At 58.0% G+C, this 47,978-nt stretch carries 49 protein-coding genes, 3 tRNA genes and 1 pseudogene; 35 read left to right on the top strand and 18 right to left on the bottom strand.

Going from position 1 to position 47,978, the window contains the following annotated elements; all coding sequences use genetic code 11:
- The first annotated feature begins 81 nt into the window (after window positions 1–81).
- From IE038_RS21175 to IE038_RS21165, 3 genes are all read left to right on the top strand, one after another.
- Window positions 82–546 carry a glycoside hydrolase family 19 protein gene (locus IE038_RS21175; protein WP_189396234.1) on the top strand — a complete coding sequence of 155 codons (465 nt, stop codon included), beginning with the start codon at window positions 82–84 and terminating at the stop codon, window positions 544–546.
- A complete protein-coding gene (locus tag IE038_RS21170) occupies window positions 543–1,070 on the top strand; it encodes a lysis system i-spanin subunit Rz (RefSeq protein ID WP_163939803.1) in 528 nt (175 codons plus the stop codon). The genes IE038_RS21175 and IE038_RS21170 overlap by 4 nt, the downstream gene beginning before the upstream one ends.
- A gap of 154 nt (window positions 1,071–1,224) precedes the next feature.
- Window positions 1,225–2,019, top strand: a complete 795-nt coding sequence (locus IE038_RS21165; RefSeq protein WP_163939802.1) for a DNA adenine methylase — start codon at window positions 1,225–1,227, stop codon at window positions 2,017–2,019.
- A gap of 390 nt (window positions 2,020–2,409) precedes the next feature.
- On the opposite strand, the gene IE038_RS21160 is transcribed toward IE038_RS21165, so the two are convergent.
- On the bottom strand, window positions 2,410–3,084 hold the full coding sequence (locus tag IE038_RS21160) for an SOS response-associated peptidase family protein (RefSeq protein ID WP_163939801.1): 675 nt from the start codon (window positions 3,082–3,084) through the stop codon (window positions 2,410–2,412).
- 101 nt (window positions 3,085–3,185) lie between these two features.
- Between IE038_RS21160 and IE038_RS21155 the strand changes: the two genes are divergently transcribed.
- Together IE038_RS21155 and umuC are read left to right on the top strand one after the other, a co-directional pair.
- A complete protein-coding gene (locus tag IE038_RS21155) occupies window positions 3,186–3,611 on the top strand; it encodes a LexA family protein (RefSeq protein ID WP_102052080.1) in 426 nt (141 codons plus the stop codon).
- Complete coding sequence (umuC, locus tag IE038_RS21150; protein WP_163939800.1) at window positions 3,604–4,878, top strand: translesion error-prone DNA polymerase V subunit UmuC; 1,275 nt, start codon at window positions 3,604–3,606, stop codon at window positions 4,876–4,878. The genes IE038_RS21155 and umuC overlap by 8 nt, the downstream gene beginning before the upstream one ends.
- Window positions 4,879–5,201: 323 nt before the next feature.
- On the opposite strand, the gene IE038_RS21145 is transcribed toward umuC, so the two are convergent.
- Window positions 5,202–6,836 (bottom strand): ArnT family glycosyltransferase, encoded by a 1,635-nt coding sequence (locus IE038_RS21145; protein ID WP_189396233.1) that lies wholly within the window; start codon window positions 6,834–6,836, stop codon window positions 5,202–5,204.
- 432 nt (window positions 6,837–7,268) lie between these two features.
- Here IE038_RS21145 and IE038_RS21140 point away from each other — a divergent pair, with 432 nt between their 5' ends.
- The 3 genes and pseudogenes from IE038_RS21140 (at window position 7,269) to recX (ending at window position 9,310) form a co-directional block, all read left to right on the top strand.
- The gene (locus tag IE038_RS21140; protein WP_163931800.1) at window positions 7,269–7,751 is read left to right on the top strand and encodes a CinA family protein; all 483 of its coding nucleotides are present in this window, start codon (window positions 7,269–7,271) and stop codon (window positions 7,749–7,751) included.
- 103 nt (window positions 7,752–7,854) lie between these two features.
- A pseudogene (locus IE038_RS21135) lies at window positions 7,855–8,834 on the top strand (recombinase RecA).
- A gap of 8 nt (window positions 8,835–8,842) precedes the next feature.
- Complete coding sequence (gene recX, locus IE038_RS21130) at window positions 8,843–9,310, top strand: recombination regulator RecX (protein ID WP_189396232.1); 468 nt, start codon at window positions 8,843–8,845, stop codon at window positions 9,308–9,310.
- Window positions 9,311–9,342: 32 nt separating this feature from the next.
- On the opposite strand, the gene IE038_RS21125 is transcribed toward recX, so the two are convergent.
- Entirely contained in the window at window positions 9,343–10,461 is a 1,119-nt protein-coding gene (locus tag IE038_RS21125; RefSeq protein ID WP_163931808.1) for an LOG family protein, read from the bottom strand.
- Window positions 10,462–10,879: 418 nt separating this feature from the next.
- On the opposite strand from IE038_RS21125, the gene IE038_RS21120 reads away from it, so the two are divergent.
- Window positions 10,880–11,080, top strand: a complete 201-nt coding sequence (locus tag IE038_RS21120) for a hypothetical protein (protein WP_163931811.1) — start codon at window positions 10,880–10,882, stop codon at window positions 11,078–11,080.
- On the opposite strand, the gene IE038_RS21115 is transcribed toward IE038_RS21120, so the two are convergent.
- The gene (locus tag IE038_RS21115) at window positions 11,081–11,500 is read right to left on the bottom strand and encodes a quorum-sensing-regulated virulence factor family protein (protein ID WP_163931814.1); all 420 of its coding nucleotides are present in this window, start codon (window positions 11,498–11,500) and stop codon (window positions 11,081–11,083) included. It lies immediately after the preceding gene.
- Between the two features lie 203 nt (window positions 11,501–11,703).
- Between IE038_RS21115 and IE038_RS21110 the strand changes: the two genes are divergently transcribed.
- The 3 genes from IE038_RS21110 (at window position 11,704) to IE038_RS21100 (ending at window position 13,747) form a co-directional block, all read left to right on the top strand.
- Window positions 11,704–12,414, top strand: coding sequence for a tRNA-uridine aminocarboxypropyltransferase (locus IE038_RS21110; protein WP_163931816.1), 711 nt, complete (start codon window positions 11,704–11,706; stop codon window positions 12,412–12,414).
- Window positions 12,415–12,659: 245 nt separating this feature from the next.
- On the top strand, window positions 12,660–13,310 hold the full coding sequence (erdR, locus tag IE038_RS21105; protein WP_065760808.1) for a response regulator transcription factor ErdR: 651 nt from the start codon (window positions 12,660–12,662) through the stop codon (window positions 13,308–13,310).
- 74 nt (window positions 13,311–13,384) lie between these two features.
- Window positions 13,385–13,747 carry a diacylglycerol kinase gene (locus IE038_RS21100; protein ID WP_163931819.1) on the top strand — a complete coding sequence of 121 codons (363 nt, stop codon included), beginning with the start codon at window positions 13,385–13,387 and terminating at the stop codon, window positions 13,745–13,747.
- Here the strand turns inward: IE038_RS21100 and IE038_RS21095 are convergent.
- A complete protein-coding gene (locus IE038_RS21095; RefSeq protein WP_163931822.1) occupies window positions 13,744–14,670 on the bottom strand; it encodes a LysR family transcriptional regulator in 927 nt (308 codons plus the stop codon). The genes IE038_RS21100 and IE038_RS21095 overlap by 4 nt on opposite strands.
- Window positions 14,671–14,790: 120 nt before the next feature.
- Here IE038_RS21095 and fpr point away from each other — a divergent pair, with 120 nt between their 5' ends.
- Complete coding sequence (gene fpr, locus IE038_RS21090) at window positions 14,791–15,570, top strand: ferredoxin-NADP reductase (protein ID WP_065760805.1); 780 nt, start codon at window positions 14,791–14,793, stop codon at window positions 15,568–15,570.
- Window positions 15,571–15,641: 71 nt separating this feature from the next.
- Here the strand turns inward: fpr and tsaA are convergent, their stop codons facing one another.
- The 5 genes from tsaA to rimO all read right to left on the bottom strand — a co-directional run bounded on the left by tsaA (window position 15,642) and on the right by rimO (window position 19,579).
- A complete protein-coding gene (gene tsaA / locus IE038_RS21085) occupies window positions 15,642–16,337 on the bottom strand; it encodes a tRNA (N6-threonylcarbamoyladenosine(37)-N6)-methyltransferase TrmO (RefSeq protein ID WP_163931825.1) in 696 nt (231 codons plus the stop codon).
- 7 nt (window positions 16,338–16,344) lie between these two features.
- The gene (locus IE038_RS21080) at window positions 16,345–16,806 is read right to left on the bottom strand and encodes a YehS family protein (protein WP_065760803.1); all 462 of its coding nucleotides are present in this window, start codon (window positions 16,804–16,806) and stop codon (window positions 16,345–16,347) included.
- A gap of 49 nt (window positions 16,807–16,855) precedes the next feature.
- The gene (locus IE038_RS21075; RefSeq protein WP_163931828.1) at window positions 16,856–17,566 is read right to left on the bottom strand and encodes an rRNA pseudouridine synthase; all 711 of its coding nucleotides are present in this window, start codon (window positions 17,564–17,566) and stop codon (window positions 16,856–16,858) included.
- Window positions 17,567–17,684: 118 nt separating this feature from the next.
- Complete coding sequence (locus IE038_RS21070; protein ID WP_189396231.1) at window positions 17,685–18,155, bottom strand: GNAT family N-acetyltransferase; 471 nt, start codon at window positions 18,153–18,155, stop codon at window positions 17,685–17,687.
- Window positions 18,156–18,241: 86 nt separating this feature from the next.
- On the bottom strand, window positions 18,242–19,579 hold the full coding sequence (gene rimO / locus IE038_RS21065) for a 30S ribosomal protein S12 methylthiotransferase RimO (protein WP_163931831.1): 1,338 nt from the start codon (window positions 19,577–19,579) through the stop codon (window positions 18,242–18,244).
- A gap of 265 nt (window positions 19,580–19,844) precedes the next feature.
- On the opposite strand from rimO, the gene IE038_RS21060 reads away from it, so the two are divergent.
- Window positions 19,845–21,743 carry a potassium transporter Kup gene (locus IE038_RS21060; protein ID WP_163931834.1) on the top strand — a complete coding sequence of 633 codons (1,899 nt, stop codon included), beginning with the start codon at window positions 19,845–19,847 and terminating at the stop codon, window positions 21,741–21,743.
- Window positions 21,744–21,790: 47 nt separating this feature from the next.
- Here the strand turns inward: IE038_RS21060 and IE038_RS21055 are convergent, their stop codons facing one another.
- From IE038_RS21055 to IE038_RS21040, 4 genes are all read right to left on the bottom strand, one after another.
- The gene (locus IE038_RS21055) at window positions 21,791–23,086 is read right to left on the bottom strand and encodes a virulence factor family protein (protein ID WP_163931837.1); all 1,296 of its coding nucleotides are present in this window, start codon (window positions 23,084–23,086) and stop codon (window positions 21,791–21,793) included.
- Window positions 23,086–25,728, bottom strand: coding sequence for a bifunctional lysylphosphatidylglycerol flippase/synthetase MprF (mprF, locus tag IE038_RS21050; protein WP_189396230.1), 2,643 nt, complete (start codon window positions 25,726–25,728; stop codon window positions 23,086–23,088). Before mprF ends, IE038_RS21055 begins: the two co-directional genes overlap by 1 nt.
- Before the next feature lie 225 nt (window positions 25,729–25,953).
- A tRNA-Met gene (locus tag IE038_RS21045) sits at window positions 25,954–26,030 on the bottom strand.
- A 131-nt stretch (window positions 26,031–26,161) separates the two neighbouring features.
- Window positions 26,162–26,238 (bottom strand) — tRNA-Met (locus tag IE038_RS21040).
- A gap of 207 nt (window positions 26,239–26,445) precedes the next feature.
- Here IE038_RS21040 and dinB point away from each other — a divergent pair.
- The gene (gene dinB / locus IE038_RS21035) at window positions 26,446–27,510 is read left to right on the top strand and encodes a DNA polymerase IV (RefSeq protein WP_189396229.1); all 1,065 of its coding nucleotides are present in this window, start codon (window positions 26,446–26,448) and stop codon (window positions 27,508–27,510) included.
- Between the two features lie 55 nt (window positions 27,511–27,565).
- On the opposite strand, the gene IE038_RS21030 is transcribed toward dinB, so the two are convergent.
- The 3 genes from IE038_RS21030 to IE038_RS21020 form a co-directional block, all read right to left on the bottom strand.
- Window positions 27,566–28,519 carry a hypothetical protein gene (locus IE038_RS21030; RefSeq protein ID WP_189396228.1) on the bottom strand — a complete coding sequence of 318 codons (954 nt, stop codon included), beginning with the start codon at window positions 28,517–28,519 and terminating at the stop codon, window positions 27,566–27,568.
- A 20-nt stretch (window positions 28,520–28,539) separates the two neighbouring features.
- Window positions 28,540–30,255, bottom strand: a complete 1,716-nt coding sequence (locus IE038_RS21025) for a proline--tRNA ligase (RefSeq protein ID WP_163933142.1) — start codon at window positions 30,253–30,255, stop codon at window positions 28,540–28,542.
- A gap of 165 nt (window positions 30,256–30,420) precedes the next feature.
- Window positions 30,421–31,692: an OprD family porin gene (locus IE038_RS21020; RefSeq protein ID WP_189396227.1), complete on the bottom strand. Its 1,272-nt coding sequence runs from the start codon at window positions 31,690–31,692 to the stop codon at window positions 30,421–30,423.
- A gap of 801 nt (window positions 31,693–32,493) precedes the next feature.
- Here IE038_RS21020 and IE038_RS21015 point away from each other — a divergent pair.
- The gene (locus IE038_RS21015) at window positions 32,494–32,919 is read left to right on the top strand and encodes an HIT family protein (RefSeq protein ID WP_189396226.1); all 426 of its coding nucleotides are present in this window, start codon (window positions 32,494–32,496) and stop codon (window positions 32,917–32,919) included.
- A 3-nt stretch (window positions 32,920–32,922) separates the two neighbouring features.
- Window positions 32,923–33,129, top strand: coding sequence for a SlyX family protein (locus IE038_RS21010; RefSeq protein ID WP_065761591.1), 207 nt, complete (start codon window positions 32,923–32,925; stop codon window positions 33,127–33,129).
- 68 nt (window positions 33,130–33,197) lie between these two features.
- Here IE038_RS21010 and IE038_RS24795 read toward each other — a convergent pair whose 3' ends face one another.
- Entirely contained in the window at window positions 33,198–33,788 is a 591-nt protein-coding gene (locus IE038_RS24795; protein WP_163933135.1) for a cold-shock protein, read from the bottom strand.
- A gap of 327 nt (window positions 33,789–34,115) precedes the next feature.
- Between IE038_RS24795 and IE038_RS21000 the strand changes: the two genes are divergently transcribed.
- The 18 genes from IE038_RS21000 (at window position 34,116) to IE038_RS20915 (ending at window position 47,775) form a co-directional block, all read left to right on the top strand.
- Window positions 34,116–34,586, top strand: coding sequence for a Dps family protein (locus IE038_RS21000; RefSeq protein WP_163933131.1), 471 nt, complete (start codon window positions 34,116–34,118; stop codon window positions 34,584–34,586).
- A 261-nt stretch (window positions 34,587–34,847) separates the two neighbouring features.
- Entirely contained in the window at window positions 34,848–35,177 is a 330-nt protein-coding gene (locus IE038_RS20995; protein ID WP_167523973.1) for a ribbon-helix-helix domain-containing protein, read from the top strand.
- Between the two features lie 111 nt (window positions 35,178–35,288).
- Complete coding sequence (locus IE038_RS20990; RefSeq protein WP_065761587.1) at window positions 35,289–35,510, top strand: FmdB family zinc ribbon protein; 222 nt, start codon at window positions 35,289–35,291, stop codon at window positions 35,508–35,510.
- A gap of 94 nt (window positions 35,511–35,604) precedes the next feature.
- Complete coding sequence (gene aspS, locus IE038_RS20985) at window positions 35,605–37,380, top strand: aspartate--tRNA ligase (RefSeq protein ID WP_163933151.1); 1,776 nt, start codon at window positions 35,605–35,607, stop codon at window positions 37,378–37,380.
- A gap of 103 nt (window positions 37,381–37,483) precedes the next feature.
- On the top strand, window positions 37,484–38,230 hold the full coding sequence (locus IE038_RS20980) for a YebC/PmpR family DNA-binding transcriptional regulator (protein WP_163933129.1): 747 nt from the start codon (window positions 37,484–37,486) through the stop codon (window positions 38,228–38,230).
- Between the two features lie 117 nt (window positions 38,231–38,347).
- The gene (gene ruvC, locus IE038_RS20975) at window positions 38,348–38,872 is read left to right on the top strand and encodes a crossover junction endodeoxyribonuclease RuvC (protein WP_189396225.1); all 525 of its coding nucleotides are present in this window, start codon (window positions 38,348–38,350) and stop codon (window positions 38,870–38,872) included.
- A gap of 105 nt (window positions 38,873–38,977) precedes the next feature.
- Window positions 38,978–39,586, top strand: a complete 609-nt coding sequence (gene ruvA, locus IE038_RS20970) for a Holliday junction branch migration protein RuvA (protein ID WP_189396224.1) — start codon at window positions 38,978–38,980, stop codon at window positions 39,584–39,586.
- Window positions 39,587–40,642, top strand: coding sequence for a Holliday junction branch migration DNA helicase RuvB (gene ruvB / locus IE038_RS20965; protein ID WP_163933126.1), 1,056 nt, complete (start codon window positions 39,587–39,589; stop codon window positions 40,640–40,642). It begins immediately after the preceding gene.
- A 125-nt stretch (window positions 40,643–40,767) separates the two neighbouring features.
- Window positions 40,768–41,223 carry a tol-pal system-associated acyl-CoA thioesterase gene (gene ybgC / locus IE038_RS20960; protein WP_065761582.1) on the top strand — a complete coding sequence of 152 codons (456 nt, stop codon included), beginning with the start codon at window positions 40,768–40,770 and terminating at the stop codon, window positions 41,221–41,223.
- A gap of 2 nt (window positions 41,224–41,225) precedes the next feature.
- A complete protein-coding gene (gene tolQ / locus IE038_RS20955; RefSeq protein WP_189396223.1) occupies window positions 41,226–41,921 on the top strand; it encodes a protein TolQ in 696 nt (231 codons plus the stop codon).
- A 14-nt stretch (window positions 41,922–41,935) separates the two neighbouring features.
- Window positions 41,936–42,388 carry a protein TolR gene (gene tolR / locus IE038_RS20950; RefSeq protein WP_163933123.1) on the top strand — a complete coding sequence of 151 codons (453 nt, stop codon included), beginning with the start codon at window positions 41,936–41,938 and terminating at the stop codon, window positions 42,386–42,388.
- Window positions 42,388–43,473 carry a cell envelope integrity protein TolA gene (tolA, locus tag IE038_RS20945; RefSeq protein WP_189396222.1) on the top strand — a complete coding sequence of 362 codons (1,086 nt, stop codon included), beginning with the start codon at window positions 42,388–42,390 and terminating at the stop codon, window positions 43,471–43,473. The genes tolR and tolA overlap by 1 nt, the downstream gene beginning before the upstream one ends.
- 47 nt (window positions 43,474–43,520) lie before the next feature.
- Complete coding sequence (tolB, locus tag IE038_RS20940; RefSeq protein WP_229775711.1) at window positions 43,521–44,771, top strand: Tol-Pal system beta propeller repeat protein TolB; 1,251 nt, start codon at window positions 43,521–43,523, stop codon at window positions 44,769–44,771.
- A gap of 52 nt (window positions 44,772–44,823) precedes the next feature.
- The gene (pal, locus tag IE038_RS20935) at window positions 44,824–45,321 is read left to right on the top strand and encodes a peptidoglycan-associated lipoprotein Pal (RefSeq protein WP_042121796.1); all 498 of its coding nucleotides are present in this window, start codon (window positions 44,824–44,826) and stop codon (window positions 45,319–45,321) included.
- A 6-nt stretch (window positions 45,322–45,327) separates the two neighbouring features.
- A complete protein-coding gene (ybgF, locus tag IE038_RS20930; RefSeq protein ID WP_189396221.1) occupies window positions 45,328–46,143 on the top strand; it encodes a tol-pal system protein YbgF in 816 nt (271 codons plus the stop codon).
- A 158-nt stretch (window positions 46,144–46,301) separates the two neighbouring features.
- The gene (gene queE, locus IE038_RS20925; protein WP_189396220.1) at window positions 46,302–46,949 is read left to right on the top strand and encodes a 7-carboxy-7-deazaguanine synthase QueE; all 648 of its coding nucleotides are present in this window, start codon (window positions 46,302–46,304) and stop codon (window positions 46,947–46,949) included.
- Between the two features lie 15 nt (window positions 46,950–46,964).
- Window positions 46,965–47,639 (top strand): 7-cyano-7-deazaguanine synthase QueC, encoded by a 675-nt coding sequence (gene queC, locus IE038_RS20920; protein ID WP_163933114.1) that lies wholly within the window; start codon window positions 46,965–46,967, stop codon window positions 47,637–47,639.
- A gap of 60 nt (window positions 47,640–47,699) precedes the next feature.
- Window positions 47,700–47,775 (top strand) — tRNA-Lys (locus IE038_RS20915).
- The last annotated feature ends 203 nt before the right edge of the window (window positions 47,776–47,978 follow it).

Genomic DNA, 47,978 nt, shown 5'->3' with positions numbered 1-47,978 from the left:
GTACGGAACCGTACGCACGGTGGTGTGAGAGGACGGCGGGTGTGAACTCGCCTCCTACTCGATCCTGCCCTCAACGCCGCCATGGGCAAGTACGGCATCGTCACCCGGCTACGGATCGCGGCCTTCGTGGCGCAGATCGGTCACGAGTCCGGGCAACTGCGCTATGTGCGCGAACTGGGTGGCGATAGCTACCTGGCCAAGTACGACACCGGCAAGCTGGCCAAGGCCTTGGGCAACACACCTGCGCCTGATGGTGACGGTCAAAAGTACCGGGGCAGGGGGCTGATTCAGATCACAGGGCATGACAATTATGGGGCCTGCAGCGAGGCGTTGTTTGGCGATAGCCGTTTACTTAATACGCCGGAGCTGCTGGAACACCCGGTTTACGCGGCTTTGTCGGCTGGCTGGTTCTGGCATCGAGCAGGCCTGAACACCTTGGCTGACAAGGGCGACTTTCTGCTGATCACCAAACGCATCAATGGCGGTACCAACGGTCTGGCTGACCGCGAAGCCTTGTATGCCACTGCGCTAAAGGTGCTGCCATGAAGTCGCTGGGGCTACGTGTTGTTCTGCCCATCACTCTGCTGGCCTTGTTATTGGGGCTTGCGTTGGGTGGTTTGGCCGCGTGGAAATGGCAGGCCAATAGCTACGACAAGCAGTTGGCCAAGCAGTACGAAGACTTCCAGCGAGAGCGCAACCAAGCCTCTGTTGCCGTCCTCGACTGGCAGGAGGACGAACAGGAAAAGCGCCGAGCGCTTGAAGACCGCCTGCAGGTAAATGACGAAACCCACTACAAGGAACTGCTCGATGCGCAACAACTTCAGGATCGCTTGCGTGACCGCCTCGCTACTGCTGATTTGCGGCTGTCAGTCTTACTCGCCGCCCCCGCTTCGAGTGGTAGCGGTGGGGTGCGAGAAGCCTCCGGCTCCAGCAGCGTGGTTCATGGAGGCACGCGAGCCGAACTTGACCCAGCGCATGCTCAACGAATTGTCGCCATCACCAGTGACGGTGACGACGGATTGATCGCTCTGCAGGCCTGTCAGGCCTATGTGCGCGAGATCGTGCATTGAAATGAAAGGAGCGAGCCGAGTGGATGCGTCAACATCCGCTCAGCTCGCCGAACCCGCAGACCCTTCCTGCAAGTCCAGCCGAGGCTCCTGCTCCGTGCACAAAGCGCGGCGAGCCTAACACCTGTTTATCCATACAGTAAAGACTTGCTCTCAAATGACGACTCCAATCATTCCCTGGATGGGCGGCAAACGCCGTCTGGCCGACCGCTTGATCCCTCTCTTTCCCCCTCATGAATGCTACGTCGAGGTCTTCGCCGGTGGTGCTGCGCTGTTCTTTATGCGTCCGCAGCCCGCGCCGGTGGAGGTGCTCAACGATCTCAATGGTGACCTGGTTACGCTCTATCGGGTGGTGCAGAACCACCTGGAGGAATTCGTCCGCCAGTTCAAATGGGCGCTAAGCTCGCGCCAAATTTTCGAGTGGCAGAAGATGACCCGGCCCGAGACGCTGACGGACATCCAGCGTGCCGCCCGGTTCTTCTATCTGCAGCAGCATGCGTTCGGTGGCAAGGTCACTGGGCAGACCTTTGGTACCGCAACCACCGGCCCGGCCATCAACCTGCTGCGCATTGAGGAAAACCTCTCAGCCGCTTGGCAGCGCCTCGCCGGCACCTACGTCGAGAACCTGTCCTGGTTGGAATGCGCCGAGCGCTACGACCGGGCACACACGTTCCATTACATGGACCCGCCGTACTGGCAGACCGCTGGGTATGGCCTCGATTTCCCCTTTGAAAATTACGAGCGCATGGCCGCGTTCATGCGGTGCTGTAAGGGCAAGGTGATGGTCAGCATCAACGACCACCCGGACATCCGGCGTGTTTTCGACGGCTTCCATTTCGAGACTGTGGATATTAGGTACACGACGACCAACCAGCGGCAAGGCAAAGCTGAGGTAACGGGTGAGCTAGTCATCATGAACTGGACGCCGTCTGCACTTGGCAGCCTGTTTTAACCAATGACCATCATCTGGATCAATCTGATGATTTCGATTGCCAAGATGAGGATAAGTTTAATGGTCATATAATTCTCCAGGCTGAGTTGGGCCGCCCTGGCGTAATTTTTTGCGCCGGGGGGGATGGTGCGTTGATGTAGTGCGAGATTAAATAAGTAAACTTAGGGGCGCGTCAAGGTCCGATTTTAAAAAGGCTCAAAAAAGCCTCTAGGCCCCGTGCCGTCTGGCTTGTGCAGTAGTGAGATTGTGTTTTTTGTGTAATAGCATTTTTGTGTTTTTGAACATATGTGCTTTTGTGTTTTTATGTCTGGAGGGTGTTCGTCAATTCGTTAATTCGCTATTTAACTAAGTACTTACATGCTTACGTACGTATTATGTGTTGGGGATGCACTACTTTGCTAACTGTTCAATTAGACTCGGACCTTGGTTCCTCGCGTTGCCTACGGACGCTCCAACCCGAAACCACTCGAATGCCTCCGAGGGTTCACCCAGATTCAGGGCCATATGTTCGGCCTGCTGATTCGATGTAGTAGGGGTGAGCCATTCCCTGGCTAACTCTGGTGCCAGAACAACAGGGCGGCGATCATGCACGTCTATCATTCCGCCTGCGCTGTCAGCGGTAATGATTACGAAGCCGTCATGCTCATTCGGTTCGGCGCTGAACTGGCCGATTGCGGCGCATAGTGCTGGGCGCCCATCGCGGCGCCTGATCAGGTACGGCTGCTTTTTCGGCCCACCTTCATCGACCCACTCAAACCAGTTGTCGATTGGAGCGATAGCCCTGTGCGGCCAGATCGCCCGAAAGAACGGGCTGTGTGCAACTTTTTCCACTCGGGCATTGATTGGTGCTGCTCGATCCCTGGCCCAGTGCGGCCGCCATCCCCAGCGCACCAGATCCGCGTGCAGCTTCTCTTCAGCCAGTCGCAGCAGGGCTACACGCGTCGTTGGCGCTACGTTGTAGTGCTCCAGCGGTTGGTCCCCAATGCTGTTTACTAGCGGGTAGGGCATGCTCAGGGCGTCCACGAAGTCGTGGATACCGTGGTACTGGCTCAACCGTCCGCACATTTTGACTCCCGCCTATCAGAAATCTCCCACATAAAAATTGACCGCAAGGCTCGTAAATCGTTAACTGTATATTCGTACAGTATTTTTTGGAGTCGTGCGTCATGAGCTATTCCATCATAGGCCCAATCGCCGAGGGCGGTCTGAAGCTGCCCCTGTGCCTGTTCCAAGTGCCAGCTGGGTTCCCCTCGCCAGCGGCTGATCACATCGAGGCGCACATCTCCCTGGATGAAGTGCTCAACATCCGGGCACCTCATGTGTACCTTGTATCAATCACAGGTGAGAGCATGCAGGGCGCTGGGATCTTTGATGGAGACCTTGCGGTGGTCGACCGCTCGCTTGAGCCTGCGCACGGGCATATTGTTGTTGCGTTGCTGAACAATGACCCGGTGTGCAAGCGGCTGTGCATTCGAGGCAAGGACGTGATCCTGCTGTCCGAAAACCCCAAGTACCCGCCGCGCTACGTTCTAGAAGGGGACGAGCTGTCGATTTGGGGCGTGATCACCGGCAGCGTGCGCAGCCATGTCTAAAGCGCCCGTGTTTGCATTGATCGATTGCAACTCGTTCTACGCATCGTGCGAGAGGGTGTTTCGACCGGACTTGGCCAAGGTGCCGATCGTCGTACTGAGCAATAACGACGGCTGTGTCATTGCGCGCAGCTACGACGCGAAGCCCTTTGTGAAGATGGGGGAGCCGTATTTTCAGATCAAGCACAAGCTCAAGCAGCATGGCATCGTGGCGTTCTCGTCCAACTATGCCCTGTACGGTGACATGAGCGAGCGGGTCATGACCCTGATCGAATCCATGGTTCCAGCGGTCGAGGTCTACAGCATTGATGAAGCGTTTGCCGATCTGACCGGTATTGCTGACCTGGACCAGCTCGGCCGACGCATTCGCAGCCAGGTGCTGCGTTGCACTGGCATTCCGGTCGGCGTCGGTATTGCTGGTACCAAGACCCTGGCCAAGCTGGCGAACCATACGGCCAAGCGCCTCCAGGCTCAGACCGGTGGTGTGGTTAACATCTGCGATCCCTTTAAGCGCGATTGGGTGCTGAGGAACACGGCGGTTTCGGAGGTGTGGGGTGTTGGCCGTCGTTTGAGCACTCACTTTGAAGGCATGGGCATCAAGACCGCTATGGATCTGGCCAAGGCTGATCCGTGGATGCTGCGCAAAAAGTTCAGTGTGGTGGTCGAGAAAACCGCTCGCGAGCTGGCCGGTACCCCTTGCCTGGAGCTCGATGAACCGGATCCGCCAAAGCAGGAGATCTGCTGCAGCCGGATGTTCGGCAAGCGCCTGCAGGCATTGGCGCCAATAAAAGAGGCGGTGGCCACCTACATGATGCGCGCCTCGGAAAAGCTGCGGGCGCAAGGCTCTGTATGCAAGAAGATCAGGGTGAGCATTCGAACTGGCATGTTCAACCCTGAGGAAGCCAAGTACGCCAACGGGGTGCTCGTCGAGTTGCCGTACCCTACTGATGATGTACGGTTGCTGACGAAGGCTGCGGTCGATGCGCTTGAGCGCGTGTTCCGTCCTGGCTTCAATTACAGCAAGGCTGAAGTCCTGCTAATGAACCTCAGCCAGCGAGGCCAATATACAGGCGACCTGTTCGCAGCGGCTCAGCCAGCTGAAGCGAGTCGGGTGATGATGGTGCTTGATCAGATCAACGAACGATGGGGCAGGGGAACGCTTCGATCTGCTAGCGTGCCGGTGGATCCTGACTGGGGGATGCGTCGAGAGATGATGAGTAGGAGTTACACGACACGGCTTGATCAGCTTTGGCGAGTGAGCTGTACCTAAGACGTGATCGATGGGGCAAAAATGGGGCAAACCGAACGCCCAACTATGCCAATTCACGCCAATTCATGCACGCTTGCGCATATGCAAAAAGGCGCCGAAGCCCTTATGTTGTTGGGCTTTGGCGCCTTTTTTCGTTAATACTCCAGCACAATCGGGGTGTGTGCGGAAAGATCAGACATTCAAGGCCTTACAGCGAGCAGTCTTTTAGACAATTTCGAATGGCCTAATACTACAGGGATTTATTCTGTATTGCTGGCGCTGGCTGATGTCTATTACAGGGGGGCAGTGAGTTGCCCCACCCCGTGGTGCTGGCCTACGCAGGCTCATTCGGTTGCATTGGCATCCTCCACGCGTTCGTTGCTGAGGTAGTCTGGATGGCGGGTCAGTGTTGTCGCCGGCCAGAGTGCGGCATCGCTACCTCGGAAGGTCTGGGTAATCAGTGCCGCTTGCCGCTGTTCGGCGCTCATTGCCTTATGGTTCACCAACAGTACGCCAGTCGGATTGGCTTGTGCCCACGCCAGCTCGTCGCCTTCAGGGATCAATTGCAAGGGCTTGGTCAAACGCAGCGAGAAGGGATACTGATCGCGATACTGGGCTGAAGCTGCCACGACCGTACCCTGGGCCTGCAACGTTGCCAGGGTCGCGCTGAGCTGTGGCATTTCAAAGGCGGGCGCCGCGATGCGGAGTACACCGATGTGCAGTCCGGCGAGAAAGGCAACGGGAAACGCTGCGAGCCAGCGGTTGGCCTCGAGTCGATGCAGGATGAGTGCCCAAAGTAGCGTCAACGCGAGCAGGGTCAACCCCCAGCCCGGTGACAGCTCGGCGACCCAGGTCGGCCATTGGCGCTGCGTGGCCAGGAAGGGCGCAATCGTAAGGGCCAGTGCAATGAAGGCAAACGGGGCCAGCGCCAGCGCGATAGCCAGGCGACCGGGTGATGGCGTATCTGCGCGAGCCTCTAGCGCTCGTGCGCCCAGCAGGATCAGTGCCGGGAGCAGTGGTAACAGGTAATGCACCTGTTTGCCGCTGATTGCGGAGAAAGCCAGCAGTCCGGGCACAAACCAGGCCAGGCAAAAGCGCTCTGCCGCGCCAGCGTGCGCTCGTAACCCCGGGAGTCCACGCCAAAGCGGTAGCCACAACGACCAGGGGAGCAGAAGGATCGGCAGAATTGGCAGGTACCACCACCAGGGCCGCGCGTGGGCGAAGGATTGGACCATCCGCCCGGTTGTCTGGCCCCACAGGATCATTTCGCGGTAGGCCTCGCCTCCCTGGATGGCCGCCGGAATTGCCCATAGCAGCGCCAGGCAGGCCCCAGCGAGTAGTGCCAAGGCGGTATTGCTGTACCAGCGCTTCCATCCACCAGGGTAGCCGGTGGTCATCCACCAGGGCGCCAGCAGTGCGACAGGTAGGAGGTAGACAAGGATCGCCGGTCCCTTGCTGAGAATGCCGAGGCCGATGCCCAGCCCGTACAGTCCCCAGTCATGCCAACTGCCGCGCTGCCAAGCGCCGGTCAAACCGAGCAGGCCGACCAGTACCGCCGCAGTCATCAGCAGGTCAAACATCAAGGTCGTGCTGAACAGGGCAATACTCAGGGAACCGTAGAACAGCCAAGGGGCTATAAGGGATGTCCGGGTATCGTGCGGCCACAAGCGCCGAGCCAGTGCGCCAAGGAGTAACAGGTCGCCCAGGGTCACCAGCGCAGTAACCAGGCGCGGCACCCAATCGCCCGTGCCGAGCACAGCCCAACCGAGATTTATCAGCCAGAAGAGCAGTGGCGGCTTGTGGCTATAGGGTTCGCCGTTGATGTGAGGTACCAGCCAGTCACCACGTAACCACATCTCCCAGGCGACCGCTGCGTAGCGGGTTTCGTCGATCGGAATCAGCGGACGGGCCCACAACGAGACCAGTGTCAGCAAAGCCCAGAGCAGTACCAGACCGAGGCGTGAAGCGTGCATCTTCATGGCTTTGGTGTGCTCCTGCGGCTAGAGGGGACCTCATGGGCGAAGGTGTCGCGCTGGGTACGAATGATGGCTTTCGCTAGTGGCATTTATGTTGCTCTTATTAGATTTTGTAAGCTGGGTGAAGGCTCCGCTCATCACCTCAGGTCAGTTACAACGGTTAGCTACAACAGTGGGTTACAACACAACGGTCGTCAGAGACATTGCGACGGCAGCCACCTTTCCGACCACCGGTAATCGACAGACTAGCAGCGCTTCAATCGCCGTCCAAGGCAGGCAGAGAGCCTCTGCGAACGTGCGGTCGGTAAGGGGTTGTTGGGGGTGATAAGGGCCCATGGTTCTGACCTCGATCCACTGGTGACCGGCTGTTCTTGAGCATTTCTGCCAGGCAGTGCTTGGTGTAGGGTAGGGCGCAAGACTTTCAAGGAGCCTGCCATGGACCCGATTACCGTTCTTGCTGCCCGGCTGGGTGAGCGTCTGCGCCGTTTCAATGCTCATGTGGCTACCGCCGAGTCCTGTACGGGGGGCGGCATTGCCGAGGCGATTACCCGCATACCTGGCAGCTCGGCGTGGTTCGAGGCCGGTTACGTGACGTATTCCAATGCACAGAAAACCCGTCAACTGGGGGTTCCCGAGGCGTTGTTCGGCCAGGTAGGGGCGGTCAGTCAGGAGGTTGTCGAGGCCATGGTGCGCGGTGCACAGGCTGCCAGCGGGGCGCGTTTTGCCGTGGCGGTCAGCGGTGTGGCCGGGCCGGATGGAGGTTCTGTTGCCAAGCCAGTGGGGACTGTCTGGCTGGCATGGGCTGACGGCGAGCACGTGACGACCGAGCGCCGGTACTTCGACGGAGACCGCGAATCGGTACGCCGACAAACGGTAATCGCCGCGCTAGACGGCTTGTTACAGCTTGGCGCGGAGTAAATCGCGATTCGGGGGTAGGCGGAAACAAAACCCTGTGGAATAATACTGGCTACTTATACAGGTGTTCTGGCCGTCAGGGCCTATCGATTACGTGAGGACTTCAATGGACGACAACAAGAAGCGTGCCTTGGCTGCGGCCCTGGGTCAAATCGAACGTCAATTCGGTAAAGGCGCGGTCATGCGCATGGGTGACCATGAGCGCCAGGCGATCCCGGCCATTTCTACTGGCTCGCTGGGGCTGGACATTGCCCTGGGCATTGGCGGTCTGCCAAAAGGCCGTATCGTCGAGATCTACGGCCCTGAGTCGTCCGGTAAAACCACACTGACCCTGTCGGTGATCGCTCAGGCCCAGAAAATGGGGGCTACCTGCGCCTTCGTCGATGCCGAACACGCACTGGACCCAGAGTACGCCGGCAAGCTGGGCGTCAATGTCGACGACCTGCTGGTCTCGCAGCCAGATACAGGTGAGCAAGCACTGGAAATCACCGACATGCTGGTGCGTTCCAATGCGGTTGACGTGATCATCGTCGACTCCGTTGCTGCATTGGTACCAAAGGCTGAAATTGAAGGTGAAATGGGTGACATGCACGTGGGCCTGCAGGCTCGCCTGATGTCCCAGGCGTTGCGTAAAATTACTGGCAACATCAAGAACGCCAACTGCCTGGTTCGGTTCGCCTGGATATCCGCCGTACCGGCGCGGTGAAGGAAGGCGACGAAGTGGTTGGTAGCGAAACCCGCGTCAAGATCGTCAAGAACAAAGTGGCTCCACCATTCCGTCAGGCCGAGTTCCAGATCCTTTACGGAAAGGGCATCTACCTCAACGGCGAAATCATCGACCTGGGTGTACAGCACGGTCTGCTGGAAAAATCGGGTGCCTGGTATAGCTATCAGGGCAGCAAGATTGGTCAAGGTAAGGCCAACTCGGCCAAGTTCCTCCAGGACAATCCGGAGATCGCTGCCACTCTCGAGAAGCAGATCCGCGACAAGCTTTTGAACCCGGGTGCCGTTGAGGCTGCTGGCAAGGCTGCGATCGCCGATGCTGCTCCTGAAGACGATCTGGTCGACGCTGACGCTGACTTCTGATCCTGCCCATGTCCGTCGTACTCGATACCCCCGTCGCCGTAAGGCGGACAGCCATGGACCTGCTCGCGCGCCGCGAGCACGGTCGTGTCGAGCTGACGCGCAAGTTGCGTCAGCGCGGTGCTTCTCCCGAGATGATCGAACAGGAACTCGACCGTTTGACGGATGAGGGTTTGCTCAGTGAGGCCCGCTATCTTGAAAGCTTCATCAGTTATCGCTCTCGCTCCGGCTATGGCCCTGCGCGCATACGTGAGGAACTGGGCGTGCGCGGTTTACAACGTTCGGATATCGACCAGGCTCTGCGTGAGTCGGGGGTAGACTGGCAGGCGCAATTGCTTGAGGTATGGCAGCGCAAGTTTGCAGGGCAATTGCCATGTGATCCTCGCAGTCGTGCGCAGCAAACCCGTTTTCTGGTTTACCGAGGCTTCCCCATGGACTTGATCGGCCGCTTGCTGAGCGGCCGAGGTCTGGATGACTGACGTTCTGGGTATTTAGCCTCGATCACTGGGTATCAAGTGACCTTTAGCGCTTCCCGTGCATGCTGTGTGGTATGCATGGGTTGGGGCTTGGCCCGGTTTTCTGGATGGTTGATGAAGTCCACCAGTTCGCGCAGGCGACCATAATCTCGACCATTGAAGGCGAATGCCAGTCGATGCAGGTGGCTGAACTGTGGGTCGTCAAGTTCTACGCAGCTTTGAGCGTGTTGATGGAAATGACCATGCTGGCGTAGATCTGCAAACATCTCTGCGATATCGAGCATGGCTGCGTCGCTGAGGCGATGGTGCATGCGAATGATGAATTGGCTCTTCATCCAGCGGCTGGAGTGGTAGTTGCTATAGAACTGGTTGATCTCTTCGACCGCTTCCTCTGCGCTGTGTACCAGGCGCAGCAGCTTCATGTCGCTCGGCAGGATATAGCGGTTTTCTTCCAGCTGATGGGTAATGAACTTGAGGGCGTCTTGCCAGAATGAGCCGCCTGGAGCATCCAGCAGCACCACTGGTACGAGTGGGCTCTTGCCTGTCTGGATCAACGTCAGGACTTCCAGCGCTTCATCCAGCGTGCCAAAGCCACCAGGGCATAGCACCAATGCGTCGGCCTCCTTCACGAAGAACAACTTGCGAATGAAGAAAAAGTGGAACGGCAGCAGCTTGTCTGTGCCCTCGACTGTTGCGTTGGCATGTTGCTCAAATGGCAGGGTGATATTGAAACCCAGGCTGTGTTCCACGCCTGCGCCTTCATGAGCAGCAGCCATGATGCCGCCACCTGCACCCGTGATGACCATCATGTCCGCGCGGGCAAGGGTAGCCCCCAGCTCTTTTGCCAAGCCATACATGGGGTGCTCGATGGGGGTTCGGGCGGAGCCGAAGACTGTTACCTTGCGCTGGCCTTTGTATTGTTCCAGTACGCGGAAGGCATGATCCAGTTCGCGCAGGGCCTGCAGGGTAATCTTCGCATTCCAGCGGTTGCTGTCGTCATGTGCCATTCGCAGCACGGTCAACATCATATCCCGGTAGAGCGACAGGTTTGGGCTGTTGGGGGCAACCAGCTTTAGTTGTTCGTCGACGTTGTCGAGGTTGATTCCGTTGTTCTTGAAGTAGTTTGCAAGCAGCTCATTCGGTTTGTTAGGCATTCAACTTCTCCTTTTGCAGCAAAACTGCTGGCCAAGGCGAGTACTTCGACCTGGCTGCAACACTCATGTGTTGCTGGCTGCTTCGTGCCCGACGCGTGATGTCCGGCACCGTGACAGGCTGTCAGAGCCTGCCAGCAGCATTGATCATCGGTATGGCTGTTATTGTCTTCAGGGCAGTAGTGTACCTGAGCGGGATCATCCTCGTTTTGCCCGAAACAATGATGGTTGTTGCTTATTAATCTAGACCCTGCCGGGTCTTCATGCTGACCTGTTCTCTGTGCCTCACTGCCTCTAGCGTGTGTGGACGCACCATTTCAGGTGCCCGTTTCGACCGCTCATCTGATCGGATCCAATTAATGGAACAATCTGATTAACTTCAAGCACGACCACAGTGTTTGAGCGCAGGGAGGCATAGGGTATGGGACGATTGGTTCTGGAGGTGGATACACAGCTGTACGCGTCGCTACAACGTGCAGCGCGGGCCGGTAACCTGAGCCTGGAACAGGAGTGCCTGCGACGCCTCGAAGAGTCAGAGTGTCATTCGCGTTACATCCAGGCACTTGTGTCCGAGTTGCGCGCCGATGAAGAACAGCGGCGCGCCAGTGACGGGATAACCTGATTATTTCTTTTTCTGGTTCAGACCGCAGTCGGCGGCGTTGAAGCGTTGTACTGCCACCGGACGATTGGTTTTGTACTCGGTAAACTCGTAACGCAGAACCGCACCGCGGGCCAGTAGCTGACGGTAGCCAGTATTGCGACAAACGCTGGCGCCCAATTGACCACGAACCATGTCTGGATTGGCACGCATTTGCTGCGCATGGCTTTCACGTACGCTGAGGTGGTTGATCAGCTCCTTGCCATCGACGGTGTAACCTTGGTCGAGAATGTCCTCGTTGATCGCCCGAGGGGTGCCGACACTGCTTTCCTTGGCAACCTTGTCGAGCATCTTGCCAAGCTCATAGTCCTGCAGCGAGGCTGCATGTGCAGCCATAGGCAGAGCCAGCAAAAGGCCGAGGGTTGGGGCGATAAAACGCAGCATGAATTTCTCCTGGTTCGGTAACTGGCGGTTGGACCTGCGCTCAGGCGTTGCGTTCCGCCCCTGGCAGGCCTATTTACGCCAGCGCGTATCGATAGGGTGGCGATTATAAGGGAGCGCGGGGTCCGGCTCCACGGCAAAACACTCGGTGGCTGGTGACCTCTGGTAAACTGCGGCGATTGTCTCCTGCCTTCGTTGTGCCCTCTATGACCCATGCTGTCTCCCGTCTGCGCGCCGATCGCTTGGCCCGCAGCGTCAAACCGTTTGTTGCACGCGGTTCGCGTGCGCCTCGTTGCCCAGGCTGTCGGGTCATTGATAGCCATTGCCTGTGTGCGTGGAAGCCGCGGGTGGCTGCCGAGTCGGCCATGTGCTTGTTGATGCATGATACCGAGCCGCTAAAACCGACCAACACGGGCTGGTTGATCGCTGACATCATTGCCGATACGACAGCGTTTGGCTGGCAGCGTACTTCGGTGGATGAGCAGTTGTTGGCGCTGTTGGAGCAGCCTCACTGGCAGCCTTACATTGTATTCCCTGGCGAGTTTGTCGAGCCTCAACGGGTGGTGACCGAGGTTGTTCGCGAGCCGGGCAAGCGGCCACTTTTCATCTTGCTGGATGCGACCTGGACCGAAGCGCGAAAAATGTTCCGCAAGAGCCCGTATCTGGATCGCTTCCCTGTACTGAGCCTGCAACCTGAGCAGCTGTCGCGCTATCGTCTGCGTCGGTCCAAGCGCGACGATCATTTCTGTACCGCCGAAGTGGCCGCCATGTGCCTGGAGTTGGCCGCCGATCAGCGGGCCGCCGAGGCGCTCGATGCCTATCTGGATGTCTTCAGTGCCCACTATCTGGGGGCCAAGTTCCATCGCCCTGTCGATGAGCAGGATGACGTGCATCAACGGCTGCAGCCCTTCCTATAGTACAAGGGCATCCATGGCGTGTTCGGTTCATAATGAGCACGCTGGCAGGGCCGCAAGGTGCCGAACTTGACCACCCGGTCTGACCTCGGCATCCTTGGCGCCGATTCGGCCGTGACGAAGCTTGAAACACTTTTGTGGCTTCGTTACGCCATTTTGGCATGTGGTACTGCCTCCCAAGCCTTCAGTTGCTCCCCGCCAGGCGTCCGGTCTTTAGCGCGCCTGCACAGAACAGGATCATTAGATCGATGGCCACGTACGAAATCCTGATTGCCGATGACCACCCACTTTTTCGCAGTGCGATGCGCCAGGCCGTAACGTTGGGCCTTGGCCCGGACGTACGGTTGGTGGAAGTGGCGAGCATCGCTGAACTGGAAACCCGATTAACTGAAAAGGCGGACTGGGACCTGGTGTTGCTTGACCTCAATATGCCGGGCGCCTACGGATTTTCCGGCCTGGTACTGTTGCGCGGTCAGTACCCGCAGATTCCCGTGGTGATGGTCTCTGCCCAGGAAGAAGCATCGGTGGTAGTGAAGTCCCGTGAGTTCGGTGCCAGTGGATTCATTCCGAAGTCCAGCCCGCTGGAAACGATTCAGGATGCAGTACGCAAGGTGCTCGACGGTGATGTCTGGTGGCCGCCACAAGCGTTCGAGAAGGTTGATGTTTCAGCTGAAGCCAAAGCTGCCAGTGAAGGGCTTGCCAGCTTGACGCCGCAGCAGTTCCGGGTGCTGACCATGGTCTGTGAAGGCCTGCTGAACAAGCAGATCGCCTATGAGCTGAGTGTTTCTGAAGCAACCATCAAGGCTCACGTCACGGCAATCTTCCGTAAATTGGGCGTCCGTACCCGTACCCAGGCTGCCTTGCTGCTGCAACAACTTGAATCTGTTTCAGGCAGTTAACGCCGACTGCCTTCACGCTTTTTTGACCCGCGCTGAACTAGCCTTCGGCGTTTTTAAGGATGAAGTAGTTTTTTATGTCGCCATTCAAGGGCCAGACCGGCCTCAAACGCATTTTCAATGCTGCTGGCTATTCGTTCGATGGTTTGCGAGCGGCCTTCACAGGTGAAGCTGCCTTTCGCCAATTGGTGCTGCTCAACGTTGTACTGATCCCATTGGCCTTCTTGCTACATGTGAGTCGCGCCGAACGGGCTATCCTGATCGCCGTCTGTTTGCTTGGCCTGATCGTCGAGTTGCTGAACTCGGCGGTGGAAGCGGCAATTGACCGTATCTCGCTGGAGCGCCACCCACTGTCGAAGAATGCCAAGGACATGGGCAGCGCTGCACAGTTGGTGGCCTTGAGCATGGTGGGCCTGGTCTGGGCGGTAATCCTGCTTTAAGGAATGCGGGGCAGTACGATTTCATCGCTGCGCTGCACACCCGCCGTGAAGGTTCTGCACAGCTCCAGGAATTCGCGCATTGCCGAGGTCTGGTATTTCTGTTTATGCCAGATGAAGTAGAACTGCCGGGCGAGGTCTAGCTCTGGCGTTTCCAGGGCTACCAGGCTCCCTCGGCGAAAAGCGTCGCGCAGGGCCAAGCGTGAAATGCAGCCGATGCCCAGCCCCGATTCCACGGCGCGCTTGATTGCTTCGGTATGCTCCAGCTCAAGACGGATATTCAGTGTCGAACGGTGGTGACGCATCGCCTGATCGAAGGTCAGGCGCGTCCCGGAGCCTTGTTCACGTAGAATCCATGCCTCCCGTGTCAGTTCTTCAAGGCTGGCCTGACCGCGCTGCGCCAATGGGTGCTGGGGCGCGCAGAACACGACCAGCTCATCCTCGACCCACGGTTGGACTTCCAGGTCCGGGTGGTTGCAGTCACCTTCGATTAGACCCAGATCAATTTCGTAATGCGCTACCTGATGCACGATATGCGCGGTGTTCTGCACATGCAGTTTGACCTGGCTTTCAGGGTGAACCTGCATGAAGCTGCCGATCAGCAGCGTTGCCAGGTAGTTCCCGATAGTCAGCGTGGCGCCGACAGCCAATGAGCCAAACCCGGACTTTCCATTGAGCAGGTCTTCGATCTCCTTGGCCTGATCAAGTAATGCTACCGCCTGGGGCAGCAGCTGTTGACCCAGCGCATTGAGGCTCAGGCGCTTGCCGGCACGGTCGAACAGTTGGCAGCTGGATTGGCGCTCAAGCTCGGTGATTGACGTGCTGGCGGCGGATTGCGACAACGCCAGTATGCCAGCCGCGCGTGAGACGCTCTGGTACTGGGCTACGGCGACGAATACTTGAAGCTGACGAAGCGTAAATCGCATATCTATATAACCGATAAGACATATCTTAATAATTCATTTAACAGATATTGTCGCTGCCACTAAACTATTGCGCAATCGCGCTCACGGTTAGCGCCGCGTTTTTCTTCAGGAGCCCTATACATGAGCAACATGAACCACGAACGTGTTCTCAGTGTCCATCACTGGAACGACACCCTGTTCAGCTTCAAGTGCACCCGCGACCCGGGCCTGCGCTTCGAGAACGGTCAGTTCGTGATGATCGGCCTGCAACAACCTAATGGCCGTCCGCTCATGCGCGCCTACTCGATTGCCAGCCCGAACTGGGAAGAGCATCTGGAGTTCTTCAGCATCAAGGTGCCGGACGGCCCGCTGACCTCGCAGTTGCAGCACCTCAAGGAAGGCGATGAGATCATCATCAGCAAGAAGCCTACAGGTACGCTGGTCCTTGACGACCTGAAGCCGGGCAAGCACTTGTACCTGCTGAGCACGGGTACTGGTCTGGCGCCGTTCATGAGCGTTATCCAGGACCCTGAAACCTACGAACGCTTCGAGAAAGTCATTCTGGTTCATGGTGTGCGCTATGTGAACGAAGTCGCCTACCGCGAGTTCATCACCGAGCACCTGCCTCAGAATGAGTTCTTTGGTGAGGCGTTGCGTGACAAGCTGATCTATTACCCAACCGTAACCCGTGAGCCGTTCGAGAACCAGGGGCGTCTGACTGACCTGATGCGCAGCGGCAAGCTGTTCAGCGACATTGGTCTGCCGCCGATCAATCCGGAAGATGACCGTGCAATGATCTGCGGTAGCCCGAGCATGCTCGACGAAACCAGTGAAGTGCTCGACAGCTTTGGTCTGAAGGTCTCGCCACGTATGCGTGAACCTGGCGATTATCTGATTGAGCGTGCATTCGTCGAGAAGTAATCCGGCAGTTTGAACGAAAAAAAGCAGGCTTCGGCCTGCTTTTTTCGTTTTAACACTGTGCTGATACGGGCCTATGGCTCGTGCACGACTTCCAGTACCCGGATCATGTCCGGGTGCGGATAGTGCCAGCGCACCTGTACATCCCAGAACTTCACACCGTAGATGCGTTCCACGGGTGGAATCTGGTACGCCGGGCGTGGGTCTTGTGCCAGGCATTGCTCGATCAGCTCAGCCAGTGGCTCGCCGAGGCGCAAGGCGTGCTCTCGGGCTTGTAGCAATGCCTGTTCGCCCCACTGCACCGGGATCGGGGCGGGTGGGGCGCTGGCCATCTCATTGACCGCATCGCCAATGCTGTCGGCATAGGGGACGTACGGCTTGATATCCAGCACGGGGGTTCCGTCCAGCAGGTCGATGCCGGAGAGGAACAAGCGGCCCGGTTCAACCTTATCCAGCCTGACCACCGACTGACCGATGCCATTGGGGCGGTGAGTGGCGCGCGTTGCGAACACCCCCATGGACTTGTTGCCCCCCAGGCGTGGCGGACGCACCTTCAGTCGAGGTTTGTCCTCCAATGCCTGATGGAACAGGAACAGCAGCCAGACGTGGCTGACCTGCTCAAGGCCGGCTACTGCATCGCCCTGATCGAACGGCGGCAGCAGTTCGAGCACCCCGCGCGCGGCTGGCGCCAGTTGGGGTTGACGCGGGATGGCAAACTTTTCCTTGAAGCAGGAGCGCAGGATGCCAACTGGGGCGACACTATGGTTCATCAGCGCCTCAACCACGAACCCGCAGGGTCAGGCCCTTGAGGAAATTGCGCAGCAACTGGTCGCCACAGGGGCGGTAGTTACTGTGCCCGACCTTGCGGAAGAGCGCGCTGAGCTCTGGCTTGGAGACCGGAAAATCGACGGCCTTGAGAATCGCGTGCAGGTCTTCTTCCTTGAGTTCAAAGGCGACACGCAGTTTCTTCATGACGATGTTGTTGGTCACCGGAAGCTCGATCGGCAGGGCCGGGCGGCTCTCGTCTTTGCCGCGCTTGAAGTACACCAGGCCGTCAAGGCAATGCGCCAGGACTTCATCCGGGCAGCGGACGAAACCTTCTTCATCCTCTTTTTTCAGGTAGGTGGCGATGTCGGCCTTGCTGACGTCCAACCCGCCCAGCTTGATGAGTTCAATCAGCTTCGCGTCGTTGATTTCCAGCAGGTAGCGCAGGCTGCGCAGTACATCGTTGTGAATCATGAGAACAATCCTGATCGGGGGCGCTACCCGAGTGGTAGCGCCTGTGGTGCTAGAACTTTTCCTGAGCCGCCAGATAGCGCCATTGGCCCAGAGGTAGCTTGCCCATGGCGACGCCGCCGAGGCGAAGCCTGCGCATGCTGACAACGCTCAGGCCGACACTTTTGCACAGTTGCACGATGACGCCGGGCGCCGGGTTTTTCAGTGCAATGCGCAGGCGTGTTTCGTTCTGCCAGCTGGCCTTGACCGGTGGCAGGGCATTGCCTTGCCAGATCACCCCGCGGTTCAGTCGTTCAAGGCCGTGGGCGATGATCTCGCCACTGATCTCGACGACATACTCCTGCTCAAGCTTGGCAATGTCCTGGGTGAGCTTGCGCAGTACGCGCCAATCCTGGCTGAACACCTGCAACCCGCTGGCGCCGTCCTGGAGCAGGGCGGCACTCGTCAGGCGGCTGAAGTGGCCCTTGAGTGGGCGCTTACCATAACGGTGCAGCTCGGACAGGCTGAGCGCATTGATACTGGCCAACGCACTGTCGAGGGTGTCTTCGGGCTGTTGATTGAGCAACAGGGTGACAGGTTCCAGTGCTTCGGCCTTGGCACCGGGCAACAGCTCAACCTGCTCGCTGCCGACCTTGTGTTGTGGTTCGTCGACGATCTGGCCGTCCACTGTGACCCAGCCACCCTCGATGAACAGCTCTGCCTCGCGTCGGGAGCAGCCGACGATTTCGATAAGGCGTTTGGAAAGACGAATGGGTTCAGACATGACGACAGCCGTGGCACAGGGAAAGGCAACCATTGTACCCGGCTGGCTCGGGTTAATCCCGGCAACATTCGTCGATAGCGCGGTTTTGCCCTATTTCGGAGCGGTACTACATCGACTGTCAGTCTGCAGTTAAGGGTTGTGTATGAATCAGCCTTAAATGGAGTAGGGGGTAGGGTTGCCCCATGCCATCGGTTTCTGAGCGGCCAATGACTTCAAAGCCTTGCTTGAGGTAGAAGCCAAGCGCTTGGGGGTTCTGTTCATTGACATCCAGTTGTTCGGCATTCAGTTGTTCAATGGCGTAATGCAAAAGTTGCTTGCCCACCCCCTGGCCACGGTAGCTTGGGTCAACGAAAAGCATTTCCACTCGACCGGCGGCCACGCCAGCAAAGCCGCTGATACGTTGCTGGCGGTCTTTGCAGCAGATCAGCATGACGGCGTCCAGATACTGTTTGCGCATCTGCTCGCGCAGCAGGCAGATATAGTCATTCGGCAGAAAGTCGTGGGTGGCGCGCACCGAGGCTTCCCAGACGCGGATCAGTTCAGGGTAGTCGTTGAAACTGGGGGTTTGAACCCGATGAAGCTGCGGCATTTCAAGGTTCTCCTCTGTGGGATGAGGAAACCATAGTCGTAAAAAAGCCCCACCATCGCTGGCAGGGCTATTTCAGACACGGTTGATCAGAGGGTTTCGGCCCACAGATCGTATTCGTCTGCTTCGGTCACGCGGCACAGCACTTTGTCGCCAGGCTTGAGGTCGCGGTCACTTTCGACGTAGACCACACCGTCGATTTCTGGCGCATCGAAGAAACTGCGGCCAATGGCACCTTGCTCGTCGACTTCATCGATGAGCACCTCGATTTCCTTGCCAACCCGCAGTTGCAAGCGCGCGGCACTGATCTGCTGTTGATGTGCCATAAAGCGGTCCCAGCGCTCCTGCTTGATGTCGTCTGGTACGACTTCAAGGCCCAGGTCATTAGCCGGTGCGCCTTCGACGGGCGAGTACTGGAAGCAGCCGACACGGTCAAGCTGGGCCTCGCTGAGCCAGTCGAGCAGGTACTGGAAGTCTTCCTCGGTTTCACCAGGGAAGCCGACGATGAAGGTCGAGCGGATAATCAGTTCCGGGCACTGCTCGCGCCATTTCTTGATGCGTGCCAGGGTCTTGTCTTCGAAGGCGGGACGCTTCATCGATTTGAGCACTTTCGGGCTGGCGTGCTGGAACGGAATGTCCAGGTACGGCAGGATCTTGCCCTCGGCCATCAGCGGGATCACGTCGTCGACGTTTGGATACGGGTAGACGTAGTGCAAACGCACCCAGACACCCAGGCTGCTCAGCGCTTCGCACAGTTCGAGCATGCGGGTCTTGACCGGGCGGCCGTTCCAGAAGTCGGTCTTGTACTTGACGTCGACGCCGTAGGCGCTGGTGTCCTGGGAGATCACCAGCAGCTCTTTGACGCCGGCCTTGACCAGACGCTCGGCCTCGCTCAGCACTTCGCCTACCGGGCGGCTGACCAGCTTGCCACGCATCGACGGGATGATGCAGAAGCTGCAGCTGTGGTTGCAGCCTTCGGAAATCTTCAGGTAGGCATAGTGACGGGGGGTCAGTTTGATGCCTTGTGGTGGCACCAGGTCGATCAACGGGTTGTGATCCTGCTTGGGTGGAATCACCTCGTGGACGGCGTTGACCACTTGTTCATATTGCTGCGGGCCGGTCACGGCCAGTACGCTTGGGTGTACGTCGCGAATGGCGCCTTCTTCGACACCCATGCAGCCGGTGACGATGACCTTGCCGTTTTCGGCGATGGCTTCACCGATCACTTCCAGCGACTCGGCCTTGGCCGAGTCGATGAAACCACAGGTGTTGACCACTACCACATCGGCATCCTGATAGGTGGGCACGACTTCGTAGCCTTCCATGCGCAGTTGGGTCAGGATGCGCTCGGAATCGACCAGGGCCTTTGGGCAACCCAGGGAAACAAAGCCAACCTTGGGCGTGGTGGGCGTAGGGGTGGTGGACATGACTAACCTCGGTGTTGAAGAGGTTGCGAGGCCGAATGGCGCGGCAACCTTGGCGGGCGTTTGGGCGCCTCTGATCAAAAAGTGCGCAATTCTAGCGAGCGTAATCCCACTTGACCAGCAGAAATACGACGAACGCTGCGCTATGCTTCGCGGCGTTGTGCCAGCGTTGATGTTAGCTGCTGCGGGTCAGCGTTCGCGGATTGTGTAAATGCTAGCATCTGGCACGAATTTCTCAGGCTTAGGGTCTTGGTTGCGGGAGTGGTTGATGGTTCAGGCAAGCAGTCATGCCGATACCGGGCAGTCGGCGGCAAAACCGCTAAGCCTGCTGGTGGCAGCGGTCGGGGTGGTCTACGGCGATATCGGGACCAGCCCCTTGTATACCCTCAAGGAAGTCTTTTCCGGTGGCTATGGGGTACCGGTCAACCATGATGGGGTGCTGGGTATCCTGTCATTGATCTTCTGGTCGCTGATTTGGGTTGTCTCTATCAAATATGTGCTGTTCATCCTGAGGGCTGACAACCAGGGGGAAGGCGGCATCATGGCGCTGACGGCGCTGGCCCGACGAGCGGCGTCTCCGTATCCGAAACTGCGTACGTTACTGGTGGTGTTTGGCTTGTTCGGTGCAGCGCTGTTCTACGGCGACAGCATGATCACTCCAGCGATCTCGGTACTGTCGGCTGTCGAAGGGATGGAGTTGGCCTTCGAGGGAATCGGTCATTGGGTCATTCCGGTGGCGCTGATCGTTCTGGTGGGGCTTTTCCTTATTCAGCGGCATGGCACGGCCCGGATCGGTATTTTGTTCGGTCCGGTGATGGTCGCCTGGTTTCTGGTGCTGGCGGCGCTGGGCGTGCATGGCATTGTTCAGCGGCCGGAAGTGCTACAGGCACTCAACCCCCTGTGGGCTGTACGCTTCTTCATTGTGCATCCCGGTATGGGGGTAGCGATTCTTGGGGCAGTGGTGTTGGCGTTGACTGGCGCTGAAGCGCTGTATGCCGACATGGGCCATTTTGGCCGCAAGCCCATTGCGCGGGCCTGGTTTGCCCTGGTGTTGCCGGCCCTGGTGCTCAACTACTTTGGCCAGGGTGCTTTGATCCTGGAGACGCCGGACGCCGCACGCAATCCGTTCTACCTGTTGGCCCCGGACTGGGCACTGATACCTCTGGTGGGTTTGGCGACGCTGGCAACGGTCATTGCCTCCCAGGCGGTGATCTCGGGTGCTTTCTCTCTGACTCGCCAGGCGATCCAGCTTGGCTACGTGCCGCGAATGCACATCCAGCACACGTCCAGTGATGAGCAGGGGCAGATCTATATCGGCGCGGTCAACTGGTCGCTGATGGTCGGCGTGATTTTGCTGGTGCTCGGCTTCGAGTCGTCGGGGGCCCTGGCCTCCGCCTACGGTGTAGCCGTGACCGGGACCATGCTGATCACGACGCTGCTGGTTTCTGCTGTCATGTTGCTCTTGTGGAAGTGGCCACCGGTTCTGGCCGTACCGGTACTGGTTGGCTTTCTCCTGGTCGATGGGCTGTTCTTTGCCGCCAACGTGCCGAAAATCGTCCAGGGTGGTGCGTTTCCGGTCTTGGCGGGCATTGTCCTGTTCATGTTGATGACCACATGGAAGCGTGGCAAACAGATTCTGGTCGAACGGCTGGACGAAGGGAGCCTGCCGCTGCCGATCTTTATTGGCAGTATCCGTGTGCAGCCGCCCCATCGGGTTGAGGGTACTGCGGTGTTCCTTACTGCACGGGCGGATGCCGTGCCTCATGCGCTGCTGCACAATATGTTGCACAACCAGGTGTTGCACAAACAAGTCGTGCTGCTGACCGTTGTCAACGAGGATGCACCGCGGGTGCCTACCCAGCAGCGATTTGAGGTCGAGGCCTACGGAGAGGGTTTCTACCGGGTAATTCTGCACTTCGGCTTCATGGATGAGCCAGATGTGCCTGCAGCACTGAAGCTGTGTCACCTTGAGGAGTTGGACTTCAGTCCAATGCGCACCACTTATTTCCTCAGTCGGGAGACCGTGATTGCTTCGCGTCTTGTGGGCATGGCGCGGTGGCGCGCAACAGTGTTCGCGTTTCTGCTGAAGAATGCCAATAGCAACTTGCGCTTCTTCAACCTGCCGCTCAATCGTGTGATTGAACTGGGCACCCAGGTGGAAATGTAAGGGGCAAAAAAAACGGGCTCCGCTGGGAGCCCGTTTTTGCAGCCGACTTACTGTTGCTCGGCGACGTTGGTTTTACCCTGGCGGCTTTCGATGCCGTCGATCAGGCGTTTGGCCAAGGCCGGGTAGTCTTCGTCGAAGTGATGGCCACCCGGCAGCTTGAGGCGCTCGCCTACCGCCGTGCTTTCAGTACAGCCGCTTTCGTCCGTTTCCTCCAAGCCATAGACACAGAGCACCTTGGCCGCTGGCAACTTGGCCATTTCCGGGCCGGTTGGTGCTTCCTTGCCAGCATTGCCAAGCCAGCCTTCCACTTCGATTTCAAAGCTGCCGCTGCGGGCAAAGGCCAGCAGAATCACTGCATCGATGCGTTTCTGATCTTCGCTGGACAGTCGGTTGTAGATCGCTGGCAGCACGTCTGCGCCGAAGGAATAGCCGGCCACCACGAAACGCTTGGTGCCCCACTTCTGGCGATAGTGCTGCATCAGCTCTGAGAGGTCGACGGCACTTTGCTCCGGTGTTTTGTGCTGCCAGTAGTAACGCAGCGTATCGATGCCCACCACCGGGTAGCCGAGCTTGGCCATTTCACCCGCTACGTCGCGGTCCAGGTCGCGCCAACCACCGTCACCGGAAAGGAACAGTGTGACGGTATCGGCGGTCTGACCGGCAGGTACTTCAACAACCGGGATGCTCATGGCATTGCCGTCTTTGCCGATCAGGGCCTGGGTCAGTTGGGCTTTGAGTACCTGGGGCAGGTGGACGTCATAGTCACTGATGCTGGTTTCAGCATTTTGCTGATCACGTACGAAGGCCGCGCTGGCGTCATCCGGATTGTCGTTCCAGGCCACGCTCCAGTGGCCGTGTGCGGCAGATTTTGGCAGTGCTGCAGGGCAACCAGCCTGTTCCAGGGTGAAACCGACCGAAATCGCCTGGGCCTTGTCGTTTGTCTGCTCGGACAGCCAGCGCCATGCTTGTGCGGCGCCAGGGCCGATACCTGCGACCAGGGTGGCGTCGCCCTGAAGATGCTTGAGCGCCTCCTGCACTACCTGCTGCTGTTGAGTGCAGTCGGTGGGTGGCAGGGTCACTTGAACCAATTGGGCGCTACCACTTTGGCTCAGGTCGAGCAGTTGTTTATCACTCAGGGTTTGGTCCTGAGGGACGGCTACGAGCACCCTGGCCTTGGCTTGTGTGCCAGGTGTCGTACGGGTCAGGGGGCTGCCGTTTGGTAGTGTCAGGTGTTCCAGTTGTGCCTGTGGCGCGGGTCGTGTCCAGAGCCAGAAGCCCAGTGCGGCGGCCGTAAGGGCTGCCAGCAGGGTTACCAGTGCGTACAGCCAATAGCGTCGAATCATCAGCGTTTCACCAATCCAGTCAAGCCACCTGCGATGAGGGCGGCAGTGTCGGCCAGTGCTACCAGCGGATCAAGTCCTGCAGGTACGGCCATGTAACGGGGTTCCCAGTCGGGCTGGAACTTGTCTTTGAAGCGGCGAAGTCCCTGGAAGTTGTAGAGTTGTTCGCCGCGCTGAAAAACCATTGAGCCCAATCGTTGGGTCAGTGGTGCACCACGCCGTGGTTGCAGCCCGGACAAGGGCACCATGCCCAGGCTGAAACGAGCGTAGTCGTGTTTTTTGTAGTGTTGGATCAGGCCGATCATCATGAATTCCATGGTCAGCTTCGGTGCTTCCGGGTGTGCGCGCATCAGGTCAAGGCTGGCCAGTTCATGGCTGTGGGTTTCCAACAGGTTTGCGAACGCCACTGGGCGGCCCTCGAACCGGATCAAGGCAATGCGAAAGTGCTGAAGGTAGTCAGCGCTGAAGCGACCCAGTGAGAAGCCTTTCTCGCGCACGTTCTTGCCGGTTAGCCAGGCATCGGATATGACCTTCAGTTCTTCAAGAGGTGCCTCTCCTGGTTCATGAATTTCCAGGGTCAGGCCGTCTCGCCCACCGCGGTTCCAGGTGTAGCGTAGGTCCTTCATCTCCTTGCCCTTGGCTTCAAGGTCAAAGCGCTTGAGGTCGACACGTGCTTCTTCACCCAGCTTGAGTGCGGTCAGGCCGATGTCCATATAGAACGGCAGGTTCTCGGCACGTACCTGATAGAACACCGGACGGGCGTGGTGAACATCACAGAGGTCGCGGAACTGCCAGATCATCTCGGCACGTTGTTGAGCTGGGCCAATGGGGTCATACAAGGCGACCAGGCTGCGACCGCGACGGGCATACATCAGGAACGCATTGTCATCGGGGTGGAACAGCAGGGCTTTATCGCCGGTCAAGGCCAGGCCACCGTCAGGTTGGTCCGAGGCAAGCAAGATGCGATGGGCACGCTGCAGTTCTTCGTCGTTTGGCAGGTGAATGACGGGCCTGGCCGTGCGCAGTAGCCAGGTCAGCGCCACAATCACTAGCAGCACTGCGCTGCCCAGTGCTGAGCGCAAGCCTCGTGGTGCATCAGCGTCGAGTGTGAATTGCCACCACAGTTGATGGCTGTAGGGGACGTCCTGATAGGCAAACAGCAGCAACCAGATCGAGGCCCCCAGTACGCAGGCACTGGCAACGACGTAGACCGGTGAAAACGGTAACTCCAGCAGTCGGCTGGGGCGATAGAACGAACGCCTAAACAGTGCCAGCAGGCATGCGGTAGAGATCAGAATGCTGGCTTCTTCCCAGTCGAAGCCTTTGAGCAGCGACAGCAAGGCGCCCACCAGCAGCAGGATGGTGGTCAGCATCCAGGCCGCCGAAAGACGCCGGCGCAACCCTTGGGCCAGCAGCAGGCAGAGTACGCCAACCAGGCTGGCGCCGAAGTGCGAGGCATCGATTAGCCGATGCGGTACCAGAAAACCCATGTGCTCCAGGCGGGTGTCTATCTCGGGGGTGGCTCCGGAAAACAGCAGAACCACGCCGGACAGGAACACCAGCACCGCCAGTACCGGGGCTGCAAGGCCGGAGGCTGCCCGCATGGCTTGGCGGGCAAAGAGAAAGCGCCGCGCCTCAGTCGCCAGCAGGGCTACGCACGCCAACAGCAGTGGAAGCACGACATAAATCAGTCGGTAAAGCAGCAATGCCGCAGCCAGCGGTGCGGCACCCAATTGGTTGGCGAAGGCAGCCAGCAGAATGGCTTCAAACACTCCAACACCGCCGGGAACATGGCTCAGTACGCCTGCTGCCAGCGCGATGAGGTATACCAGCAGGAATGCACCAAAGGGCGGCGCTTCAGGTAACAACAGATAAAGCACTGTCGCTGCTGCGGCGACATCCAGTGCCGTGATGACCAGTTGCAATACGGTCAGCCGAACCCCTGGCAGGCGCAAGGTACGTCGACCTATCTGGACCAGCAGGTTATCTGCCAAGGGTTGTTCGGGCAGCCGTCGACGGTACAAGCCAAGCGCGAGAAGTGTGCTTAACGCAAGAACCAGTACTGCGAGGCCTGCCAGCAGGCCTGCTGGCAGGCGCAGTGCTGCGGACGCTGCGTGCAGGTCGCTAAGGGTGGCGAGCGCTGCCAGTGGCGGGAGAGCACATCCCAGGGAGAGGCTTGCGAACAGGGTCATGCGCGCCACTTCCGATGCGCCTAGACCATGGCGGGCATAGAGGCGATAACGCACTGAGCCGCCGGAAAGCAGTGAAAGGCCAATGGCGTTGCCAATGGCGAATGCCGTGAAGCCGCCCAGCGCCAGGGTCTGAGGTGCAAGCGTTACATTGGCGTAGCGACTGGCCGACCACTCATAACCGAGCAGGATAATAAAGCCGACCAGGGTCGCCAGCAGCGCACCGCCCAAGGATGGCAGTGGAACGCTCAGCAGTGAGTCGTGCAGTGCATAGATATCCAGCTCGTTGAGCATGTGCCGGCAAGCCACCAGCGCAATGCCGAACAGCAGCAAGGTTACGGTCAGGCCAATGGGCTGACGGTACTTGCTGACCAGCTCAAGCCAGCGCAGGCGCTGTGGCGCAATTGGCTGTGCGGCAGTTACGGAAGTATCGACGTCAGTGGTTTGAGTGCGCATCAATCACCTATTGGATTGTGCGCGACAGGATGGAAGTACCCAGTCAAGTTACCAATCCCTGTGGAATAGATTTACAGAATATTACCCTGTGACAAAGCTTATGCGTTGCACCGGGTTGGTTAAAGAAGTTTCATGCTGCCCTAGAGTAGGGCGGAGAGGAGGCGATGCGTATGACAAAGGCAAAAAAAAAGGCCACTTTTTTCAAAGTGGCCTTTTTCAGACGTTTGGTTGCGGGAGCCGGATTTGAACCGACGACCTTCGGGTTATGAGCCCGACGAGCTACCAGGCTGCTCCATCCCGCGTCTGTGGGGCGGATTCTACAGTGTTGGCTAATGCTGTCAATGCTTAATTATTGAATTTCAATGGAAAACCCTGTGGGGCTTTCTTCGGGGCAAATAAAAAGGCCACTCTTTCGAGTGGCCTTTCTTGAATCTGGTTGCGGGAGCCGGATTTGAACCGACGACCTTCGGGTTATGAGCCCGACGAGCTACCAGGCTGCTCCATCCCGCGCCTGTGGAACGAGATTCTACAGTTTTGTGTGATGCTGTCAATAGCCGTCTGGAAAAAAACCTTTTCGTTCAACTATTTAGCATTTCAGTAATGCCCTGCGAGATAGGCTGGCTATGGCTTGCGCAGGGTTTTCCCTTTGTCGGGTGCACGGGTTGGTAACTGGGTGAGATACTGCCCGTACTCTCTTTACCGGTTGCCTGGCCAATCATGCCTCAACGCAAGATCATCCATATCGACTGCGATTGCTTCTATGCCGCCATCGAAATGCGCGATGACCCCCGCCTGGCTGGCAGGCCCATGGCGGTGGGCGGCTCTGCTGACCGACGCGGGGTCATTGCGACCTGCAACTATGAGGCGCGGGCCTTTGGGGTGCGCTCTGCAATGTCTTCGCGGCATGCCCTAAAGCTCTGCCCGGACCTGTTGATCGTCAAGCCGCGCATGGATGCCTATAAAGAAGCATCGCGTGAGATACAAAATATCTTTCGCGACTACACCGACCTCATCGAGCCCCTGTCTCTGGATGAGGCCTACCTGGATGTGTCAGACAGCCCGCATTTTTCCGGTAGTGCCACGCGCATTGCTGAAGATATTCGCCGGCGGGTTTCCCAGCGTTTGCACATTACGGTCTCGGCGGGAGTGGCGCCCAACAAGTTTTTGGCCAAGATCGCCAGTGACTGGCGCAAGCCCAACGGTTTGTTTGTGATTACGCCTGCGCAGGTTGAGGAATTTGTCGCGGTGTTGCCGGTGAGCAAGCTGCATGGTGTCGGCAAGGTGACCGCAGACAAGCTTGGTCGGCTGGGCGTTGTCAATTGCCTCGAGTTGCGCGACTGGAGCCGCTTGGCGCTGGTGCGCGAGTTTGGCAGTTTTGGGGAGCGACTGTTTAACCTGGCGCGGGGCATTGATGAACGCGCCGTGCAGAATGACAGTCGGCGTCAGTCGGTCAGTGTTGAGAACACCTATGATGCCGATTTGCCTGATCTGGCAAGTTGTCTGGAGAAGTTACCCGCGTTGCTGGATGAGCTGGCGGGTCGTATGGCACGTATCGACAGCAGCTATCGGCCAGGTAAACCGTTCGTCAAGGTCAAGTTCCATGACTTTACCCAGACCACGCTGGAGCAGGCGGGGGCAAGCCGTGATCTGGAAAGCTACCAGCACTTGATGAGCCAGGCGTTTGCCCGTGGCGGCAAGCCGGTCAGGCTGTTGGGGGTCGGTGTGCGCTTGCAGGATTTGCGCGGGGCGCATGAGCAGTTGGAGCTGTTTGCCCAGGATTGAAGCAGGGTACGTTTGGAACGTACCCGCTATTCAGGGGCGCAGACGGAAGGACCCATCAATGAGTGCCAGGATCGGCAACCAGGCGACCGGCGTCCGTGGTCAGTGACTTGAGGAACTCCTGTTGCAGTTCCGGGTCATTGCGGGTCAACTCGATCAGGCTTTGCTCCAGCTCGCTCGCTTCCTCTTCCAGGCCCAGTTCTGAAAGGCGTTTGACCCGATGAACCCACTGGCTGACCTCATCGTCTTCCAGGTCGTCGAAAATCAGGTCATGTGCTTCTACCAATTTGCCACGCAGGCTACTGCTGAGCAGCAGGCTGGCGTCAGCACGGACGTTATTTTCTTCATCGGTCGCTTGCAGGTGCAAGGTGCCGATATGGCTGAGGTTCTGGTCGGTAAAGGGGTCATCAAGCAGGTTCAGGCGCAGGATGCCGTCACGGTCGGTGGTCAACTCGTGGGTTAGCTTGCCTGCCTTGACTGATACGGGGCGCTCGCTCCAGGGAAGGCTGGTGTGTTCCTGGCGCTTGTCCTTTTGAACCTCATCTATACCGGCGAGGTTCTGTTGGGCACGACCGTTGGATTGTGTGTTCATGAACGGGTTCAGGCCGGCGAAGCCATAGCTGAGCCAGTCATGGGTGACGCTGTCGGGAAGGTTGCCCAATGTGAACACGTTGACGATGTTCGCGCCGACACCCGCTACCACCGCGACGGCGCCCAGTGGAATCTCATAGATTTCCCGCCAGGGCTGGTAGGGGGTGTAGCGATCGTAACGGCGCGTCACTTCGAATTCGGTGACTTCGAAGTTCTTCTGCTCATGAATGCGTACGCGACGTTGCGGCAGCTCAAGTACCTTGGGCTCCCCGACATCGATCTGCAGGCTGTGTTCGAGCAGTTTGCGCTCGATGCGCTCCTCGTGCTCGCTGCGCTGGGACATCTTATTGGCGCAACCGCTGAGGAGCAGGGCACCGCATAGTGCGGTGCCCCCCAGGGTAAAGGTACTTCGCTTGAACATGATTACTCTTGCGTTAGCGGTCAGCGACGGATACGAGCTTGCAGGAACGACACTGCATCGGCCAGTGCCAGAGGCTGAGCCTCGCGTTCGGTACGGTGCTTGTACTCCAGGTTGCCTTCGGCCAGGCCGCGATCACTGATGACGATCCGGTGCGGGATGCCAATGAGTTCCATATCGGCAAACTTGATGCCAGGGCTGGTTTTCTTGTCGCGATCATCCAGCAGTACTTCAAAACCGGCAGCAGTCAGGTCGGCATACAGCTTGTCGGTCGCTTCGCGAACCTGCTCGGTCTCGTAGCGCAGCGGCACCAGGGCGATCTGGAACGGTGCCAGGGTATCGCTCCAGATAATGCCATTCTCGTCATAGTTCTGCTCGATGGCCGCGGCAACGACACGGGATACGCCAATGCCGTAGCAGCCCATGCTCAGGGTCACAGGCTTGCCATTCTCGCCCAGCACCTGGCACTTCAGGGCTTCGCTGTACTTGGTGCCGAGCTGGAAGATATGCCCGACTTCGATGCCGCGCTTGATCACCAGGGTGCCTTTGCCGTCCGGGCTTGGGTCGCCTTCGACAACATTACGCAGGTCGGCGATTTCCGGTACCGGCAGATCACGCTCCCAGTTCACGCCAAAGTAGTGCTTGTCGTCGATGTTGGCGCCGATGGCGAAGTCGCTCATGAAAGCGACCGAGCGGTCGATGATGCAGGGCAGCGGCAGGTTGAGCGGGCCGAGGGAGCCGGCACCGGCGCCAATGGCGTCACGCAGTTCAGCGTCGCTGGCCATGACCAGAGGGCTGGCGACCTGCTCCAGGTTGGCTGCCTTGATTTCGTTCAGTTCGTGGTCGCCGCGGACGATCAGGGCAATCAGCTTGCCTGCTTCAGCTGCGTGGACGATCAGGGTCTTGATGGTGCGCTCAATCGGCAGGTTATAGCCCTCGACCAATTGGGCGATGGTCTTGGCATCCGGTGTATCGACCAGGCGCAGCGCCTCGGTTGGCGCGGGGCGAATGGTTTCCCGTGGAATCGCTTCGGCTTTCTCGATGTTGGCGGCGTAGTCGGAGCTGTCGCTGAAGATCACATCGTCTTCGCCCGACTCGGCCAGCACGTGGAATTCATGGGAGTAGGAGCCGCCGATGGAGCCGGTATCAGCTTGTACCGGGCGGAAATTCAGGCCCAGGCGAGTAAAGATGTTGCTGTAGGCCAGGTGCATGCGGTCATAGGTTTGCTGCAGGGAGGCCTGGTCCGCATGGAAGGAGTAGGCGTCCTTCATGATGAACTCGCGGCCGCGCATCAGGCCGAAGCGCGGACGGATTTCGTCACGGAACTTGGTCTGGATCTGGTACAGGTTGATTGGCAGCTGCTTATAGCTGTTCAGCTCGTTGCGGGCCAGATCGGTGATGACTTCTTCGTGGGTTGGGCCGACGCAGAACTCACGGTTGTGTCGATCCTTCAGGCGCAGCAGTTCTGGGCCGTATTGCTCCCAGCGGCCAGACTCTTGCCACAGTTCGGCAGGCTGGATGCTGGGCATCAGCACTTCCAGGGCGCCGGCAGCGTTCATTTCCTCGCGCACCACGGCTTCGACCTTGCGCATGACTCGCAGGCCCATCGGCAGCCAGGTGTAAAGGCCGGATGCAAGCTTGCGGATCATGCCTGCACGCAGCATCAGTTGGTGGCTGATGACGACTGCATCGGAAGGGGTTTCTTTCTGGGTGGCGAGCAAATATTGACTGGTGCGCATGGTAGGCCGTTGTCGGTTGCTTAACTGAAATGACCCGCATTGTACGGGCGGGATTCGGTGACGTACAGGATGGTGGTGGCTGAAACTGCTGCCATCGGTTTGCAATAAAAGAAAAAGCCCGGCAATGCCGGGCTTTTTCGTACTGGTTACCGGTAGCCGAAGGGCTTACAGGATGCTCAGCGGGTACTCGACGATCACGCGTACTTCGTCGATGGATGGCGAACCGTAGTAAACGCCGTCTGCGGAGCGGTAAGTTGCCTGACGGATACGGAAGCTCAGGTCTTTCGCTGGGCCTTCCTGCAGGACGTACTTGGCTTCGATGTTGCGTTCCCACTCTTTGCCGTTGCTGGTGGTGGCAGTGTTGGCGTCATCACCAGTGATGTAACGGGCCATGAAGCTCAGGCCTGGAACACCGTAGGTGGCCATGTTCAGGTCGTAGCGTGCCTGCCAGGATTTTTCGTCTTCAGCGTTGAAGTCGGAACGCTGTACGGAGTTGGCCAGGAAGATGGTGCCACCGCCGTCTACGCCGTAGCCGTAGTCGCCGTCTCCAGTCACAGCCTGGTAAGCCAGGGTGAAGGTGTGGGCGCCCAGGTTGTAGGCAGCAGAGAGGCTGTATGCCTTGTTGTCGAGCTTGGTGGTGCCGTCATTTTCTGCGCGCTGCAGACCACGACCGTCGCTTTTGGTGTCATAGAAGTTGAGGTCGAACACCAGGCCTTGATTGTCGCTGATTGGCAGCGCCCAGTTCAGGTTGGCGTAGTACTTGCGCCAGTAGTCTTCGACTTTCGAGTAGTACAGGCTGGTGCTCAGGGTATCGGTAAACGCGTAGGTGCCACCGAACACATCGGCTGAGGTCAGGTGCGCGCTGTCGTGGTTGGTTTCTTGCTGGTTGACCAGGCTGGTGAAGCGGCCGGCGTGCAGGGTCAGGTTCTTGATGTCTTTGCTGGTGATCAGAGCGCCTTGAGCGATCTCTGGCAGCAGGCGGCTGTCATCGGTGGCGAACACTGGCAGTGCGGTGAACTGGTCGCCAACCTTCAGCACGGTATCGGAGATGCGGAATTTAACCGCTGCGCCACCCTTGGAGTAATCATCCTGTGCGCGGCCGTCCGAGCCGAGTGGGAACAGGTCAGTACCTGCAGTGCCCTTGCCGCTGTCCAGTTTCAGGCCCAGCAGGCCGATAGCGTCGACGCCCACGCCGATGGTGCCTTGGGTGAAGCCCGATTCAAAGGTGCCGATGAAGCCTTGGCCCCATTCTTCGCGGCGGCTCTGGCCAGTGTCGTTATTGCGGAAGTCACGGCTGAAATACAGGTTGCGCAGCTTGACTTTCAGTGCGCTGTCTTCAACAAAACCCTTGGAATCATCCTGGGAAGATGCCATTGCCAGTTGTGAGGTACCCGCGGCTACGGCCAGGGCGATAATGCTCCACTTCATCACGCGCATCGTGACTTGCTCCTTTGGTTTTTAGGAAGAGTTGCTGCCAGCCCAACTGGTTTTTTTATGCAGGGCGGCTCTTTCTTTTTTTACGTCGGCGGAATGTATATCACGCTGACGCTTGTTGGCGATACTTGCGAAATGAACCTTTCGGTAACTTTGCGGTCATGTCGCAAACAGTGTTGTCCCTGTCGCAAATCACGTCCCGGTTTTACGGGGCGTAGAACTCCAGCGCTGTTTTGGGCGGCTTAAGGATAGGTAAAAATAATCTAACCCTAGCGCCAGCAACTCCCTGGTTACCCGTGCAGCTGTTGTTATTTGTCGCACTCACCGTGTGCAAGCGTGGGGTGTGTCGACTATGGTCAGGAGGGAATGCAACAAGCGTGCACAAAACGCTGGCCGACTCACAAATTTTTCACCTTTTTTTACGATAACGCCTGCAAGTGCCGAAAACGCGGGGGGCTAAGATCGCTTGGTTTTATCGATTCTGTACGAATGGCATAAGGCTTTTTTCAACTTCAGGGTCGAGCGTTACCGTGGTTGAGGCGTGCATTGGGTAAATTTCGGATATTCGCTGCATTCGACTGGAGCGGGTGGCGTCATTTTGGTGCGAAAAGTAGCGCTGCTGTTACCGTTAGATTGTTAGCTATGTAACTATGTGTGCGACCTCGGCTTGATCTAGTGGCGTTGCTGATACTTGTGCGTCGTGATCGGTCGTGCTCTGTTGGACGAACAGCGGTATTCTTCACGTAGTGGTCTGCTTGGCACGTGTGCAAGTGAGACGGGTTATCGATTGTCTGGAGATGTGCCGTGTTTGTTCTGGATCCGCGCCTTGAACAGGATACTTATGTGCTGGGGGATTTTCCGCTCTGCCGTCTGTTGTTGAGCAAGGATGCAAACTACCCCTGGTTTATCCTGGTGCCTCGCCGTGCTGATGTCAGCGAGTTGTTTCAGCTTGATGGTGGTGATCAGCAGCAGCTCTGGAAGGAAACAACCGAGCTGGCTGAAACCCTCAAGGACAGCTTTGCCGCTGACAAGATGAATGTGGCAACGCTTGGAAATGTGGTCAGCCAGTTGCATATGCATGTGATTGTTCGGCGTCGGAGTGATCTGGCCTGGCCTTCGCCGGTGTGGGGGCATTCGCCTGCCAGTCAGTACGCGGCAGAGCAGCTTGCCGAAATTCGCCAGCGCCTGAAGATGGCGCTGGATGATGATTTTCAAGTTTTGGAGGGTTAAGCCATGTCCCTTGAGTTAAGAATCATGGAGCTGGAGAGCCGCCTGGCATTTCAGGATGACACCGTTCAGGCATTGAATGATGTGCTGGTCGAACAGCAGCGTGTGGTTGAACGCCTGCAGTTACAGATGTCGGCGTTGCTCAAGCGTTATGAGGAGATGGTGGGGCAGTACCAGAGTGCCGAAGAGGAAGCGCCGCCTCCGCATTATTGAAAATACCGTTTACCGGGTACAAAAAAACCGCGACCAGCCTGGCTGTCGCGGTTTTTTTTGAGGTGCGATCAGCGGCGTGGTGCGGCAATCACGTCCTCTGCCTGAAGGCCCTTGTCTCGGTTCATGACCGAGAACTCAACGCGCTGGCCTTCGACCAGTACGCGGTGGCCCTCGCCGCGGATTGCGCGAAAGTGAACGAAAATGTCATCTCCGGAGTCGCGGGAAATGAAGCCGAAGCCTTTTGAGGTGTTGAACCACTTCACGGTGCCTGTGTCGCGGTTGCTCATGTCGTAGCTGCCGGTAGCAGGGGCTTGATGGTGTGTCGGACTGGTTTTCACCAGGTTTGCGACCAGGTGGGCAATGACTGCAAGCACTGCACAGACCAAGGCCGGCAGGCTGCCCATATCCTGGCGGGCAAGCAGGGTGATTGTCTGCAGGACCACTGTCAGTACCAGCAGTGCGCTTGCCAGTTGTTGCAGGTGCTGACGAGGACGCGGCAGGGATGCCACAGGGGCCAGGGTCAGGTTAAGCAGGCCGAAGAGCGCCAGGTAGATGGCATCCGGTTGCTGCAGAAAAGGTGCGGCGTCGGCTCTCAGGCTGGGTATGAAGGACAGCAGCAAAGCGGCTGCGCCCGTCAGGATGTGGACGATCTTGAACATGGTGGTTGGCTCACATTGTATAAGGAGGATCACAGGAAGAGCTGGCTTCATGGCGCGCAGGTGCACATTAGGGCGCAAAAACATGGAGGAGCAGCCTATGCGTCATCGCCCGGATGATTGGTAATGACAACACGCTACCTATTTAACAGCAAAGCCGGGGGGTTCTCAAATCGGCGGCCTGCGGCGGCTCATATGGCGCGAGGTTTGGCCGATTCTGCCGCTGCAAGATGTCGCAGTCCTGCCGTGGAGGCTGCAGGTGCGGGCAAGTCTTGGTAGAGTGGAAAAAGTACCTGCTTGATGAGCAAACACCATAGGAAGGGGAACGACATGGCAATTGATATCGGTATCAGTGAAGAAGACCGCAAATCTATCGTGGAAGGCTTGTCCCGCCTGTTGTCGGATACATATGTCCTGTATCTAAAAACTCATAACTTTCATTGGAATGTCAGTGGGCCAATGTTTCGTACGTTGCACCTGATGTTTGAAGAGCAGTATAACGAATTGGCCTTGGCCGTGGACTTGATTGCCGAGCGTATTCGCGCGCTGGGTTTTCCTGCGCCGGGAACGTATTCCACCTATGCGCGCCTTTCTTCTATCAAGGAAGAGGAGGGGGTGCCGCCCGCTGAAGAAATGATTCGTCAGTTGGTGGCGGGGCAAGAGGCGGTCGTGCGCACCGCGCGTGGCATCTTTCCGCTGCTCGACAAGGTCAGTGATGAGCCGACCGCGGACCTGCTGACGCAGCGCATGCAGGTGCATGAAAAGACCGCCTGGATGCTGCGTGTGCTATTGGATAAATAGTGTGGGTGTTAAATAGGCAAGGTTTCCTTGTCTGACTAAAAGCCTGATTCCCGAGGGGGTCAGGCTTTTTTATGTGTAAGGGTGTTATAAGTGCGCGGGGAAGTATTTCGTCAGTAGCATTTTTATCTAGTGTCCGGCGGATTGCTCCTACGGCAATAGCATTTTGTTCTTCTAGAATGAAAATCATGTTGAGCGCTTTATAAGAGGGTGTGTGGCGTTGGACGCCTATGTATTCTCTTATTTATAAAGCGTGGTACTGATATGTCTCGACTGTTGAATCGCGATGCTCGAGGAGCACTTGGCTTTCACGCCGTGACCGTTGATCCGTTCGAAGCGGACTTTAATATGAACCTGGCGCAGCCGCTGTCTCGTTCGGTGCGCTTGAATGGTTTTGCGACCTGCCTGCGGCTGGAGGAGGTTTACTGGAAGATTCTTGAGCGCATAGCCGCTGCCAATGGCTGTACGGTCAACTGCGTGCTCTCCTATGTGGACCGGGAGGTGCATCTGCGCCATGGCGGCGTGAAAAATTTCAGTGGCTTGGTGCGTGTCATTTGTGTGGTCTACCTGCTCGGCCAGGCTGTCGACACCTAGAATCATTCGCCCAGTGGGGTATTGGCGGGCTGCACAGCCTTCCTTAACCATATATAATCGCGCTTTTTACTGCGAGGCGCAGGCCCGCAGCGTAGTTAGCGAGACGTCCTCATGCCCCTGTACGACTATCAATGCGCTTCCTGCAATCACCAGATGGAAGTGCTTCAGAAGATCAGCGCTGCGCCACTGACCGACTGCCCGGCCTGCCAGGCGCCAGCGCTGAAGAAGCTGCTGTCCGTGCCAGGCTTTCGCCTGAGCGGTACCGGTTGGTACGAAACCGATTTCAAGACCGGCGCAAAAAAGAACCTTGCAGGCGGCGACAAGGCTGACTGAGTTGAACTGCACCGGCAGGGTCTTGCACTATTAGCCCCTTGCGGCGCCAAGACCTCCACTGAATTTTCGAATGACGAGAAGCGAAACCACCATCATGATGCGCAGCCATTATTGCGGCCAACTGAACGAGAGCCTGGAAGGTCAGGAAATTACCCTTTGCGGCTGGGTCCATCGTCGCCGCGACCACGGCGGGGTGATTTTCCTCGATATCCGTGATCGCGAAGGCATGGCCCAGGTCGTGTTCGACCCGGATCGCGCAGACAGCTTTGCTGCCGCCGATCGCGTGCGCAGCGAGTACGTGGTGCAGATTACCGGCAAGGTGCGTCCGCGTCCGGCCGGTGCGGTCAACCCGAACATGGCGTCCGGCGCCATCGAAGTCCTGGGTTACGAGCTGACTGTGCTGAACGAAGCGGAAACCCCGCCGTTCCCACTCAATGAATACTCTGACGTGGGTGAAGAGACGCGCCTGCGTTATCGCTTCATCGACCTGCGTCGTCCGGAAATGGCCGACAAGCTGCGTCTGCGCTCGCGTATTACGTCCAGCATTCGCCGTTTCCTCGATGAAAACGGTTTCCTTGATGTCGAAACGCCAATCCTGACCCGTGCCACCCCTGAAGGTGCACGTGACTACCTGGTGCCAAGCCGTACGCACGCGGGCAGCTTCTTTGCCCTGCCGCAATCGCCACAGCTGTTCAAGCAACTGCTGATGGTCGCCGGCTTCGACCGCTACTACCAGATCGCCAAGTGCTTCCGTGACGAAGACCTGCGTGCTGATCGCCAGCCGGAATTCACCCAGATCGACATCGAGACCAGCTTCCTCGATGAGTCCGAGATCATGGGCCTGACCGAAAGCATGATCCGCAAGCTGTTCAAGGAAGTGCTGGACCTGGAGTTCGGTGAATTCCCGCACATGACCTTCGAAGAAGCCATGCGTCGCTATGGTTCGGACAAGCCAGACCTGCGTATTCCGCTGGAACTGGTCGATGTTGCCGATCAGCTCAAGGACGTTGACTTCAAGGTGTTCAGTGGCCCGGCCAACGATCCGAAGAGTCGTGTTGCCGCACTGCGCGTTCCTGGCGGCGCAAGCATGCCGCGTAGCCGTATCGACGAATACACCAAGTTCGTCGGTATCTACGGCGCCAAGGGCCTGGCCTACATCAAGGTCAACGAGCGCGCCAAAGGTGTTGAGGGGCTGCAATCGCCGATCGTCAAGAACATCCCAGAGGCCAACCTGAACGTGATCCTCGATCGCGTCGGTGCGGTAGACGGCGACATCGTCTTCTTCGGCGCAGACAAGGCCAAGGTCGTCAGCGAAGCATTGGGTGCACTGCGGATCCGCGTTGGCAACGATTTCAGCCTGCACACCTGCGAGTGGGCACCTATGTGGGTTGTCGACTTCCCGATGTTCGAGGAAAACGACGACGGTAGCTTCAGCGCGCTGCACCACCCGTTCACCGCGCCGAAATGCACCCCTGAGGAGCTCGAAGCGAACCCGGCGACCGCGCTGTCGCGTGCCTATGACATGGTCCTTAACGGCACCGAGCTGGGCGGCGGTTCGATTCGTATCCACCGTAAAGAAATGCAGCAGGCGGTATTCCGTCTGCTGGGTATCGAAGCGGCGGAACAGGAAGAGAAGTTTGGCTTCCTGCTCGATGCGCTGAAGTTCGGTGCACCACCACACGGTGGTCTGGCCTTTGGTCTGGACCGTCTGGTGATGCTGATGACCGGCGCCCAGTCGATTCGTGAAGTGATCGCTTTCCCGAAAACCCAGAGTGCAGCCTGCGTCATGACTCAGGCGCCAGGCTTGGTGGATGCCAAGGCCCTGCGTGAACTGCACATCCGACTGCGCGAACAGCAGAAGGCTGAGTAAGGCGAAAACAGGGCGCATCTTCGGATGCGCCCTTGCGTTTCAGAGGTCACAAAGCTGCCGGGTATGCCCGGTAAGTGTTTCAAGCAGAATTCGGAGTTGCGTTATGGCAGGTCATTCCAAGTGGGCGAACATCAAGCACCGCAAAGAGCGCCAGGATGCCAAGAGAGGCAAGATTTTCACCAAGTGGATTCGTGAGCTGACGGTCGCTGCCAAGCAAGGTGGTGGTGATCCGGCTTCCAATCCGCGTCTGCGTCTGGCGCTGGACAAGGCGCTGGGTGCTAACATGAGCCGTGACATCATTGATCGCGCCATTGCGCGGGGTGCTGGTGCCACTGAGGCGGACAACGTTGAGGAGCTCAGCTACGAAGGTTATGGCCCGGGCGGCGTGGCGATCATGGTCGAAGCCATGACCGACAACCGTAACCGTACGGCTGCTGCGGTGCGTCATGCATTCAGCAAGTGCGGTGGCAACCTGGGTACTGACGGTTCGGTGGCCTACCTGTTTGAGCGCAAAGGGCAGATATCCTTCGCTGCCGGCGTCGATGAAGATGCGCTGATGGACGCGGCCATGGAGGCAGACGCCGATGATGTGGTCGACAACGGTGATGGTTCCTTCGATGTCTTTACCTCCTTCGGCAGCTTCTATGCGGTACGCAGTGCACTTGAGGCGGCGGGCTTCAAGGCTGCAGATGCGGAAATCGTGATGCAGCCAACCACCAGTGCCGAACTGGACCTGGATGGCGCGCAGAAGGTGCTGAAGCTGATTGATATGCTGGAAGACCTGGATGACGTGCAGAACGTCTACTCCAACGCTGAAATCCCTGATGAGATCATGGAACAGCTCGCCTGAGTCTTTTGCTACGAGCTGTGTTCGAAGCCGGATCGCCAGCCAATGCTTTGCACTGGCTGCTGTCCGGCTTCTGTCTTTCGACTGGCGCATCAAGGCGTCATTGTGCATGCGGGCGTTATGACTCTGATTCTTGGTATCGACCCAGGCTCGCGGATTACGGGCTATGGTGTGGTGCGGCATACCGGGCGTGGTTGCGAGTATGTCGCCTCGGGTTGCATTCGCACTGGCAGCGGAGAGCTGCATGAGCGCTTGCACATTGTTTATCGCGGTGTACGTGAGATTATCCAGGCCCATGGACCGGTGACGATGGGTATTGAGCGTGTGTTCATGGCGCGCAATGCTGACTCGGCGCTCAAGTTGGGTCAGGCGCGCGGGGCGGCCATTGTTGCCGCGGCCGAGGAGGGCCTTGAGATTGCCGAGTACACGGCGACCCAGGTCAAGCAGGCGGTTGCCGGCACCGGCGGGGCGAACAAGGAGCAGGTGCAGATGATGGTGATGCACTTGCTCAAGCTGACTCAGAAACCACAGATCGACGCGTCCGATGCCTTGGCGATTGCCCTTTGCCATGCACATACCCGTTCCAGTCTGGTGCCGCACGGGTTGAGTAGTGCGCGAAGTCGTGGTGGGCGCTTGCGGCTCTGATTGCCTTGGTTGTTCAGGTTGATTTGCGGGTGTGGTGACTGGGGTTGCTGCATCTGCTGGTAAGGTGAGCGGCGTGTTGCTGTCACTCTTGGAAAGGATCGAAACGTGATTGGACGTTTGCGCGGGACGCTGGCTGAAAAGCAGCCGCCGCACTTGATTGTTGACGTCAACGGCCTTGGCTACGAGCTGGAGGTGCCGATGACGACCTTGTATCGCCTGCCCAAGGTGGGTGAAGCGGTGACATTGCACACGCACCTGGTGGTGCGGGAGGACGCTCACCTGCTTTATGGGTTCCACGAGAAGCGTGAGCGTGAGTTGTTTCGTGAGCTTATCCGGCTCAACGGCGTTGGCCCCAAGCTGGCGCTGGCGCTGATGTCGGGGTTGGAGGTCGATGACCTGGTGCGCTGTGTTCAGGCTCAGGATGCCTCGGCGCTGGTAAAAGTCCCCGGGGTTGGCAAAAAAACGGCCGAACGATTGCTGGTGGAGTTGAAAGACCGTTTCAAGGCTTGGGAAACCGCGCCAAGCCTGTTCGCCTTGGTACCCAATGGGCCGTTGCCTGTTGCGCCAGTCTCCAGTGCTGAGTCGGATGCCGTCAGTGCGCTGATTTCCTTGGGCTACAAGCCTCAGGAAGCCAGTCGAGCGGTGGCTGCCGTTGATGCGAAGGGGCTGAGTAGCGAAGAACTGATCCGTCGCAGCCTTAAGGGAATGATCTAAGTGATCGAAGCAGACCGTTTGATCGCAGCCACCGGACGTGACCGCGAAGAAGTTCAGGATCGGGCTATCCGTCCATTGCGTCTGGCCGAGTACATCGGTCAGCCGGTTGTGCGCGAGCAGATGGCCCTGTTCATTCAAGCCGCTCGCGGACGAAATGAGTCGCTGGACCATACCCTGATATTCGGCCCGCCTGGGCTGGGCAAGACCACGCTGGCCAACATCATTGCCCAGGAAATGGGGGTTTCGATCAAGAGCACCTCCGGGCCGATTCTGGAACGTCCGGGGGATCTGGCGGCGCTGCTTACCAATCTTGAGCCGCATGATGTGCTGTTTATCGATGAAATTCATCGGTTGTCGCCGATCGTAGAGGAGGTGCTGTATCCAGCGATGGAGGACTTCCAGTTGGATATCATGATCGGCGAGGGGCCGGCAGCGCGCTCGATCAAGCTGGACCTGCCGCCGTTCACGCTGGTCGGTGCCACCACCCGCGCAGGCATGTTGACCAATCCGTTACGTGACCGTTTCGGTATTGTGCAGCGTCTGGAGTTCTACAGTACGGAGGATCTGGCGACCATCGTCAGTCGTTCCGGGGGCATTCTTGGTTTACCGATCGAGGATGAAGGCGCATTTGAGATCGCTCGCCGTGCGCGCGGCACTCCGCGGATCGCCAACCGGTTGTTACGCCGGGTGCGTGATTACGCCGAAGTACGTGGCAAGGGGCATATCACCAAACCTGTTGCAGATATGGCGTTGAACCTGCTGGATGTCGACGAGCGCGGGTTTGACCACCAGGATCGCCGGCTACTGCTGACCATGATCGAAAAGTTTGACGGCGGGCCGGTGGGTGTCGACAGCCTTGCGGCGGCCATCAGTGAAGAACGGCATACCATTGAGGATGTCCTCGAGCCTTACCTGATCCAGCAGGGCTATATCATGCGTACCCCGCGTGGGCGGGTGGTAACCCGGCATGCGTACCTTCACTTTGGCCTCAACATCCCAGCACGTGCGGGGGAAGTGAGTCGTGAGGAAGGTTTTTCCGGGCCGACTGATGAATGACAGATTTATCTCGTGATTTCGTGGTCCTATTGGCAGGCATGGAAGGGTTGAGCTGGCAATACGACATATTCGATGAAAAACAGTTGCCGGCGCGGATTGGCAAGTACAGGAGTAAGCACTAGAGTATGCGCGCGCAAAATGGGGTTGAGCCATTCGCACATCGCTGTCGCGTCTATTACGAGGATACCGATGCGGGTGGCGTGGTGTATTACGTCAATTATCTGAAGTTCATGGAGCGTGCCCGCACGGAGCGGTTGCGCGACCTGGGGTTTGCCCAGTCGGAGTTGGCGACACAGAACATGTTGTTTGTCGTGCATTCCAGCGAGGCGCGTTACCACGCGCCCGCGCGTCTGGATGACGAACTGCGGGTGACCGCGCAGGTGCTCGAGCTGAATCGAGCCAGCCTGCGCTTCGTGCAGCAAGTCTGGCGCGAAAACGATAATACGCTGCTCTGCGAAGGGCAGTTCCTGGTGGCCTGTGTGCGCGCCGATACGTTCAAACCCAGGGCCATTCCCTCCGAGCTGCGAGCGGCATTTGTCGAAGCGGGCGGCCCGGGTACACATTCAAATGCAGGAGATTAAGCGTGGAAGCTAACGTCGTCGACCATACCTCCATGTGGAGCCTGGTCAGCAATGCCAGCGTCGTTGTACAGCTGGTCATGCTGGCTTTGGTGGCCGCATCGGTAACCTCATGGATCATGATTTTTCAACGCAGCACCATGCTGCGTGCCGGTCGCCGTGCGCTGGAAAACTTCGAGGAGCGCTTCTGGTCAGGTATCGACCTGTCCAAACTGTACCGCCAGGCCGGCAGCAACCCGGATCCGGACTCCGGCGTAGAGCAGGTTTTCCGTGCCGGCTTCAAAGAGTTCTCGCGTCTGCGTCAGCAGCCGGGCGTCGATCCTGATGCCGTCATGGAAGGTGTTGGTCGTGCCATGCGCGTCGCCATCTCCCGTGAAGAGGAAAAGCTTGAGCAAAGCCTGCCATTCCTTGCAACCGTAGGTTCCACCAGTCCTTATGTCGGTCTGTTTGGTACGGTCTGGGGGATCATGAACTCGTTCCGCGGCCTGGCGTCTGCTCAGCAAGCTACGCTGGCAACCGTTGCGCCAGGTATCGCCGAAGCGCTGATCGCAACCGCGATCGGCCTGTTTGCTGCGATTCCGGCGGTTATCGCCTACAACCGTTTCGCTGCGCGCAGCGAAGTCTTGATCGGTCGTTACTACACATTTGCCGACGAGTTCCAGGCCATCCTGCACCGTAAAGTGCATACCAGCGAAGAGTGATCAGGTAAAAGCCAATGGCCCGAGTTCGTCATAAACGCAAGCCGGTCGCCGAGATGAACGTGGTGCCTTACATCGACGTGATGTTGGTACTGTTGGTCATCTTCATGGTCACCGCACCGATGCTCAACCAGGGCGTGAAGGTCGATCTGCCCAAGGTTTCCAGTGAAGCCTTGCCGCAGGACAACAATGTCCAGATCCTGACCATATCGATCAAGGCTGACAAGACCTATTACTGGAACCTTGGCAGCGAAGTCGACACCGACAAGCAGATGGACAAGGCAATGACCTTGCCGCAAATGACCGACGCGGTGACCAAGATCATCGCCGCCGGGCGTGACCAGGGTAAACAGACCCAGGTCTTCATCCGTGGCGACAAGTCCGTCGACTACGGCGCGGTCATGGGCGCCATGGGCGGGTTGCAGAAAGCGGGTGTCGGTAACGTTGGCCTGATTACCGAGGCGCCCTGATGCAACAGCGAGAGCCATCCGCCTCGGAAAGCTATTTCTGGCCCAGTGTATGGGCCATCGCGCTGCACGTTCTGGTGTTCGGCATGCTGTTCGTCAGTTTTGCCATGACCCCGGAGCTGCCGCCGGCCAAGCCTATCGTCCAGGCAACCCTGTACCAACTGAAGTCCAAGAGTCAGGCGACCACCCAGACCAATCAGAAGATTGCCGGGGAAGCGAAGAAGACTGCTTCGCGCCAGACCGAAGTCGAGCAGATGGAGCAGAAAAAGGTCGAGCAGCAAAAGCAGGAAGCGGTGAAGGCTGCGGAACAAAAGAAAGAAGAAGCTGCTCAGAAGGCTGAAGCGGCCCGCGAGGCTGCCGAGGCGAAGAAAGCCGAGGAAGCTGCAAAGGCGGCCGAGTCAAAGAAAGCCGATGAGGCCAAGAAGGCCGCCGAGGCGAAAAAAGCCGAAGAGAAACAGCTGGCCGATGTCGCCAAGAAGAAAGCCGAAGAAGAAGCCAAGAAAAAGGCTGAAGAAGAGGCGAAGAAACAGGCGGCTGAAGAGGCCAAGAAAAAAGCGGCTGAGGACGCCAAGAAAAAGGCTGCCGAAGACGCGAAGAAAACCGCTGCCGCCGAAGAGGCGAAGAAAAAGGCAGCTGAAGAGGCCAAAAAGAAAGCCGCAGCTGATGCGGCCAAGAAGAAAGCAGTGGAAGCAGCTCGCAAGGCGGCAGAGGACAAGAAGGCTCAGGCATTGGCCGAGTTGTTGTCCGATACCACCGAGCGGCAGCAGGCGCTGGCCGATGAGCAGGGTGACCAGGTAGCCGGTAGTTTCGATGACCTGATCCGTGCCCGCGCGGCCGAGGGATGGGCGCGTCCGCCTTCTGCTCGCAAGAACATGACGGTGGTCCTGCAGATCGGCATGTTGCCGGACGGTACCATCACCTCTGTGAGCGTTTCTCGTTCCAGTGGCGATGCGCCTTTCGATAACTCCGCTGTGGCAGCGGTCAAGAACATTGGTCGCTTAACCGAAATGCAGGGCTTGAAACCGAGCGAATTCAATCCCTATCGTTCATTCAAGATGACATTCACACCTGAGGATCTAGCCTTGTGATTAACCTTCTTAGAGGACTGCTGGTCGTTCTCTGCTGTGCGGCGGGAATGGCCGTTGCAGAGGAAAAGAACATCATGGTCACCAGTGGCAGCGACCGTGCCACGCCAATCGCCGTCGTACCGTTCGGTCTGCAGGGCGGCAGTGTGCTGCCCGAGGACATGGCTGACATCATTGGCAATGACCTGCGCAACTCCGGCTACTACTCGCCGATTCCGCGTCAGAACATGATCAGCCTGCCGACTCAGGCCGGTGAAGTGATCTACCGTGACTGGAAGGCGCTGGGTGCCCAGTACATCATGGTCGGTAGCATCGTGCCGTCAGGTGGTCGTTTGCAGGTGCAGTACGCGCTGTTCAACGTCGCCACCGAGCAGCAAGTGCTGACCGGCAGCGTTTCGGGCAGCGTCGACCAGTTGCGTGACATGTCGCACTACATCGCAGACCAGTCGTTCGAGAAACTCACCGGCATCAAGGGTGCTTTCTCGACGCGGATGCTCTACGTGACTGCCGAGCGCTTCTCGACCGACAACACGCGCTACACCTTGCAGCGTTCGGACTACGACGGTGCTCGTGCGGTGACCCTGTTGCAATCCCGTGAGCCGATCCTGTCGCCGCGTTTCGCGCCAGATGGCAAGCGCATTGCCTATGTGTCGTTCGAGCAGAAGCGTCCGCGCATCTTCGTTCAGCACATCGACACGGGTCGTCGTGAGCAGATCACCAACTTCGAAGGTCTCAATGGTGCGCCCGCCTGGTCGCCTGATGGCTCTCGCCTGGCCTTCGTGTTGTCGCGTGATGGCAACCCGGAGATCTATGTAATGAACCTGGGTTCGCGTCAGCTGACCCGTGTAACCAACAGCCCGGCCATCGATACCGAACCTTTCTTCGGTAAAGACGGCTCGACCCTGTACTTCACCTCTGATCGTGGCGGCAAGCCACAGATCTATAAAACCTCTATCGGCAGCGGTGGCGCCGAGCGTGTGACATTCATCGGTAACTACAACGCCAACCCTAAGTTGTCGGCTGATGAAAAGACATTGGTGATGATTCATCGTCAAGACGGCTTCACCAATTTCAAGGTGGCGGCCCAGGATTTGCAGCGCGGTAGCGTAAAAATCCTCTCAGAGACCAGTCTTGATGAGTCTCCTACTGTCGCGCCTAACGGCACCATGCTAATCTACGCCACCCGCCAGCAGGGCCGGGGAGTCTTGATGCTCGTGTCGCTAAATGGCCGCGTGAGGCTCCCGCTTCCTACCGCTCAAGGCGAAGTTAGAGAACCGTCCTGGTCCCCTTACCTGAACTGACGCGGCGCTTTACGTTGTACTTAACACATTGGGGTTCATTAGGAGTTTCACGATGGAAATGTTGAAGTTTGGTAAGTTTGCTGCGCTGGCTCTGGCCATGGCCGTAGCTGTAGGTTGCTCCTCGAAAGGCGGCGACAACGCTGGCGAAGGCGCTGTCGATCCAAACGCTGGCTACGGTGCCAACACTGGTGCTGTTGACGGCAGCCTGAGCGAAGAAGCTGCTCTGCGCGCAATCACCACCTTCTACTTCGAATACGACAGCTCGGACCTGAAGCCAGAAGCCATGCGCGCTCTGGACGTTCATGCCAAAGACCTGAAAGGCAACGGCGCTCGCGTCGTTCTGGAAGGCAACACCGACGAGCGTGGTACTCGCGAATACAACATGGCCCTGGGCGAGCGTCGTGCGAAAGCCGTTCAGCGCTACCTGGTACTGCAAGGCGTTTCCCCAGCTCAACTGGAACTGGTTTCCTACGGCGAAGAGCGTCCAGTTGCCACCGGCAACGACGAGCAGTCCTGGGCTCAAAACCGTCGCGTCGAACTGCGTAAGTAATTCGATATGCGTACGTGCCGTCGTGCTGTAACCGTCCTGGCTCTCTCCCTGCCTTTGTTGGCCTGGGGTGAGGTTCCTGTTGTTGATGACAACGCTGGCTATAACGGCGCAAGCAGTTATCCGCCCGCGGGTTATGGTACGAACGGCGCCTATGCCGGGGGAGGGGTTTCGGCCCCTGCCTCGGCACAGGGTCAGCTCTTCATGCAACTGCAGCAGATGCAGGAGCAGATAGAGCGTCAGCAGAACAGTATCGAGATTCTGCAAAACGAAGTTGCGCGTTTGAAACAGGAAGGCCTGGAGCGTTATCAGGACCTGGATCGACGTATTGGAAGCAGTGCTGCACCTGCCGCCACTCCTGAGAATTCTGCCGCCGGTGGCGCCAGCGCCGCCGTCGACAATAGCGCAGCGCCGGCCACTCAGCCTGCTGCGAGCTCCGAGCCGGGTGATCCGGCGAAAGAGAAGCTGTACTACGATGCCGCCTTTGACCTGATCAAGGCCAAGGACTTCGACAAGGCCAGCCAGGCATTCAATGCCTTCCTGCGCAAGTACCCGAATAGCCAGTATGCTGGCAATGCCCAGTACTGGTTGGGTGAAGTCAACCTGGCCAAGGGTGACCTGCAGGGCGCAGGCCAAGCCTTTGCCAAGGTCAGCCAGCTGTATCCGAAGCACAACAAGGTGCCGGACTCACTGTATAAACTGGCCGACGTAGAGCGTCGCCTGGGGCATACTGATCGCGTCAAGGGTATTCTGCAGCAAGTGGTTAACCAATACCCTGGTACCTCGGCCGCACAGCTGGCCCAGCGTGACCTGCAGAAGCTCTAAGTTAACGGCTCAAAAGAAAACCCGCGCTTGTCGCGGGTTTTTTCGTTAGAATTTGCGCCCTTTATTTGAATACGCTGCTGCGAACTACGCGATGCCGGGTTCGTTGCGGTGCCTGACGGAGGCGGACAGCCTGTTTAGCTGTTACGCCCGTGGCGACTATGCAAGACACATTACGTATTACCGAAGTTTTTTACTCGTTGCAGGGTGAAACGCGAACCGCTGGCTTGCCCACGGTATTTGTGCGCCTCACCGGCTGCCCTCTGCGCTGTCAGTACTGTGACAGCGCCTATGCTTTCAGCGGCGGTACTTTGCGTACCCTGGACTCCATTCTGGAGCAGGTTGCCAGCTTTCGCCCGCGTTACGTCTGCGTTACCGGCGGTGAGCCATTGGCTCAGCCTAACGCCATTCCGTTGCTTCAACAGCTGTGTGACGCTGGCTATGAGGTCTCGCTGGAGACCAGTGGTGCGTTGGATATTTCGGCTGTCGATCCGCGGGTGAGTCGCGTCCTTGACCTGAAAACGCCAGGCTCAATGGAGGTGGCGCGCAACCGCTACGAGAACATCGAATTGCTGACGGCCAATGATCAGGTCAAGTTTGTGATCTGCTCTCGCGAAGATTACGACTGGGCGGTCTCCAAGCTGATTCAGTACGGCCTCGATCAGCGGGCGGGTGAGGTGCTGTTTTCGCCAAGCCATCACCAGGTACGAGCAACTGATCTGGCCGACTGGATCGTGGCTGACAATCTACCGGTGCGCCTTCAGTTGCAGTTGCACAAACTGCTCTGGAATGACGAGCCGGGACGCTGATAGGGGAACAATGCAATGACTGAGAAGCGTGCGGTAATTCTATTGTCCGGCGGCCTGGACTCTGCAACGGTGGTCGCGATGGCCAAGGCCGAAGGTTACAGCTGCTACACCATGAGTTTCGACTACGGCCAGCGCCATCGCGCCGAGCTGGATGCAGCGGCACGGGTTGCCCGTGACCTGGGAGTGGTCGAGCACAAGGTGATCGGCCTGAACCTCAACGGCATTGGTGGCTCGGCGCTGACCGACAGCACTATCGACGTGCCTGAGGCGCCGAGTGAAGGTATTCCGGTGACCTATGTGCCGGCGCGCAATACCGTATTCTTGTCGCTTGCGCTGGGTTGGGCCGAGGTGTTGGAGGCGCGGGATATCTTCATTGGCGTCAACGCGGTGGATTACTCCGGCTACCCGGATTGCCGGCCCGAGTTTATCGAGGCATTCGAGCGCATGGCTAACCTGGCGACCAAGGCCGGCGTAGAAGGTCAGGGTTTCCGAATTCAGGCACCGCTACAGAATATGAGCAAGGCGCAGATCGTCCAGGCGGGCATTGCCCGGGGTGTCGACTACAGCCTTACCGTCTCCTGCTATCAAGCGGATGAGCAGGGGCGGGCTTGTGGCAAGTGTGACAGCTGCCGTTTGCGTGCTGAAGGCTTCAAGGCTGCCGGTGTGGCGGATCCAACGCATTATTTTTGATTTTTTTAACATGAGGTGTTGATTTCTCGTTAGAAATCAGTATTATACGCCTCATCCAACGGGTCGTTAGCTCAGTTGGTAGAGCAGTTGGCTTTTAACCAATTGGTCGTAGGTTCGAATCCTACACGACCCACCACATACAGCCTGATGTGTGAAGTTTAGAAAGCGGCATGAAGTTGCAAGCACTCTAATCAATAACACAGATATGTAACCCATTTTAGGGTTTGATATTTCAGGCACGAGAAGCCCGCTTCCTGCAAAGGAGCGGGCTTTTTCGTTGTGCGCCAGGCATGGCGCGTTGCGCGTTAGCGCAACCCGTTTGGCTGTGGTGGCTGAATG

Origin of the sequence: Pseudomonas laurentiana (genome assembly GCF_014648275.1) — a bacterium.
In the GTDB taxonomy this organism is placed as follows: domain Bacteria; phylum Pseudomonadota; class Gammaproteobacteria; order Pseudomonadales; family Pseudomonadaceae; genus Aquipseudomonas; species Aquipseudomonas laurentiana.
This window is presented reverse-complemented; position numbering and strand designations above follow the sequence as displayed.

Excerpts from the sequence above, each read along its gene's own strand:
- IE038_RS21175 (WP_189396234.1), top strand. The coding sequence starts at position 82 with ATGGGCAAGTACGGCATCGTCACCCGGCTACGGATCGCGGCCTTCGTG.
- IE038_RS21170 (WP_163939803.1), top strand. The coding sequence starts at position 543 with ATGAAGTCGCTGGGGCTACGTGTTGTTCTGCCCATCACTCTGCTGGCC.
- IE038_RS21165 (WP_163939802.1), top strand. The coding sequence starts at position 1,225 with ATGACGACTCCAATCATTCCCTGGATGGGCGGCAAACGCCGTCTGGCC.
- IE038_RS21160 (WP_163939801.1), bottom strand. The coding sequence starts at position 3,084 with ATGTGCGGACGGTTGAGCCAGTACCACGGTATCCACGACTTCGTGGAC.
- IE038_RS21155 (WP_102052080.1), top strand. The coding sequence starts at position 3,186 with ATGAGCTATTCCATCATAGGCCCAATCGCCGAGGGCGGTCTGAAGCTG.
- umuC (WP_163939800.1), top strand. The coding sequence starts at position 3,604 with ATGTCTAAAGCGCCCGTGTTTGCATTGATCGATTGCAACTCGTTCTAC.
- IE038_RS21145 (WP_189396233.1), bottom strand. The coding sequence starts at position 6,836 with ATGAAGATGCACGCTTCACGCCTCGGTCTGGTACTGCTCTGGGCTTTG.
- IE038_RS21140 (WP_163931800.1), top strand. The coding sequence starts at position 7,269 with ATGGACCCGATTACCGTTCTTGCTGCCCGGCTGGGTGAGCGTCTGCGC.
- recX (WP_189396232.1), top strand. The coding sequence starts at position 8,843 with ATGTCCGTCGTACTCGATACCCCCGTCGCCGTAAGGCGGACAGCCATG.
- IE038_RS21125 (WP_163931808.1), bottom strand. The coding sequence starts at position 10,461 with ATGCCTAACAAACCGAATGAGCTGCTTGCAAACTACTTCAAGAACAAC.
- IE038_RS21120 (WP_163931811.1), top strand. The coding sequence starts at position 10,880 with ATGGGACGATTGGTTCTGGAGGTGGATACACAGCTGTACGCGTCGCTA.
- IE038_RS21115 (WP_163931814.1), bottom strand. The coding sequence starts at position 11,500 with ATGCTGCGTTTTATCGCCCCAACCCTCGGCCTTTTGCTGGCTCTGCCT.
- IE038_RS21110 (WP_163931816.1), top strand. The coding sequence starts at position 11,704 with ATGACCCATGCTGTCTCCCGTCTGCGCGCCGATCGCTTGGCCCGCAGC.
- erdR (WP_065760808.1), top strand. The coding sequence starts at position 12,660 with ATGGCCACGTACGAAATCCTGATTGCCGATGACCACCCACTTTTTCGC.
- IE038_RS21100 (WP_163931819.1), top strand. The coding sequence starts at position 13,385 with ATGTCGCCATTCAAGGGCCAGACCGGCCTCAAACGCATTTTCAATGCT.
- IE038_RS21095 (WP_163931822.1), bottom strand. The coding sequence starts at position 14,670 with ATGCGATTTACGCTTCGTCAGCTTCAAGTATTCGTCGCCGTAGCCCAG.
- fpr (WP_065760805.1), top strand. The coding sequence starts at position 14,791 with ATGAGCAACATGAACCACGAACGTGTTCTCAGTGTCCATCACTGGAAC.
- tsaA (WP_163931825.1), bottom strand. The coding sequence starts at position 16,337 with ATGAACCATAGTGTCGCCCCAGTTGGCATCCTGCGCTCCTGCTTCAAG.
- IE038_RS21080 (WP_065760803.1), bottom strand. The coding sequence starts at position 16,806 with ATGATTCACAACGATGTACTGCGCAGCCTGCGCTACCTGCTGGAAATC.
- IE038_RS21075 (WP_163931828.1), bottom strand. The coding sequence starts at position 17,566 with ATGTCTGAACCCATTCGTCTTTCCAAACGCCTTATCGAAATCGTCGGC.
- IE038_RS21070 (WP_189396231.1), bottom strand. The coding sequence starts at position 18,155 with ATGCCGCAGCTTCATCGGGTTCAAACCCCCAGTTTCAACGACTACCCT.
- rimO (WP_163931831.1), bottom strand. The coding sequence starts at position 19,579 with ATGTCCACCACCCCTACGCCCACCACGCCCAAGGTTGGCTTTGTTTCC.
- IE038_RS21060 (WP_163931834.1), top strand. The coding sequence starts at position 19,845 with ATGGTTCAGGCAAGCAGTCATGCCGATACCGGGCAGTCGGCGGCAAAA.
- IE038_RS21055 (WP_163931837.1), bottom strand. The coding sequence starts at position 23,086 with ATGATTCGACGCTATTGGCTGTACGCACTGGTAACCCTGCTGGCAGCC.
- mprF (WP_189396230.1), bottom strand. The coding sequence starts at position 25,728 with ATGCGCACTCAAACCACTGACGTCGATACTTCCGTAACTGCCGCACAG.
- dinB (WP_189396229.1), top strand. The coding sequence starts at position 26,446 with ATGCCTCAACGCAAGATCATCCATATCGACTGCGATTGCTTCTATGCC.
- IE038_RS21030 (WP_189396228.1), bottom strand. The coding sequence starts at position 28,519 with ATGTTCAAGCGAAGTACCTTTACCCTGGGGGGCACCGCACTATGCGGT.
- IE038_RS21025 (WP_163933142.1), bottom strand. The coding sequence starts at position 30,255 with ATGCGCACCAGTCAATATTTGCTCGCCACCCAGAAAGAAACCCCTTCC.
- IE038_RS21020 (WP_189396227.1), bottom strand. The coding sequence starts at position 31,692 with ATGCGCGTGATGAAGTGGAGCATTATCGCCCTGGCCGTAGCCGCGGGT.
- IE038_RS21010 (WP_065761591.1), top strand. The coding sequence starts at position 32,923 with ATGTCCCTTGAGTTAAGAATCATGGAGCTGGAGAGCCGCCTGGCATTT.
- IE038_RS24795 (WP_163933135.1), bottom strand. The coding sequence starts at position 33,788 with ATGTTCAAGATCGTCCACATCCTGACGGGCGCAGCCGCTTTGCTGCTG.
- IE038_RS21000 (WP_163933131.1), top strand. The coding sequence starts at position 34,116 with ATGGCAATTGATATCGGTATCAGTGAAGAAGACCGCAAATCTATCGTG.
- IE038_RS20995 (WP_167523973.1), top strand. The coding sequence starts at position 34,848 with ATGTCTCGACTGTTGAATCGCGATGCTCGAGGAGCACTTGGCTTTCAC.
- IE038_RS20990 (WP_065761587.1), top strand. The coding sequence starts at position 35,289 with ATGCCCCTGTACGACTATCAATGCGCTTCCTGCAATCACCAGATGGAA.
- aspS (WP_163933151.1), top strand. The coding sequence starts at position 35,605 with ATGATGCGCAGCCATTATTGCGGCCAACTGAACGAGAGCCTGGAAGGT.
- IE038_RS20980 (WP_163933129.1), top strand. The coding sequence starts at position 37,484 with ATGGCAGGTCATTCCAAGTGGGCGAACATCAAGCACCGCAAAGAGCGC.
- ruvC (WP_189396225.1), top strand. The coding sequence starts at position 38,348 with ATGACTCTGATTCTTGGTATCGACCCAGGCTCGCGGATTACGGGCTAT.
- ybgC (WP_065761582.1), top strand. The coding sequence starts at position 40,768 with ATGCGCGCGCAAAATGGGGTTGAGCCATTCGCACATCGCTGTCGCGTC.
- tolR (WP_163933123.1), top strand. The coding sequence starts at position 41,936 with ATGGCCCGAGTTCGTCATAAACGCAAGCCGGTCGCCGAGATGAACGTG.
- tolA (WP_189396222.1), top strand. The coding sequence starts at position 42,388 with ATGCAACAGCGAGAGCCATCCGCCTCGGAAAGCTATTTCTGGCCCAGT.
- tolB (WP_229775711.1), top strand. The coding sequence starts at position 43,521 with ATGGCCGTTGCAGAGGAAAAGAACATCATGGTCACCAGTGGCAGCGAC.
- pal (WP_042121796.1), top strand. The coding sequence starts at position 44,824 with ATGGAAATGTTGAAGTTTGGTAAGTTTGCTGCGCTGGCTCTGGCCATG.
- ybgF (WP_189396221.1), top strand. The coding sequence starts at position 45,328 with ATGCGTACGTGCCGTCGTGCTGTAACCGTCCTGGCTCTCTCCCTGCCT.
- queE (WP_189396220.1), top strand. The coding sequence starts at position 46,302 with ATGCAAGACACATTACGTATTACCGAAGTTTTTTACTCGTTGCAGGGT.
- queC (WP_163933114.1), top strand. The coding sequence starts at position 46,965 with ATGACTGAGAAGCGTGCGGTAATTCTATTGTCCGGCGGCCTGGACTCT.